Below are 57,671 nucleotides of genomic sequence, written 5' to 3' on the forward strand. Positions count from 1 at the left end.
AATGTCGCTCGCAGTGCTTCACTCAGTTCTGGCCGATTATCGACAATCTCGACCGACTCTAAACGAGCGTTGAACTGTTGGGCCGTGAGTTCAAAGTTCTTCGTCCAGCGCTTGCGTTCATTCGAGTCGGGATCATTGAACGCTTTGACGAGCAGGGTCGCAAGCGTTCGGGCATCCTTGGGCGATGGCCTGACATGAAGGTAATCTTCAAGTTGGCGTACATGGCGGTCGAACGGAGCATCGGAAGAGTTACGAACGAATTTAAGCGCGTATTGGGTAAATTCACGCAGTTCTTTCCACGTGCCATCATCAAGCAGTTCGCCATCGGCAACTCGCTGCTCTCGTTGCAAGCGTGAATGTTCGAGCTGGGTCTGGATAAATTCATGCACGCCTTCCCCATTACGACCCCGAGGGAAGTTGACGTTCTCGCCGAATGCATCCGCCCATTGATTCGGGGGCAGGTGGCAGATGACCTCGACAAACTCCCGCAGTCGTTCCGGCGTGAAACCTTCCAGGGGTTTGATCGACCGCAGGATAGCGTCCACGAATAGCGGGGCCAGCGTTTTTCCGGTGTCGGATTGCAACATGCCGGACTTTAGCGTTTGTAAAACGTCTTCTTCGGACAAGGCCTCGGTTCGTAGTCGAGAAACGATGTAAACCCATGCTGTTTCAAGCGACCCTTGATCAACTATCGCGCCGTCCGCAGCTTCGGGACTATCGGGTGTCAGGATTGCGCTGTACACCGGGCACGAGAAAGGCTCTTTTAAATCGCCGCGTGCCGAGTTACGTCCATGCACGGCTTGATCCGGCAATACCTCAGGGAGTCCGCGCGTCGGACAATTGCGTGTCCTGATGTCGGAAAGCCTGTTGATCGGTGGGGGTGACACAGTCCGGAGCGGATTCGGAACGGGACGGGAAGCCAATGCAGTAGCGTTGAAAGATGGCATGGGAGGTCTTATCGATGCGCGAGTAAACGAAAGCCCTTTACCACCCTGAATCAGGCAGTGAAGGCATCAAACGCGCAAAGATAGGTGATCCGGTGTTCTTAAAAATGATGAGAGTATTTGCAGATTCTCGAGGGGAAGGCAGCCAGGGCTACCTGCCAAGAATACCCTTGACCTTATCCCGCAACTGATCAATGGAAAACGGCTTGCCAATCACATGCATGCCTTCAGGCACTTCAATGCTTTCGGCGTAACCACTGGCAAACAGGATAGGCAAAGCAGGGCGCAGGGTATGAGCCACGTTGGCCAGTTCCCGCCCATCCATGATCGGCAGGCCGACATCAGTCATCATCAGGTCGATGTGCTGGTTCAGGTCCTTGAGGATTTCCAGCGCCTGTTCGCAGCCATCGGCCTCGAGTACCTTGAATTCCAGTTCCTCCAGCACATCGACAATCAGCATGCGCACGATGGAATCGTCTTCGACGACCAGAATGATGGAGGCATTGGCGGACATAGTGGGAGTCTCGATAGGGTGGGCGATTGCCGGTCGAATGAATCGCCGGCTCTATTGCATGAGTAAGTGGCGGATCCCGACAAGTTCCCAACGCGCTATAAAAAGAATAGGGGAAAGGATAACCGCTCCTCTGGCGAGGTAGCATCGGAATGTAGGACTTTGCGCCAAAGCCTGTGAGAAAAATGGATGGGTTCGCCGGTTTTGGGGCAAACTCCTTGGATTGCACCCGTTCAACAAGGCTTGATTATGACCTCAGTGTCCTCGGTTGATGAGCAACGATTTCGCAAACTCCTGAGCCGCAACATCAGCCTGCCGCTGGGTGTCGGCGCCATCAGTGCGGTCTTTTTCGTGTCGCTGATTACTTATCTGCTGTCGACGATCCAGTGGGTCGAGCACACGGACCGGGTGATCAATAATGCCAATGAGGCAGTCAAGTTGACGGTCGACCTGGAAACCGGGATGCGCGGTTTCCTGCTCAGCGGTGACGAGAAGTTCCTTGAACCCTATGAAACGGCCAAGCCGCGAATCGAGGTCGTGCTCAATACCTTGCTGGAGTTGACCGCTGACAATTCGCTGCAGACCGATCGCCTGCACCGCCTGCAAGCCTTGCAGGGGGAATGGGCTGCTTACGCGCAAACCATGATCGATTTGCAGCGCAGCAGCGGTGACTACCGCAGCGTGGTCCGGGCCGGGAAGGGCAAGCGCCTGACCGACGAGATCCGCAAGCAGTTCGAAGACGTGATCGACATGGAGCAACAGTTGCGCGCGGCGCGCAACGAGGAAGTGCGCCGCACGACGATCTGGAGCATCGCCCTTTATCTGTTGTTCATCGCTGCGATCAGTGGCTTGCTGGCCTATGTTGGCCGGCGCGACCTTATCAATCTTTCCGAGCAGTATGGCGCCAATCTTGCCAGGCAGCGGGCCAGCGCCGAACGGCTGGAGCGCCAGGCCTGGCTGCGCAACGGCCAGACCGAACTGGCTGAACAAGTGCTGGGGCAACTGTCCCTGAACTTGCTGGGACGCAACATATTGCAATTTTGCGCACAGTACCTGGGCAGCGCCGTGGCGGCGATTTATGTCCGCGAGGATCACGGAGGTCTGCGGCGCATAGCGTCTTACGGCTTGTCCCGTGAACAGGAAGCCCTCGAACAACAGATCTATAGCGAAGAAGGCATTGTTGGTCAGGTCGCGCAGCAGGCGCGGCTAATACGCCTGGATAATGTGCCGAGCGATTATCTGAAAGTCAGTTCCGGCCTCGGCGAAGGTCTGCCGCGCAGCGTGCTGGTGGCGCCGACCAGTGACGATGATCGGGTCAATGGTGTCATCGAGTTGGGCTTCCTGCGTCCGCTGGAAGATCGCGATATCGAATTGCTCGAATTGATTGCCGGCAACATCGGCACCTCCATCGAAGCCGCGCGCTATCGCCAGCGCTTGCAGGAAGTGCTGGCCAAAACCCAACAGCTCAACGAAGAACTACAGGTTCAGCAGGAGGAGCTCAAGACCGCCAACGAAGAACTCGAAGAGCAGTCGCGGATTCTCAAGGAGTCCCAGGCGCACCTGGAGACCCAGCAGGTCGAGCTCGAGCAGACCAACGAGCAACTGGCCGAGCAGGCCGGGATCCTGGCCGAACAGCGTGACGCCATGGACCTGAAGAACACCGAACTGAATCAGGCCCAGGTCCAGCTAGAAGAACGGGCCGCAGAGTTGCAGCGCTCGAGCCGATACAAGTCCGAATTCCTCGCCAACATGTCCCACGAGTTGCGCACGCCGTTGAACAGTTCGCTGATCCTGGCCAAGTTGCTCGCGGAAAACCCGCAGGACAACCTAAGCGCCGAACAGGTCAAGTTCGCCGAGTCGATCTACTCTGCCGGCAACGACTTGCTGAACCTGATCAACGACATCCTCGATATTTCCAAGGTCGAGGCCGGCAAGCTGGAAATCCACCCGGAAAACACCAGCGTGGCACGTCTGGTGGACGGCTTGCGCGGGATGTTCGAGCCGCTGGCGGCGGACAAGCAACTGCAGCTCGATGTCGAGTTGCAGGACGATGTGCCGGCCCTGATGTTCACCGACCGCCAGCGCCTGGAGCAGGTGATCAAGAACCTGCTGTCCAACGCGGTGAAATTCACCGAAAGGGGCCGGATCAGCCTGAGCGTCGCCAGGGCGCCGAACGACGCCATTGCCTTTATCGTCCGCGATTCCGGGATCGGCATTGCGCAGGATCAGCAGCAAAGCATTTTCGAAGCGTTCCGCCAGGCGGACGGCACCACCAATCGCCGTTATGGCGGCACCGGGCTGGGGCTGTCGATTTCCCGCGACCTGGCGGCGCTGCTCGGCGGTTCCATCAGCGTGACCAGTACTCCGGGGCAGGGCAGTGCATTCACCCTGATCCTGCCCCGGCAATACGTTGGGCCGGGGCAGGCGCCTGTCGGGCCGATGCGTGACCTGCCGGTGACACCCGTATCCAGTGTCGCTGAAAGTTCATTGAAGCCATTGATTGCCCAAGTCGATATCCCGCGCTTCCACGATGACCGCGACAAGGCACCGTTCACCACCCGCTGCATCCTGGTGGTGGAAGACGAACCGAACTTTGCGCATATCCTTTTCGACCTGGCCCATGAGTTGGGTTATCGCTGCCTGGTGGCCCATGGTGCCGACGAAGGTTACGACCTGGCCCGTCAATTCATTCCCGATGCGATCCTGCTGGACATGCGCCTGCCGGACCATTCCGGGTTGACCGTGCTGCAACGCCTGAAGGAGCACGCCGAGACCAGGCACATTCCAGTGCATGTGATTTCGGTCGAAGACCGGGTGGAAGCGGCCATGCACATGGGCGCCGTCGGCTATGCGGTCAAACCGACCACCCGTGAAGAGCTCAAGGAGGTGTTTGCGCGCCTGGAAGCCAAGTTGACCCAGAAGGTCAAGCGCGTGTTGCTCGTGGAAGACGATGATTTGCAGCGCGACAGCATTTCCCGGTTGATCGGTGACGATGACATCGAAATCACCGCGGTCGGTTTTGCCCAGGAAGCACTCGATCTGCTGCGCACGACGATATTCGACTGCATGATCATCGACCTCAAGCTGCCGGACATGCTCGGCGGCGACCTGCTCAAGCGCATGTCCACCGAGGAAATCTGCTCGTTTCCGCCGGTCATCGTCTACACCGGACGCAACCTGACCCGGGACGAAGAAGCCGAACTGCGCAAGTATTCCCGCTCGATCATTATCAAGGGCGCGCGCTCGCCGGAGCGCTTGCTGGATGAGGTGACACTCTTTCTGCACAAAGTCGAATCCCGGTTGTCCCATGACCGGCAGAAGATGCTCAAGACCGCCCGCAGCCGCGACAAGGTGTTCGAGGGGCGCAAGGTGCTGCTGGTGGACGATGACGTACGCAACATCTTCGCCCTCACCAGTGCGCTGGAGCAAAAGGGTGCAGTGGTGGTCATCGGCCGAAACGGTCGTGAAGCGATCGAGCGATTGAATGAAGTCGAAGACATCGATCTGGTGTTGATGGACGTGATGATGCCGGAGATGGACGGTTTCGAAGCCACTGTTGAAATACGCAAGGACCCGCGCTGGCGCAAGCTGCCGATCATTGCGGTGACGGCCAAGGCCATGAAGGACGATCAGGAGCGCTGCCTGCAGGCCGGCGCCAACGATTATCTGGCCAAGCCCATCGACCTGGATCGCCTGTTTTCGCTGATTCGAGTGTGGTTGCCGAAAATGGAACGCATTTAAGTGGAAAGAAATACCGAGATTGAACTGCGTTTGCTGATCGAGGCGATCTACCTCAAGTACAGCTACGATTTTCGCGATTACTCCGGGGCGTCAATCAAGCGCCGGGTCATCCACGCATTGAGCCAGTTCGAGTGCGGCACCATTTCGGCGCTTCAGGAAAAAGTCCTGCATGACCCGGCCGCGTTTATGCAGCTGCTGCAGTTGCTGACGATTCCGGTCAGTGAAATGTTCCGCGACCCTTCGCACTTCCTGGCGATCCGTCGGGAAGTGGTGCCGCTACTCAAGACCTACCCGTCGATCAAAATCTGGATCGCCGGTTGCAGCACGGGCGAAGAGGTTTATTCGATGGCCATCCTGCTGCGCGAAGAAGGCCTGCTCGATCGCACCATCATCTACGCCACTGACATCAATCCGCGCTCGCTGGAGAAAGCCAAGCAAGGGATTTTCTCCATGGATAACGTCCGCGCCTACACTTCTAACTATCAGCAGGCCGGTGGTCAGCGCTCGTTCGCCGACTACTACACGGCGGCATACGGTTACGCGATTTTCGACAAGTCGCTGTGCGAGAACGTGACCTTTGCCGATCACAGCCTGGCAACCGACAGTGTTTTTTCAGAAACACAGTTAATTTCATGTCGTAATGTGTTGATTTACTTTAATAAAAGCCTCCAGGATCGGGCGTTCGGATTGTTTCATGAGTCGCTTTGCCACCGAGGGGTTCTGGTGCTGGGCAGCAAGGAAACCCCGGATTTTTCCGCCTTCGGCAAGCAATTCGAGCCGCTGGTGAAACAAGAACGGATCTACCGCAAATCATGAACAGCGCAACGGGTTTGCCTTCGATAGAAGCGATCGTGATCGGCGCGTCGGCCGGCGGGGTGGAGGCGTTGCTGAATATTCTCAGCCCTCTGCGTAAGGGTTTCGTATTGCCAATCATCGTGGTGCTGCATTTGCCGGACGAGCGCCGCAGCCAGCTTGCAGAGGTATTCGCCCGACGGGTTTGCCTGCCGGTTCTGGAAGCCGGCGACAAAACCCCGGTCGCAGCCGGAACGTTATATTTCGCCACCCCGGGTTATCACTTGTCGGTGGAGCAGGACCGCAGCTTTTCCTTGAGCCTGGAAGACCGCGTGCATCATTCCCGGCCTGCCATCGACTACCTGTTCGAATCGGCCGCCGACACCTATGGCCCGACCCTCGCCGCCGTATTACTGACCGGCGCCAACCGTGATGGTGCGCGCGGCCTGGCCCATGTCAAAGCGCGGGGTGGCCTGACCATCGTGCAAGATCCGGACGAGGCCCAGGTCGCGACCATGCCCAAGGCTGCGCTGGATTTTCATCAGCCAGACCACATACTCCCTATCCGCGGCATCGGCCGTCTGCTTGTCGAGCTGGAACGAATCGCATGCTAAGTAATATCCAGGCCAAACTGCTGATCGTCGACGATCTGCCGGAGAATCTGTTGGCACTCGAAGCGCTGATCAAGCGCGAAGACCGTACCGTGTACAAGGCGCAATCGGCCGATGAAGCCTTGTCGCTGTTGCTGCAGCACGAATTCGCCATGGCCATTCTCGATGTGCAGATGCCCGGCATGAACGGCTTCGAACTGGCCGAGTTGATGCGTGGTACGGAAAAGACCAAAAACATTCCGATCGTGTTCGTCAGCGCCGCTGGCCGCGAGCTGAACTATGCGTTCAAGGGTTATGAAAGCGGTGCCGTGGACTTCCTGCACAAGCCGCTGGATATCCAGGCGGTCAAGAGCAAGGTCAATGTATTTGTCGAGTTGTATCGCCAGAGCAAGGCCATGAAACAACAGGTCGAAGCGCTGGAGCAGAGCCGCCGCGAGCAGGAGGCGTTGCTGGCGCAGTTACAGAGCACGCAGCGGGAACTGGAGCAGGCGGTGCGCATGCGCGACGATTTTATGTCCATCGTCGCCCACGAAGTGCGTACGCCGCTCAATGGCCTGATCCTCGAGACCCAACTGCGCAAGATGCACTTGGCCCGGGATAACGCCTCCGCGTTTACTCTCGACAAGATGCACGCCATGGTCGACCGCGACGAGCGGCAGATCAAAAGCCTGATCCGCCTGATCGAAGACATGCTCGATGTCTCGCGCATCCGCACCGGCAAGCTGTCGATCCGGCCGACCCGCTTCGATCTGTCGGCGCTGGTTCGCGGTGTGTTACAAAATTTTTCCCAACAGATCGAGGCCGACGAGGCTTCCGTGACCCTCGAAGCCGAGCAACCGGTGATCGGCAGTTGGGACGAATTCCGCATTGAACAGGTGATTTCCAACCTGCTGACCAACGCCCTGCGCTACGGCGCCAAGAGCCCGATCACCGTGAAGGTGTACAGTGACAACGGTGAGGCACGGGTGGAAGTCCGTGATTTCGGGATCGGCATCAGTGAAGAAAACCAGCAGCGGATTTTCCAGCAGTTCGAACGGGTGTCGGCCAAGCAAGCTGTCGCTGGACTGGGCCTGGGATTGTTTATTTCCGAACAGATTGTCACCGCCCATGGCGGTACCATTACCGTCGAAAGCCGGATTGGCGAAGGCGCCCTGTTTCGCGTTTGTCTGCCGCTGTAGGAAAACAGCCGGATTGACGCAACCTCTGGTCGACCCCACGGTCGTATCAGACGCTATTGACCGAACAAAGGCTTCCCATGAGTGAAGATGCACAAGATGTCGTACTGATCGTCGAAGATGACCCCTCGATCCTGATGGTACTGTCGGCCTATCTGTCGGGGGAAGGCTACCGGGTATTGCAGGCGGAAAATGGCGAACAGGCTTTCGAGATCCTCGCCAGCAAGCCGCACCTGGACATGATGATCACTGACTTCCGCCTGCCGGGCGGTATCTCCGGCGTGCAGATCGCCGAACCTGCGGTGAAGCTGCGACCGGAGCTCAAGGTGATTTTCATCAGCGGCTATCCGCAGGAAATCCGCGAGACCGACAGCCCGATCACCCGCACCGCGCCGATCCTGGCCAAGCCATTCGATCTGGATGTGTTGCAGGAAATCATGCAGGACATGTTGTCGTAAGGGCCGCGAGCCTGGCAAAGAACCTTGTGGGAGCGAGCCTGCTCGCGATGATCTCGAGTGCACCGCGTTTATCCAGACAGTGCGCGTCATCGTTGGCGTCCATCGCGAGCAGGCTCGCTCCCACAATTGACCGCATTTCCCTGTAGGAGTATTAGACCCGGATCATCTCCCGCACCTTCGCCGTCAACAGGTCGAAGGTGAACGGCTTGGTGATCATCTGCATCCCTGAATCGAGGAATCCACCGCGCACGGCCGCGTGTTCGGCGTAGCCGGTAATGAACAATACCTTGAGATCAGGCCGGTGTTGCCGGCCTATTTCTGCCAGTTGCCGGCCATTCATCCCGGGCAGCCCGACGTCGCTGATCATCAGATCGATCCGCTGCGCCGAATCGAGGATCGGCATCGCGCTGTCCGCATCGCCGGCCTCGACAAAGGCATAGCCCAGCTCACTCAGCACCGTACTGACCAAAACCCGCACGGCTGGATCGTCCTCGACGATCAGTACCGTCTCACCATGACGGGCAAACAGCGGATGCTGGTTTCCGACGGGTTGGTCCTGCGGCACTTCGCCTGCGAAACGTGGCAGGTACAGGCTCACTGTGGTGCCTTCGCCCACTTCACTTTGAATGGCGACGTGACCGCGCGATTGTTTGCTGAAGCCATAGATCATCGATAACCCCAACCCCGTACCCTGGCCGATGGGTTTGGTGGTGAAGAAGGGGTCGAAAGCGCGGTTGATGGTGCTTTGCGGCATGCCACAGCCATTGTCGGTGACGCTGAGCACCACGTAATCGCCCGGATCGAGGTTGCTGTGGGGGTGAGTGAAGTCTGCGTCCAGATGCCGGTTCGAGGTACTCACCACCAGGTTGCCGCCATCGGGCATGGCGTCACGGGCATTGATCACCAGGTTGAGCAGGGCGCTTTCCAATTGATTGGGGTCCGCCTCGGCGACCCACAGTTGCTCGCTCAGTTGCATGTCCAGGAGAATGCTTTCATTGATGCTGCGTTGCAGCAGTTCGCCCATGGACACCACCAGGTTGTTCATCTCCACGGGCTTGGAGTCCAGCGACTGTCGGCGGGAAAATGCCAGCAGGCGGTGAGTCAGACCCGCTGCGCGATTGGCGGAAGTCACGCCGAGGTCGATCAGGCTGTCCAGATCCTCGATGCGCCCCCGAGCCAGGCGCCGGCGCAGCAATTCCAGGCTGCCGATGATGCCGGTCAGCATGTTGTTGAAGTCGTGGGCAATGCCGCCGGTGAGTTGTCCGACCGCTTCCATTTTCTGCGACTGGCGCAGCACTTCCTCGTTGTGGCGCAGCTGTGCGGTGCGCTCTTCAACCTGCTGCTCCAGGGTTTCCAGGGTGTTTTGCAGGCGCAGTTCGCTTTGGCTTAAGTCGATCAGCCGGTCCCTGGCTTCGTACTGTCGTCGGCGTCCGCGCAGGGCGGTGGTCACCAGGCTGATCAAGGTGACTGGATGAAAGGGGCGCTCGAGAAACGTGACATTGCCCAGTTGCGGACCGAGACGTGAAGCGGGGTTCTGTTCCGGGCCGCCATGGTGCGTCAACAATACAATCGGCAGGTCGGACCAGGCCGGCTGCTGTTCGATAAGCCTGAGCAGCGGTTCAAGATCCTGGCCCAGCAAGGCTTCGGAGGACACCAGCAACAATCCCGCACCTTGCTCCAGCTCGCTGCAGAGCCCGTGCAGATCCCGGCTGATGACCCCGTCGAAACCCGCCTCATTGAGCATCATCAGCGCAATCTGGCTGTCGCGACCCAGCGGCGCGAGTATGATCGCGCGCTCGGACGTCGCTTCCTGAAGCATCACGGGTGTTCATCCCCAAGCAATGGCATGCTCGCGCCGTGATAGGTCGGTACCCCGCGCAGTACGCCCTGGAAGGCTTCCAGCGGTTCACCGATGGTCATGCCTTGTGAGCTGATCCGGTATTCACGGATGGTCGACTCATGGCTACCGGTACGCTTCTTGATGATTGAAATGGCCCGGCGGACCTTGCCCAGCGCTTCGAAGTAGCGCAGCAGAATGACCGTATCGGCCAAATAGGTAATGTCCACCGGGGCTTGCATGTCGCCGACCAGGCCATGTTGGGCAACGGTCATGAAGGTCGCGGCGCCTTTGCGGTTGAGGTACAGCAGCAATTCGTGCATGTGCAGCACCAGCGCGTTTTCTTCCGGCATCGCCGTCTGATAGCCATTGATGCTGTCGATCACTACCGTCTTGATGTCGCGCTCATCGACGCAACGACGTACCCGATAGGAAAACTCTCCGGGGGACAATTCGGCGGCGTCCACTTGTTCGATCAACAGATTGCCGGTGTCTTGCAGCGCCTGCAGGTCGATGCCCATGTTGTTCATGCGCTCGAACAACAATCCCAGTTCTTCATCGAAAATGAACAGCGCGGCTTTTTCCCCCCGAGCCACCGCCGCGGCGGCGAAGACCATCGAAATCAGGGATTTGCCGGTGCCGGCCGGGCCGAGAATCAAGGTACTGGAACCGGTCTCGATGCCGCCACCGAGCAGGGCGTCCATTTCCCGGATGCCGCTGGTCAACTGCTGTCGCAGGTAGGTACCGCGGTGTTCGGCCGCCACCAGGCGTGGGAACACATGCACGCCATCACCCATGATGGTGAAGTCATGAAAGCCGCCCCGGTACTTCTGGCCGCGGTACTTCACCACACGGATACGCCGTCGCTCGGCGCCGTAGTTGGGGGTCAGTTCCTCCAGGCGAATCACCCCGTGAGCCACGCTGTGCACGGTTTTGTCGAGGGATTCGGTGGTCAGGTCGTCCAGCAGCAGGACCGTGGCGTCGTAACGCACGAAGTAGTGTTTGATCGCGAGGATCTGCCGGCGATAGCGCAGGGAGCTCTGTGCCAGCAAGCGGATCTCGGACAGGCTGTCCAGGACCACGCGGGTCGGCCTGACCCGTTCGACCGCTTCGAAGATCTGTTTGGTGGCTTCGCCCAACTCGAGGTCGGATGAATACAGCAGCGTCTGTTGGTGCTCGGCGTTGAGCAGGTTTTCCGGCGGCGTCAGTTCGAAGATAGAAACGTTCTGGTCCATTTCCCAGCCATGGGACCGGGCCCCCTGACGCAGTTCGCGCTCGGTTTCGGACAGGGTGATGTACAACGAGCGCTCGCCAGCCCGGGCGCCGGCCAACAGGAAATGCAAGGCGACGGTGGTCTTGCCGGTTCCGGGCTCACCTTCCAGCAGGAACACATGGCCGCGGGACAGCCCGCCATCGAGAATGTCATCCAGCCCTTCGATACCGGTGGCGGCTTTTACGCTGATCAATTCGTTGGCTGTAGACAAGAAATGCCCTCTCATGACTAGGGGGAACGAGGCCGCAGGCGCTAATTGCCTGAACGTGCTGCCTCTTCACTTGACCCTGAGCCGCGATGAGCGTTCAACCTTTGTTACATGCAACTTTGTAGGAGCTGGCTTGCCAGCGAAGGCGGCGTATCAACCCACATTGATGTCGCCTGACACACCGCTTTCGCCGGCAAGCCGGCTCCTACAGCCCCTGCTGCAGCGCTGGATCGTCTGGATTGAGCTGTTCCAGTTGCGCCAACAGAATCTGCACGTTCTGCAACTGTCCACTTTCTTTCCAGTAGTTGATCAACAACACCCGGGCCTTGCGATCATTGGGGTGGCGCTGGACGATTTCCTGCAATTGCTTTTGCGCGGCCTCCAGCTCCTGCTCACCGTGCAGTGTGGTCGCCAGGTCATAGCGGTAATCCTTGTTGTCCGGCTCAAGCTCAACGGCCTTGGACAGCCCAAGCAGGGCGAACTCGCTTTGACCGTGATGCAGCAACCACAGCCCCAGGGCGTGTTGCAAGTAAGCGGAATCGGGCTGTGCCTTCAGCTGCCTGGCCAACAACTCCTGGGCTGCTTCGCTTTGACCCTGCCGGTCCAGCACCTCGATCTGCATCACCAGCGCCGGCAGATTGTCGGGCGCCAGTTGCAAGGTCTGTTCAAGTTCCTGTTGTGCTTCTTTCAACTCGGCGTTGTGCAAATGCAGGCGGGCCAATTGATAGTGGTTGTCAGCGCTTTGCGGGGCGTTTTTGAGCACTTGTTGCCAGGCATCGATGGCCTGCTCCAGCGGGCCGAAATACAAACCCAGATCGTCCGGTGACAGACCCAGCAGCGCATTGACCGCCGCCAGCCGGACGTTCTGATCGCTGTCATCGAGCAACGGCCCCAGCAACAGACTGCGCTGGGCGCTGGACACCAACCCGCTGATGCTTTTGATCGCCGCGATGCGCACCTCGGGCGCCTCGTGCTGCAAGTCTGCATCAGCCAGCTTCAGGGCCACGGAGCTGGGGTAGTTGGGCAGTTCGGCATGCAGCCAGACGCGCCTTTTGGGCGAAATGTCCGGGCGGGCCAATTGCTGGTAAAGCACCCGCGCCGCACCAGGTTGGCCGTTGCGGGCCTGAGTCAGCGCTTCGCTATAACCGCGTTTGATCGCCTCGGGCACCACGGGGGTGGTGCTGCGCATGAAAAACCACGCAAGGCCAACGACAAGCAGGGCGCTGAGGCTGATGAGCAGGTAACGGCGGGACTTGGGCATGCAGGATCCGGGGGGCTGGCAAGTTTTGCAGAGCTGCAAGCTTCGGTCAGGTGGGGCCGTGAGTCAAACCTTGAGCTGTTTATGAAAGAGAGGTTTCTGGCGTTTAAATAAGCTTGACCGTTTGATCAGGACGGAAATCAAAAGTAATGTCCCCCGCCTTCAATGTGTCCGGTTCGACAGGCGCACAGACGACATCGCAGTTTCATGTCGAACCACAATCGCAAAGCTCCCTCTCCAGAGACCTATTGACGACCAGCAATAGCACTCAACACCTGCGATTGTCGGAAAGCGTAGCGCCAACCCGGACAGGGCTGGATTTTGACATTTCCCCACCAGTTCTTGACTGCTCTATAAATGCGCTCAAGCCAGAATTTAAAGATCAGGCGGAGCTGGATCAGCAATGGGGAGCGCTCAAAGAGTACTTAACGAGTGCGACGCTCTCTGAGCAGGAAATACTCGATGTATTCAGCAGTGGCATTCTCCAAAAGGAAACAGGCAAGGTCCTGCGCGAACTACTCAAAGATGCCATAGAGCGCTCGATCCGGTCGCATGGGACGCTTAGTCAAGCAAAAGTAAAAGAGATTCTGGATGCACTCTGCGATTTGCCGCCCAGTCAATGGCAAGCAGCGCTTGGAGAAACTGTAAGGTTTACGAGTGCTCCAAACGCTGCGGGTTTGATGAATTTCATCCAGACCAAGCTGGAGTTGTCAGCCATTGAGTTGGACAAGAAAATTGCGAACAAGCAGTTGGTCTCCGACTCTCAGTGGGACGCCATCAAAGGTATAATCCGAGACGCCAGGCAATATGTACGTTCCAGTGATTTCGACGTTCGCGATGCATGGGACATGCTCAAGGAGGACTGTGAGCGGCGTCCCTCGCCCAAGGAAGCACAAGAACATCTGTCCAGGTTAATCGCTGGACTGCGTAACAGTGGAGAGCGTAAGCGTTGGAACGATAAATTTATCGATAAGGTTCAGGCTGTCTGCGATCAGCTCGATCCCGGGTTTCGAGGCGCGTCGTCCGAACCAGCGAAAGAGCGACCGGTAGAACTCATTTCACTGAGATTTTTCAATCCGCCGACGCCACACAGTTCTGCACCGACGTTACTGGAGCGTATTGAGTCCTTTGAGCGGCACACAAACTTTTATTCGCACATCAATACAGCAGGAACGCACAAGCCGGAAACCTTGCTTGGCAAAGTTTTGCTCGTCTGCAATGTAATGGATACGTTTGGAGTCTTGAGGTTAGACAGCCGCCATATTTCAACCAGCAGGCCCGTTCCACAGCCAAGCAGCAGGGCCTGGAAAAATGGTTCGGCCGATTTTACTGAATCGCCGTTCGAGCCGGCTGCGGGGCAGCCGCAACCTCCCACCTGCACTGAACCTTTGACCACGCTCACACAGGCCATTGCAAAAGCGGATGAATGGTTAACACGCAATTTAGTGCCATGGAACAGTGTGGGTGCTGTACCGGAGAATGTAGAGATCAAGATCGAGGAGTTACTGGAACCGGTTTACAAAGCTACAACAGCAATATTGAACGACCAGCCGTCTGCTGTGGTGGTTGTCAGGGAGCAGGTAAACGGATTACTTGAGCGGATGGCCGCCAATCTGGTCAGCAACGGCGCGGCTGTCTTGAGCAGTGCGGGTGCCTTGCTTGAGCGTAATCCAGGTCGTACCACGGGTGCTTTCGCGGCTTATGTAGCGGTCAGCAACTTTTATGCCTATTGGTTTTCCCCTGAAGCGCCCCCCATCATCGTTCCCGCCGAACAAAGTTCCGATTGGTACGGCGTTTCCGATCCGGCATCCGAAATCAGAGAAAACATTCTGGATGATTTGGTGTTTATGTTCGAGGAGTTCCCCGAACTCGCGTTGGCACTCGAGGAGCGGGTTGATCAATCCATCTACGTTGAGCCTCATCTCGACCTTCAACTTTTAGAGGATATCGACATACTGCTCCGGCAGCCTTCTGCCGCTGATTCCAGTGTCAGTTATCTTGAACTCATAGAAGAAATTATCCGGTTATCAGAAGTCGATGAGGGCGATGAGATTGAGGATTACCCGTCTGCCGAAGCGCTGCCCGCACCGTTGGCAGTGTTCCAACCATTGATGCGCAAAGCACGCAGCGCGGCCAGAGAGGTGCTGGACAGTACTGCGGCGACGAATTCAGTACCTGGTGTGCATTGGGCTATTGAACGTGTGCGTGAGAACAAAATGCTACCCAAGGTGACTGATAGGGCTGGGGCGGCGCCGGAAGTCGCCCCGGGAATCACCATCGAAATAGCCACGGACAAGGTCGTTGACGCTTTGAAAAGTGCAGAGGCCATCGTTGACCCACTGACATTTATACAAAACAGCGTGGACACAATCATCAGCGAATCCAGCTTGCCCGATGACTTGAAGCGAACCCTGAATTCCACTTCGACCCTTGACGTCACGTTCAAGGAAATTACCTTGCGTGATAAGTTCGGTAACGCGCTTCCACGTCGTGAGAGGGGAATGACATTCACGCTTGCGGAACTCTGTGCCGATTACCACTTGCGGGTAAAGGCCAGTAATGAAGAGTTCAACATCCAATGGCCGTCATATTTTTCGGAAGCACTCAAGAACACTATTCGTAATGTCGATTTGCAGGCAGCGTACAAGGACAGTGTCAAGTCAACATTCGAACGTCCCGATGTTAAAGAATTATGGAAGCTGGCCAAGGAATACGAATTAAAGACTGCACTGGAGTCCTATGAAAACCTTGGCACTGCTTCGCCAGACGGCATAAGTCTCGTCAAAAAATTCCTGGCTGGGAAAACACGACCGCAGATTATCTATTTAAACAACCCTCGAGAAAATACACCTGCCAAAGTCAGTAATGCTGTGTATTTGGGCGATTCCGACGGTTTTGGGTTGTTTGTGTTCCTTGGAGGAGACAACGCCGTTTTCGAATTGCCCGCCGCGAGTGCGCAAAGGAAGATCGTCATCGAGAGCAATAAGCAACTCCAGGAAAAACTGCTGGATCGCATTCCTCTTTATGAAAAGCTTTCACGAAAAAGCAGTGATTTCGAGTTTGTCGATCCTGTTTTTACGCTATTCAATTTCTATCCGCGTTATGCGCCGGTTCTGTTCGATATGACCGCTGATGCTGTAAGCGAGTTATATAAAAGGCAACTGACCCAAGTGTTATCGGACATTGATACCCTGGTTTCAACCGACGAGGAGCGCTTTACGGATGGCTTGGTCGCGGCAGTCGGAAAGCTGCTGACGGCAATGTCGATCGTATCGATAGTTCCGGGGGCCACGGTTCTTGCAACAAAGGGCGCACGTATGGCGGCATCCTTTTTGTTCGGCGCCAGCGCATCGACGACAGAGTTGATACGGGGCGAAATGGCCGATGATCCAACAGCGGCTGCAGGATTTCGAGCCAATGCTTATCGCGGTTTTATCATGGAGTTTGCAGGTCCGCTGGCGGGAAGGTTGTTAGGCCGGGTCTTTGAGAAATCGATCGCTACGCAAATCGCGCGTTCAGTATTCAGACGAATCAACTCCATGATTCATAAGCTGCCCAAGCCCGTCAAATGGATTGCGCCCCTTGTAAGAGATCCGCAGGCGCTGACAGTAAGGTTGGGGTTGAAATTCAGAAGTCATAAAACTGTAAGGCAATTGCAGAACCTGGATAGAGGGCCAGAGTTCGCACAGATGCTTATTAAAGACACTAAGACGGTGTATTTTTCCGGCCCCACGGAAGGCTACATTTACCAGGGGGTTGTCATGCGCGGCGATATGCGGCCGCCTCACGTGGTGTTCGACAAGGGTTTCAAGTTGCGTACCCCCATTACGGATGTCAATCAGGTCAATGGAATGCGCGGAGGTTTTGGAGGGGGTAAAAACGCATTGGACATGGATGGCATGGGTATATCCACTTCGCCTTACTACAAGCACAGTGGTGCCGGTGCTTATCAATATGGTGGTGGTCGAGGCGGATACACCTATGTCGTCGATGCCAGACAGATGAGGGGATATCACCTGTACGCCAATGATCACTGGAAAAAATACCCGACCTCGACGTTGGGCATGCGCCCCTATGAAGTCAATTATGGCCAGGACATCCCGGCTTCGGCAGTGCTCGGCTGTTATGACAAACAGGGCAAATTCATCCCAAATCCCGCGTCCCTCAAAAACAGTATTGAAGCCAGCAAGCCCATTCAACTGAACGGCGATATTGTCTACCGGCCAGCCAAATCATTCATTCCACCGGCTAATGCAACCACGGCATCTTTCAGGCCGTTGTAAATCATTGGCATAGGGGAGCGAAGAATAGAATGGGTTGACAGGTTTCGTTACCGGCGAAACCTGCCTTGCCCCACAACACTGACTACGCTTTCTGGATAGCCCGCCAAGAGCTTTCCCGATGCAAGCACTGCTGCAATACTTCAAGGCCATCCTCCACCCCGGCCCCGGGGTGTTGCTTTTCGCCTTGAGAACCATCGCCGCCGGGTTGTTGACCCTGTACTTGGCTTTTGTGTTCGACCTCGAACAGCCCAAATGGTCGATCATGGCCGTGGTCATCGTCAGTCAGCCACTGGCGGGCATGACCCTGGCCCGCAGCTTTGGTCAGGTCATCGGCACCACGCTGGGCGCGATTGTGGCCGTGGTGATCATGGCGATCTTTCCCCAGGCGCCGGTGCCTTTCCTGATTACGCTGTCGCTGTGGCTGGCGCTGTGTACTGCTGGTGGCACCTTGTTGCGCTACACCAGTTCCCAGGCATTTGTGCTCAGCGGCTACACGGCGGTGGTGGTGGGGCTGCTGGCCGTCCCGGATCAGGACGGCACCTTCCTGCTGGCGGTGACCCGGGTCACCGAAACGCTGCTGGCGGTGGCCTGTGTGTGCGTCGTCAGCCTGCTGACCGCGCGCCCGGAGGCCGTGGCCAAGGATTACTTCGCCAGGATCGATCAGGTGATCAAACTGCTGGCGACCCACGCCAGTGCCGTGATTCGTACCGAGGAAAGCGAGGCGGACTTCCACGCTCGGCAGATGCAGTTGCTTGGGCAGATCAGCGCATTGGAAGGGGTGCGTCGGCATTTGTATTACGACGCGCCGCGGTTGCGCAGTGCCGACGATCTGGTGCAGCTGCTCGGCAACCAACTGTTGCTGCTGACGGCTCGGCTCACCGCCTTGCGCCACCAGCGCGAGCTGTTGCTCGAACGCTGGGAGGGCGAAATACCTGTTGAAATACAGCAATTGCTCAGCGAAGAACTGGTCTTTCTCGACGAGTTGGCCCGGCAAGGGCGCGCATTGTCCAGCGAGCAGCGGCACCAGTTTGCAGCGTTGCGACAGCGTTTCGATGCACTGGCCTACCGTTCGGAACAACTGACCGAGCCCTTCAAGGCCACCTTGCGCTCTCTGTCATGGTCATTGCGCTGGGAACAGGCGCGGATGTTGCAACAGATGGAAACCATTCTGGATCTGAGCGATGCGATCCAGAGCGGACGCAAGGCCAGCAGCATGTTTCGCGGAAAGGCCAATCCCTTGCACCTGGACTTCACCCTGGCGGCGATGAACGCCATCCGCGCGTACTGCGCATTGATGGTGGCGGGAATGATCTGGATCGAAACCGGCTGGGACGGTGCCCGGGGCGGGATGATTGTGGCCGGGATTCTCTGCTCGCTGATGGCGACGTTTCCCCGGCCGCTGCTGGCAGCCCAGAGCTATGCCCGGGGCCTGGGGCTGGCGCTGGTGGTGTCGGCGCTGCTGCAGTTCGCGCTGGTGCCGATGATCAGCAACTTCGAAATGCTGGCGGTGCTACTGGCGCCCTTGCTCTATGCCGTTGCGGTGGGGTTGTCGAGCCCGCCCACCACGGGCACCGGGATTGGTCTGGGGCTGTCGACGTTTTTGCTGCTTGGCCCTACCAACACCGGGATTGGACAGAACAGTGCGATCCAGTGGTTCGAATTTGCTGGCGCGTACGTCTGCGCCGCCACGCTGGCGTTGAGTGTGTACGCCTTGATATTTCCGTTCAGGCCCGTACTGCGCATTCGCCGGCTGCACCAGGAGAACTGTGAGCAGGTCCATGCCTTGCTGAAAATGCCGGCCACCGATGAAAACCAGTTTGCCTTCGAAAGCCGCATGGTCGACCGCCTGACCACGATGCTGGGGCTGTTGCCCGCGATTGCGGACAAGCCATCGCGCGAGCTGTTCGAGGTCAGCCTCGCCTGCCTGGCCCTGGGCACCGCCTTGAACCAGCTCCGGCAGCAGGGGCAGAACAACGTACTGCTGAGCCCGTCGACGCAAACCCGGCTGTTGGCCACCGTTCGGGATACCGGGCGACTGGTCGCCGGGCGCCCCGACATCGATGTCGATCAGGTGCTCGACAACCTGCATACCTTGGGTGATGAGCTGGATGCGCTGCACTCCAGTGTCCACGAGCACCTGTGGTCTGTTTTTCGAATGCGCGTGGCGTTGTTGATCGTGGTGTCATTTTTGGAGCGGCACCGTGGCCACTTTGAAGCCGTCCCATTGCAAGGAGTACCGGCGCTTGCCCATTGATATTGAAATAGGCGGGGTCTACCTGCCGCCGATTGCCCAGGCGCTGCTGCTGGGGTTGCCGGTTTTCATGGTGCTGGACTGGCTCCTGCGGCGCCTCGGCGTGTTGCAGTTCGTCTGGCATGAAGCCTTGTTCGAAGGCGCGTTGTACGCCTGCGTGTGCGCGACGTTGATTCTGGTGATGGGAGCCTGATGCCTTGAAGAAGATCCTTGCTCAACTCACAACCCTGGCGGTGGTCGCGCTGGCCTTCGTGCTCGGCTGGTTTGCCTGGGAACACTACACCCGCGCACCCTGGACCCGGGATGCACGGGTGCGGGCCGATGTGGTGACCTTGTCCGCCGATGTCGCGGGACGCATCGTCAACCTCGGCGTGCAGGACAACCAGCATGTGCAGAAGGGGCAGTTGCTGCTGGAAATCGATCCCTCGCGCTACACCCTGGCGGTGCAGCATGCCAAGCAGTCCGTGGAAGTGGCGAAGGCCGCGCTGGGGCAATCGGAAGCGACCATCGTCGCCAGCCAGGCGCTGTTGCGCCAGCGTCAAAGCGAGGAGCACCGCCGTCGGACTCTCAAGGAACGCTCGGCGATTTCCGGTGAAGAGTGGGAAAAGTCCAGCACCGAGGTATCGGTGGCCCAGGCCGATCTGCTGCGCAACCAGGCCAACCTTGGCTTCGCCCAGGCCAACGTGCAACTGGCCATTGCCGCGTTGGCCGAGGCCGAGCACGACCTGGAGCGCACCCGGGTCGAGTCCCCGGTCAGTGGCTACATCACCAATCTGCTGACTCGCCAGGGCGACTACGCGACGGCGGGTGGTCCGTTGGTGGCGGTGGTGGACAGTAACTCGTTTTATGTCAGCGGCTACTTCGAAGAAACCAAACTGCCGCGAATCGGGGAGGGGGATCGGGTCGACATTGAATTGATGAGTGGCGAGCGCTTCGGCGGCACCGTGCAAAGCATCGCCTTCGCCATCGCCGACCGGGAAAACCTGCCTGGCGGTCGACTGCTGGCCAACATCAACCCGAGCTACACCTGGATCAAACTGGCGCAGCGCGTGCCGGTGCGGATACGGATCGATCCGGATTATGCCGGGAAAGACAACTTGCGGGCGGGGACTACGGCTACGGTGACTGTTCGGGAAACCCAAAAAACTGAAGAGCAACGTTAAGGGCTTACACACATTTCTGGACAACACGCGAACCCGTAGGAGCTGGCTTGCCAGCGAAAGCAATGTGTCAGTCAACATTGATGCGGGCTGTGCCACCGTCTTCGCTGCGATGCGGCGACCCGACAAGCCAGCTCCTACAGGGGATTTGCGTCTGTTTTACCCGTCATTTTTCACGTTGGGAATGAACGCGGCGCTGCCGGATTCATGGGCGTGAAACAACCGGGCGCCGTTGTTTGGCTTGGTGGTGATCAGCTGATGGTCGGCAGTCAGGTAATCCAGGGGCAATTGTTTGATGTCTTCGTACTGCTCCACGATGATCGTGCGTTCAGGATTCCAGGTCTCGCCACTTTGTTTCTCCAGCCACGCCATCAATGCCGCGCTGTCACCTGTTTGTGGAATGTCCGAATCCGGGGCCACGTAGTAGAACGGTGAACCATGGTTTTGCAGGTACATGGGCAGTTTATTGTCGACATCCACCAGCACCATGCGCCATTCGTTCCACGGTGCGGTTTTGATGGCTTGCGCTCGTACATCCCGGCTGAACTGCATGACACCGCCACCGCCACCGTTGGTCCAGGGATAGACAATGCCAAGTATCAGAAACAAAAAACCTGCTGCCCCGGCAATACCCTTTGTCCAACCAGGCCCACTGACGTTACCGGCAGCCTGGCGCTCGGCCATTCGGCGGGTGACCCACCAGGCTGCCAGCAACTGGGCAAATGGCACCAGAGGCAAGACGTAGTAGCTACGCCGGCTGCCACTGGCGGTGAAAAACAGGAACAGCAACGCCAGGCCCTGGATCAGCCAGCGAATGTTAGGCTCGGTGTGCTTCCAGTTCCGCAACGCCACCCACAGGCCGAGTATCCAGCAGGGCGCCCACGGCAGGGTATAGACCGGCAGATAGAGCAGGTAGGTATAGATCGGGCCTATGTTGTCGAAGGGCTTGAAAAATCGAACGACGTTTTCCCGGAATACCAGTCCGAGCCCGCTCTCCCCATAAGCAGGTGCGCCATAGCGCTGCGACAACATGAACGGCACCATGTAGAACACACCCGCTACCAGCATCGCCAGGCACATGCGTCGATTGAGATGGTTTTTCCAGCGTCCCTCGCCAAGCAGATGTGGCAGCAGCATCAACCCCGGAAGGATGAATCCGATCAAGCCCTTGAACAGCGACGTCAGTGCCAGGATCAGGAAAAATACGCTGTACCGACTCAGTCGCGTGTCATCCGGGCCGCGCCAATACCACCAGACAGCTGCCAGTACCCCGCAAACCGTCAGGATGTCCGCCGTGGCTACCCGCGCCCAGAACACGAAAAAGAACGTCGTCGCCAGGAACCAGCCGGCCAACAGACCGGTGCCTTTGTTATATAGCTGCCCGCCGATCAGGTAGACCAGCCAGATGCTCAGCCAGGCAGCGATGACAGAGGACAGGCGTAGTGACCAGTGACCGAGGCCACCCATCAGGTGGGCAGTGGCCGTAATCAACCAATAGGATGGCAGGGGCTTGTCGTAATAGGGCATGCCTTTGAGGTAAGGGTCGAAATAGTCACCGGTTTGCAGCATTTGCAGGGCGATGTTTGCCCAGCGCGTTTCTGCACCCCAAAGCTCTCTGGCCCCCAACCCGAATAGCAATAGAAGCGCGGATACGCCAAGCAGAAGCAGCAGCGCACCCTGGTCACTTTTCAAAAACCTGATAAATGAATTGTTCATGACTATTTCGCATTAAGCGGGAAGCCGCTGGAACATTAAGCTATCCGGCGAAATGTGATGATATTGTCAGTAGATTGCGAATAATCCATTAGTTCTGATTTAAATTTTTTGCCATAAAAACTGACATAAAGCTGTGATTTACAACATGAAAAATAACTTGTTGTAATTTGTCAGGGTGCATGTCTTATAAATGTAAATGTCTTCACCAAACTTTCACTTCTTTTTAACAAATAGCACTCCAGACTTCTCGCTCCAGACTGCGCAATGTTGGCAACGGAATATGATCAACTCGGGTGGAGAGGGTTTCCCTGGATTTGTTCGTAGCGCGGCGTCATTGAAAGCGTACAGCTCACGCTAGTCAGCGTGCATTCAATTCAGGGATCAACTACATGTCTTCCCCTTCAACCCTCCAGCCGTCCATGGCCATGCGCCTGCATTCGTTCGTTCTGGGTATCTTGACGCTGCTGTTGTTCGTGATGGTGAGCAATCAGCAGTCGTTCATTGGCTTCGACTCGCGGTTTGTGATGTTCGCCCAGGAAATGCTGCGCCATGGGCCGAGTATTTTCCCGACGACCTACGGTGAGCCTTACGCCGACTACAGTGCGATGTCGACGTTTTTTATCTATGTACTTTCGTTGCCTTTCGGGCATGTGACGAGCTTCACGGCCTGGCTGCCTTCCTCGATTGCCGCCGCGGTGATTGTGACGCTCATGTATCGCCTGCTCGCGCCGTACTCATCAAAGTGGGCGCTGGTCAGTATTGCGTTGATGTTGCTGAGTGTGACGTTCATCAGTGAGGTGAGGGCTGTATCGCTGGACCTGATGCTGGCGGCGGTTTCATTCGCGGTTTTTTACCTGGCCTATGCGGCAGATCACTTCAATGCACGCAGGCGTCTCGCTGGGCTGTTTGCGTTGTTGATGCTGGGCTTTGCCATTCGCGGGCCGATCGGCCTGATCGTGCCTACCGGCATGCTATGCAGTTATTACCTGTTCAGCGGTCAATACAGGCGGATGCTTGGCTTTGGTGTGGTTGCCTTGGCGCTGCTGTGCCTGTGCATCGGATTGATCTTGTGGCTGGCCGATATCAGCGGCGATGCAGCCTTTGTGCGGGATGTTATTCGCATGCAGGTGACGGGGCGCATCGATGGCAGCGAAGGCTCCAGCAATGTGCTGTTCTATTTCACCAGTTCCCTGGGCAATTATGCGTTGGCTTATCCACTTGCATTGCTGACATTGGTGGGCGTGCTGGCCGGCGATAGAAATGATCGCGGGCCACAATGGCGATTGATGATGTTTTGCGCGGCTGCAGGTCTGATCGTGCTGATCGGGCTTTCGATTCCCCAGGCTAAGAAAGCGCGCTATCTGTTGCCGATGTTGCCGATGGCAGCCATTGTCGCGGCTTATCCGTTCCAGGCCGCAGGCGGTCGTCTGTTTGCCGGCTTGAGACTGCTGATACAAGGGCTCTGGCTGGTGCTGCCGGGCGTGCTGTTTGGTGTTGTGCTGATTGCGCATCATCGGCTACCGGAATCATTGCCCTCCATCGGTTTGATCCTTGGGCTGCTGGTTTTTCTGCAGATCGTCGCCTTGGTCTCGCTGTTCAAACCAGCGTTGAGAGTGGCAGGTCTGGCGTGTTCTGCGGTGTTGGCGGTGTGGTCGGTCTACATCCTGTACGTTGAACCCATTCAACGCGGCGCGTATGACACGCGCCAGTTCTCTCTGGCGGTGCTTGACCGGGTGCACAATGATTCCGTACCGCTGGTGCTGCATGGCCTGGGCAAGGACGCGAAGGCAATCAAGTTCATGGTCAATGCGGATACTGACGTTCGACCGATTTTCACCGAGACGTCCGAACAGCTGGAGGCGGTCAAAGCCCCCGCCTACATAGTCATGAGTGAAGCGTCTTACCGGAAACTCCCGCCATCGCAGGTCTTGCCACTGCCGCGGGTGTTGGAAGGTCGTTTCGACAAGGATGACTACGTATTGCTGCAACTTGCACCTTGATTCGTTGCGCCTTGATGCATCACAGGGATTTACCCTGGCTTTTTGAAAAGTAAAAAAAAGCCCCGCGACCGAATGAGGCGCGGGGCAAAAAATTTGGTTGGTTGCGGCCAACCAAAGGAGCACTTGAAAGCGGTTATTTGCTGGCGACCGTCTCCGGCTGCCAGCCGCCACCGAGGGCCTTGTAGATCGCGACGATGCCGCGATACAGGTCGATCTCGGCCTGGGCCTGGGTGTCTTCTGCCGCCAGACGCTCACGCTGGGCATCGAGCAGGACGAGGAAGTCCGAGGTGCCTTCGCGGTAGCGGATCTCGGCGAGGTCTGCTGCGGAACGGCTCGACTCACTCTGGCGAATCAGCGAAATCAGACGCTGTTGGCGTTTGTTGTAGTCGCTGAACGCGTTTTCCGATTCCTCCAGGGCCAGCAACACTTGCTGCTCGTAGGTCGCCAGCGCGCCCTCGGCATCGGCATCGGCACCGCGTATGCGGGCTTTTACGCTACCCAGGTCAAACGCCGCCCAGGTGATGCTTGGGCCCAGTGCCCACGCGTTGGCCGCCGAGGAACCGATCTGCGAACCACGCCCGGCGGTCCAGCCGAGGAAGCCGCTGAGGCTGACACGGGGGAACAGATCAGCCTTGGCCACGCCGATTCGCGCCGTGGCCGAAGCCAGTTGGCGTTCGGCGCTGAGGATGTCCGGACGGCGTTGCAGCAGCTCGCCCGGATTGCCGATCGGCAGTGCCTTGGCAATCGCCGGCAAGTCTTTCGGGCTCAGGTCCACGGTCAACTTGTCCGGCCGCTGGCCCAGCAGGGTGGCGATACGGTTTTTCTGCCGAACCTGTTCGGCCTGCAATTGCGGCACGCTGGCTTCGACCGAGGCCAGACGGGCATCGGCGCGCTCCACATCGAGCTGGTCGCCGACACCGGCATCACGCAGGCTGATGGTGATCTTGCGCGACTCCCGCTGGTTTTCCAGGTTGGCCAAGGCGATTTTTTCCCGCAACTGCGCGCCGCGCAGTTGACCGTAGGAATCCACCAATTCGGCAATCATGGTGACTTGCAGTTGGTACAGGTCGGCCTCGAACGCCTGTTGCTCGGCGTTGGCCGACTCTAGGTTGCGCTGGATGCGGCCAAACAGGTCGATCTCCCAGGCCATGTCCAGGCCCAGGTCATAGCGTTCGGTATTGACCCGGTTGGTGGCCTGGCCGGGAATCTGCCCCTTGCCCAGGTCACTGCTGGCGCGGCTGGTGATGGTCGGCATGGCGTCGTTGCTGACGTCATCCCTGATCGCCCGCGCCGCTTTCCAACGGGCAAAGGCGACGCGCAAATCACGGTTGCCCTTGAGGGACTCGGTCACCAACTGGTTGAGGGTCGGGTCTTCGAACTGCTGCCACCAGATGCCTTCGAAGCGCGAACGGTCGAAGTTCTTCTGGCCGGCCGCACCATCGGTGGCTGTGGTGATGTTGGCGGGTTCAGTAGCTGGTGTCTTGTAGTCCGGGCCGACGGCACAGGCGCTCAGCGCCAGGACCAGCAGGCTCGGCAAAAAGGCTTTCAAACTCATCAGTGCGACTCCAGCTTCAGGGTCTTGGCCGCTTTGCGCTTCTCGCCGCGCTCCACGAAATTACGAATCAACACGTAGAACACCGGCGTCAGCAACAGACCGAAGAAGGTCACCCCGAGCATCCCGGAGAACACCGCCACACCCATGGCGTGACGCATCTCGGCACCGGCACCGCTGGAGAACACCAGTGGCACCACACCCATGATGAAGGCGAAGGAGGTCATCAGGATCGGCCGCAGACGCAGGCGGCAGGCTTCCAGTACGGCGGCCAGCGGGTTCATGCCTTCCAGCTGTTTATCCTTGGCAAACTCGACGATCAGAATCGCGTTCTTACAGGCAAGCCCTACCAGTACGATCAGGCCGATCTGGGTGAAGATGTTGTTGTCACCGCCCGAGGCAATCACACCGGTGATGGCCGACAGCAGGGTCATCGGTACGATCAGGATCACCGCCAGTGGCAGGCTCCAGCTTTCGTATTGAGCCGCCAGTACCAGGAACGCCAGCAGCACGCAGAGCGGGAACACGAACAGCGCGGTGTTGCCGGACAGGATCTGCTGGTAGGTCAGGTCGGTCCATTCGTAGGTCATGCCGTTGGGCAGTTCGTCCTTGAGCAGTTTCTCGATGGCTTTTTCGGCCTGGCCGGAGCTGTAGCCAGGGGCTGCCGCACCGTTGATTTCAGCGGTGATAAAGCCGTTGTAGTGCATCACGCGGTCCGGGCCCGAGGTGTCGCTGACCTTGATGAAAGTCGCCAGCGGGATCATCTCGCCCTTGTTGTTGCGCACTTTGAGCTGGCCGATCTGGTCGGATTCGAGGCGGAACTGCTGCTCGGCCTGAACGTTGACCTGATAGGTGCGGCCAAAGCGGTTGAAGTCGTTGGCATACAGCGAACCCAGGTAAATCTGCAGCGTGTCGAAGATGTCACTGACAGCCACGCCGTGGGTCTTGGCTTTTTCCCGGTCGATGGCGGCATCGACCTGCGGCACGTTCACGGTATAGCTGGTGAACAGGCCGGCCAGTTCCGGAACGCTGTGGCTCTTGGCAATGATGTTCATGGTTTCCTTGTACAGCTCCTCGTAGCCCAGGTTGCCCCGGTCTTCGATTTGCAGGCGGAAACCACCAATAGTGCCCAGGCCTTGTACCGGCGGTGGCGGGAAGATCGCCATGTAGGCTTCCTGGATGTTCGCGTACTGGCCGTTCAACGCGCCGGCAATCGCACCGGCGGACATGCTCGGGTCTTTGCGCTCATCGAACGGTTTGAGGGTCACGAACACGATGCCGGCGTTCGGGCTGTTGGTGAAGCCGTTGATCGACAGGCCAGGGAAGGCCACCGCACTTTCCACGCCAGGCTGTTTCAACGCCAGATCAGACATGCGCTTGATCACGTCTTCGGTACGGTCCAGGCTCGAGGCATCGGGCAATTGCGCGAAGGCCACCAGGTACTGCTTGTCCTGGCCGGGTACGAAACCGGTCGGGGTGCTGGAGAAGCCAAAGAAGGTCAGAACCATCAGGCCGGCGTACAGCAGCAGGGCGATACCGCTTGAGCGGATCACGCGGGCAACGGTGCCGACGTAACCATGGCTGGCCTTTTCAAAGAAGCGGTTGAACGGGCGGAACAGCCAGCCACCGAATACCTTGTCGAGCACCTTGGAGAAACGGTCTTTCGGTGCGTCATGGCCCTTGAGCAATACCGCCGCCAGCGCTGGCGACAGGGTCAACGAGTTGAAGGCCGAAATCACAGTCGAGATTGCGATGGTCAGGGCGAACTGCTTGTAGAACTGGCCGGTCAGGCCGGAAATGAACGCCGCCGGAACAAACACCGCACACAGCACCAGCGCCGTGGCAATGATCGGGCCGGTCACTTCACCCATGGCCTTTTTGGTCGCGTCGAAGGGGTTGAGCCCCAGTTCAATGTTACGTTCGACGTTTTCCACCACCACGATCGCATCGTCCACCACGATCCCGATGGCCAATACCAGGCCGAACAGCGACAGGGCGTTCAGTGAGAAGCCGAATAGATGCATCACGGCAAAGGTACCGATCAGCGACACCGGCACCGCCACCAGCGGAATGATCGAGGCGCGCCAGGTTTGCAGGAACAGGATCACCACCAGCACCACGAGGATCAGTGCTTCGAAGAGGGTGTGAACCACCGCCTCGATAGAGCCGCGCACGAAGATCGTCGGGTCATAGACGATGCTGAAATCCATGCCTTCCGGGAAGCCCTTCTTCAGTTCGGCCATTTTGGCCCGAACTTCGTTGGAGATTTCGATGGCGTTGGAGCCCGGACGCTGGAAGATCGGGATCGCCACCGCCGGCTGGTTGTTCAGCAAGGAACGCAGGGCGTATTGGCTGGAGCCCAGTTCAACGCGAGCGATGTCCTTGAGGCGGGTGATCTCACCGTTATCGCCGGAGCGAATGATGATGTTCTCGAACTCTTCCTCACTGACCAAACGGCCCTGCGTGTTGACCGACAGCTGGAAGCTTTGGGCATTTGGGGCAGGGGGAGCGCCCAATGCACCGGCGGCCACCTGGCGGTTCTGTTCACGAATGGCCGTTACAACGTCAGTGGCGGTCAGGTTGCGCGAAGCGGTTTTGTTCGGGTCGAGCCAGACACGCAGCGAGTAATCGCCCATGCCAAACAGCTGCACATCACCGACACCGCCCAGACGCGCAAGCTCATCCTTGATGTTGAGGATCGCGTAGTTGGACAGGTACAACATGTCGTAGCGTTTGTCCGGCGAGGTCAAGTGCACGACCATGGTCAGGTCGGGCGAGGCCTTGTCCACGGTGATACCGATGCGCGTCACTTCCTCGGGAAGCTTCGGTTCGGTCCGGGTCACGCGGTTCTGCACCTGCACCTGGGCATTATCCAGGTCAGTACCCAGGGCAAAGGTGATGGTCAGGGTGATCTTGCCGTCGGCGGTCGACTGCGAAGACATGTACAGCATGTTCTCGACGCCGGTAATGGCTTGCTCCAACGGCGCAGCCACGGTTTCACCGATGACTTTAGGGTTGGCACCCGGGAAGTTGGCGCGGACCACCACAGTCGGCGGTACCACTTCCGGGTATTCGCTGATCGGTAGCTGGAACAGCGAGATGGCGCCGGCGATCAGGATCAGCAGCGATAGCACCGCTGCGAAGATCGGCCGTGAAATGAAGAATTGGGAAAAATTCATCGGAGTCGTTATCCCTTAACCGCGTGGGTTCGCAGCAGCCAGTTTCACAACCGTGCCCGGCGCGACCTTGGCAGGCGCAACTTGTGGCAGGTTGCTGGCTTCCAGCGCTTGTCGTTGTTGTGCCAGGGCCGCGAGAGTTTGTTCGCTGGCCATCGGGATCACTTCAGGGGTGACTGGCGAGCCAGGACGGACCCGTTGCAAGCCCTTGACGATGATGGTGTCGTCCTTGTTCAGGCCGTTGCGCACGATGCGCAGCCCTTCGATTTTCGGCCCCAGCTCGACCGCGCGATAAGCGGTCTTGTTGTCGGCATCCATCACCAGCACGAACTTCTTGCCAAGGTCGGTGCCGACCGCTTCATCGTTGATCAGCATGGCGTTGTAGGTGCCGCTGCCCACCAGTTTCAGGCGTGCATAGAGACCCGGGGTGTAGCTGCCGTCGCTGTTGTCGAACACGGCGCGACCGCGGATGGTACCGGTCTTGGGGTTGACCTGGTTGTCGACGAAGTTCATCTGGCCCTGGTGCGGGTTGCCGTCTTCGTTCGACAGGCCCATGTACACCGGGGTAGTGGCGCCGCGTTTACCCTGGCGGGCGAGCTGGGTGTACTTGAGGAACACACGCTCATCGGCGTCGAAGTAGGCGTAGACCTTGTCGGTGGAGACCACGCTGGTGAGCGGGGTGGTATCGGCGGTCACCAGGTTGCCGGCAGTGATTTCCGCACGGCTGACGCGGCCGCTGATCGGCGCAGTAACGCGGGTGAAGCTCAGGTTCAATTTCGCCAGATCAAGTTGAGCCTGGAGGGCACCGACTGCGGCGCGAGCCTCTTGGGCAGCGCTGGTACGCGAATCGGCCAGCTCGGCGGAAATGGCGTTGCTGGTGCGCAGGCGCTCACCGCGCTGGGCTTCGTTTTCGCTGCGGGTGGCATTGGCGCGGGCCTGGGCAACCAGGGCTTCGAGGCGGCGGACTTCGGCTTGGAACGGACGCGGGTCGATCTGGAACAGCAGGTCGCCTTTCTTGACCAGCGCGCCTTCAGTGAAAGCCACTTCATCGATCTGACCGGAGACCCGTGGGCGAATCTCGACGGTTTCCGGTGCTTCAAGGCGTCCGGTGAATTCGTCCCACTCGTTGACCGGTTGCTCGAGCACCTTGGCCACGCTGACCTTGGCTGCGGGCATGGTTGCGGCCGTTTGCGGTGCTTTGCCGCACGCGCTGATCACCACTACGGCCAACAGGGCCAACGGGAAGCGCAAATGTTTGAGTGATTGTTCCATGGATGCATCCGCCAATGTGTTGAGATTGGCGAATGATGCGCGGCGGGTTTGTATCTCACGAATCGAATGGGGCAAAGGTAACTATCATTCGGAATGATATGAGACCCAAGGCAGCTCTCTAGCCTGCGCCTTTTGCCAAGAGACGATCAACGAGGTCGATGGCAATTCTGTGTTTCCAGAATTGCAAAGGTCTGGCCTGGAACCGAGTGGGCTCCAATCGCGGGCGGGCCCGCTCCCACAGGGTTATTTGAAACGCCACAATCCCTGTGGGAGCGGGCTAGCCCGCGAAGAGGCCATCAGCCTCGATACATGATCTGGATCAGGCCAGGCTATCCGGATCCCCAAAGAACATCTGAATCCGCGACCGCAACCAGCGCTCACCCGGATCGTTGTCCTGCGACCCACGCCACGCCATGTGCAATTCAAAGCTGCGCACCGGCAACGGCGGATCTTCGGCCCGCACGCCACCTGCCGCCGTCAGTGCATCGGCCGTGTAATCCGGCACCGTGGCCACAATGTCCGTGCCGGACAGCAGGGTGCTCAAGCCGTTGAACTGCGGCACGGCCAACACCACATGACGTTTGCGCCCCAATTTTTCCAGCTCTTCATCGATGAAGCCGCTGAGGTCGCCGGCAAACGACACCAACGCGTGGGGGCGGGCGCAGTAATCATCCAGGCTCAACGGCCCCGGTACCGTGTCGGCGCGCAGAAGCTTCGGCTGGCTGCGACGCAGCACTTTACGCTTGGCATTGGCCGGCAAGTCGGTGGTGTAGCTGACGCCGATGGAAATTTCCCCAGACGCCAACAACCCTGGCATCAGAATGTAGTTGACCCGCCGCACCACCAGCACGATTCCCGGGGATTCGGCGCGCAGGCGCTTGAGCAGCATGGGCAGCAGGGCGAATTCGACATCGTCCGACAGCCCGATGCGAAACACCGCAGTGCTGGTGGCCGGGTCGAATTCGGCCGCACGGCTGACCGCGGTGGAAATGGAATCCAGCGCCGGAGAGAGCAGGGCGAAGATTTCCACGGCGCGCGCGGACGGCTCCATGCTGCGGCCGGTGCGCACAAACAACGGGTCATCGAACAGCCCGCGCAGGCGCGAGAGCGCCGCACTGATGGCCGGCTGACCGAGGAACAGCTTCTCCGCGGCGCGGGTCACGCTACGTTCGTGCATCAGGGTTTCGAATACGATCAACAGGTTCAGGTCGACACGACGCAGGTCATTACGATTCATCTGGAGTCCTGGCAGAGTCAGCAAGCTTGACGTGAGCGGCCATATGGGAACAATGGCCAGCAGGAATATTACGGGGAAAGGCTGGTACTCTGCACCGAGTAATTCAGTTTTCCTACAAAGGAAGGATTTGGTGCCGTACGTCGTTAGACGATGTTTCCGATGCTGCCGAATCAATGACAGGCATGTCGACTATTAATAGCCACTGATAGTGTTGGGTTGAAAGCCCAGCTAGAGTTCATGGCATTAGAGGTTCATTTGGCGAGGTTTGCGATGTCCCGCACGATCCGTTTTCACAAGTTTGGTCCAGCCGAGGTGCTCAAATGCGAAGAGCATGCGGCGGCTCTGCCTGCACCGGGCGAAGTGCAGGTGCGCGTCGAAGCCATTGGCATCAGCTGGTACGACATTCTCTGGCGTCAGAACCTGGCGTCTTCCCATGCTCGTCTGCCTTCAGGTCTCGGCCAGGAAATGGCCGGCATCGTCACCGCTGTCGGTGAGGGGGTCGATGACCTGGCGGTCGGTGACAAGGTCGCCAGTTTCCCGGCCGAAAGCCCGAACGATTATCCGGTCTACGGCGAGCAGATTGTCCTGCCGCGTACGTCGCTGACCCGTTACCCGGACGTGCTTAGCCCGATCGAAGCCAGCGTGCATTACACGCCGCTGCTGGTCGCCTATTTCGCCTATATCGATCTGGCGCGGGTCAAACCCGGGCAATTCGCCCTGGTCACCGATGCCAGCCACTGCGCCGGTCCATCGTTCGTACAACTGGGCAAAGCCTTGGGTGTCCGGGTGATTGCCGCTACCAAGACGGCGGAGGAACGTGAGTACCTGCTGTCGCTGGGTGCCGAGAAAGTCATCGTCACCGAAGAAGAAGATCTGCTGATGCGGATCAACAAGATCACCGACAACCGCGGTGTAGACGTGGTGTTCGATGGTTTGGGTGGACCGCAGATGTCGCTGCTCGGCGATGTACTGGCACCACGCGGCAGCCTGGTCCTGTACGGCCTGCAAGGTGGCAACCAGACGCCATTCCCGGCCTGCGCGGCGTTCCAGAAGAACATTCAGTTTTTCGTGCACTGCATCGGCAACTTCACCGGCAAGCCGGAACTGGGCATCATCCAGGACCAGGTCGCGCTGCAACGTGCCTTGCGTGACATCAACCAGCTGACTGCCGATCGCGTTCTGCTGCCACTCAAGACTCGGGTCTTCCCGTTTGCCGAGTTTATCGAAGCGCATCGCTACATGGGCGAATGCCCTTGCCGCGAAAGGGTGGCGCTGCAGGTCGAACCGGCCTGATTCACCCCTCGACGTCCCCCCTCAAAGAGTCCGTTTCATACGGACTCTTTCGTTTTCCCCACATTGCATATGTGGGCAATCCAGCAACTGAACTGGTTTTTGCGCTCGATCTGTAGCTTCTATTGCTCAACTAAGCCCTGATAATTGGATGATTACTTTCATCTCAAGGAATGAGTCATGGGCGGGTATCGGATCGATACTTTTCAATGCGCTGCACGTTTGTTTATTGAACAAACAGCGCACTCTTACGCAGTTGCAGAACAATTGTCGGCAACTTCTTTCTGTATTTCTTGTATTAAACATCTGTGGGATTCTGTAGGGCATTTCCTAGGACGTCGGGTGTTGGCGCAGAAAGCCCGGCAGGCCGGGGCTTTCTGCTGCCTGTGTGTGCTCGAGGCTGGCTACACCCGCCCACTGTCTGAAATGTCTGGCTGAAAACTTCAGTGCTAGCATTCGGCAATAAAATCCACTCATCAACTCATATCCAGGCCATTCCCTGCGCTGTGCATGCCGTTGTTAGCGCAATATCGAACTTACAAGCATCAGGTAAATAAAGATGACCCACATCCATGACCAAGCGATGAACTATGTCTACCAACAAGTGCTGCAACGATTGCTGAGTTTCTTTTCCCGTGCCGAACGCACGGCACTGCAGTTGTTGATTCAACGCCTGGGGGTTGCCGCCGGAGGCATGGAACGAATGGGCGAGTTCAAGGTGCTGGCGATCCAGTCAGGTTCCCGTGACAGTTGCTACACCCTGGCGTTACTGCGCGCTGCTCAATTGACCATTGCCAGCCGGGCGCCGGCGACATTCCAGTTGCGGGTGGCGACCTTGCGTGTGCACGGCAGCAATCCGACGGCTCTGGAAAATATCCATCGCACTTGCAATGCACTGTTCGTCTATGACGATCCACGGGTTGAAGTGCTGATGGCCGATAACCGGGAAATCCTGGCGTTCAACCATGCGGCGCCGGTTTCCCCGGCCGGGTACGAATCCAATCGGACGAACCTGCTGATGCTGGGACATCGCCGGGTCTGGGATGGGCCGCTTGATCTGTGGGATGACAGTTATCTGTCCATGGGTGAGTTCTGCGGGCAAATCGCCCGCTGGAACCATGGCGTCGATGCCTTGGTGAGCAGCGATACACCTCGGCAGCAGAAGCAGTTCATGGAGGGTTTGAAACGCGCGGTCGCCAAGGCCGGGCTTCAGTCTGCGGACTACCCTGAGCCCGGCTACGCCGGGTTGTTCGCGTTACTCGATGAACTGGGCAGCGCAGGTTTTCGGCGGTTCTACACCGAAGACGACCTGGTACCGTGGCACCCGGCCGAACAGTTTGAAACCTGTCGCCGCACAACGTTTATCGATATCCACGACATGCTGGTGAGCAATCTTAAGGAGCGCTGGCCATTACTCACCGAATTTCTCGGGTTTCAGGCAGACGAGTTGGCGGCGCAACTCAGTGACAACGAGTACGTCAGCCTTCCGGTTGCGGCACACCTGCGAGGGCTGCAAGCCTGCTTCGTGCAAGGCCGCAGTTACGAGGCGGGTGTCGCCGAATACCTGCAACGAGCTTTGGTGATGATGCGTCGCAAGCAATTGCCGGAGCGCTTGTGCGAACTGGCGGAGGAAGTGTTCGGCAATCCGGCGACGCTGGCGGATCTGCGTGTACGGGCGGCGGCCGAGGCACAGCGCAGCCTGGGACTCAGCGAAGCGCAAATGGTGTGCCTGCTGTTCGCGCCTTTTGGTGACAATGCCGCGACCCTCGAACGGTTTCTGCGCCAGTGTCACCCCGGCATGCTGGTGGCCATGCCGGAATTGCACCGGGCCATGCAGGGGTATCCGGTCGCGGATCAGGTCATACAATGGATGGTCGATGTCAGCGGCCTGCCGGTCAATCTTATTGGCCAGCTCTATCGCATGGGGCCGGTGCCTGTAAATCAGGGCAGGGCCGTTGAATCGGCAACTGGCGATCCGGATATGGAAGTCCAGGCCGGCGAGGGCAACGACAACACTGTCATGATGGGTGAACGGTCGGCAGGTCGTTGAAAATGCACGGACCGAAAGCCCCTCGGGCATCGCACGACAAGCGTTGTCACCCCCGCGGCCATCTGCCATGAAAAGCCCCCGCGAAACCGATTTCGCCTACCAGGCAGTCTACCGTTACCTGATCAGCCTGATCGGCGAAACCGCCGGCGATGAACACCTGCGCCTGCCTTCGTTGCGCCAATTGGCCGAGCGTCTCAACGTGTCGATTTCGACCATTCAGTACGCCTACTCACTGCTGGAGAAAGAAGGGCGGGTGTATTCGGTGGCCAAGTCCGGTTATTACGCGCTGCCGACACCGGCCATCGGCACGCTCTACAGCGGTAACGACTTGCTCGAAAGCGTGTATGTCAATGCTCGCCGGCCTGGCATGCTGGTGCTGAGCGGCGACGAGCCGGCATTGCTGCAGCCGATCGATAGCCCGTTGTTGCTGCTGGAAAGAGAGCTGCTGCGCCAGTACCCACGCCAGCCGCAACCCCATTCACAACCCTGTGGCGAACTGGAGCTGCGCATGGCCTTGGCCGCGCGCTATACCACGTCGCCGGTGCGCTGCTGGCACGCCGATGATGTTTATATCGGTGCCGACCTTCGCGGTGTGCTGGAAATCCTGATCGCCGTGCTGTGCCTCAAGGACGCCACGGTGGTGGTGGAGTCGCCTTGCGATTGGGGGATATTGCGCCTGTTTCAGACGGCGGGTGTGCGAGTGATCGAATGGCCGCTGATGGCCAATGGCAGCCTGCACCATGAACATCTGAAGGAGTTGCTGGAAACCGAGCCCGTGCATTTGGTGATGGTTTCATCCGCGCTGAACATGCCCCGAGGCAGCCGGGCGCCGGACGATAACCGGCAAGCCGTCGCGCAGTTACTGGAACGCTATGACTGCTGGGTGCTGGAAAACGACTGTTACGGTGAGCTCGGATTCGAGCCGGATAGCCTGCGGTTTCGCGATCTGCTGGCCCCGAACCGGCTGCTGGTATTTTCCACGTTCGAAAAAGTCATCGGTCCGGAAGCCCCGTACGGTTATTTGCTCTCGCGCCATCTGAGCAACGAATGGCAGCGGCAGTTTTTGCTGCGCGCCTTTCGCCCGTCTTCGATTCGCCAGAAAGCCATTGCCCGTTTGTACAACAACGGTCGCATTGATCAGCATTTGCAACTGCTGCGACGCCGGCTCAAGGACAGCAAGGCGCAGATGAGCCAATTGCTGTGCGAACGCCTGGGCGATGCGCTGCAGTTCGTCGAGCCTGAAGGTGGCGCAACGATCTGGGTGCGTTCGATGCGCCGGGTCGATGTGCGACAGGTGTTCCAGCGCCTGCTCAAGCATCAGGTGGTCATTGCACCGGGCGAGTTGTTCAGTCTCCAGGGGCTGCATACCCAACATCTGCGCTTGAGCCACAGCTTCGGCAGCGATCACGACCTCACCACCGCACTGGGCTTGTTGGGCGAGGCATTGCGCCTGGAATCACTTGACTGAATCGGTCTGCCCGAGGTTTATAACAGTGCGCTTGAGTCGGGTCGGGATCGATAACGTCGCGCAGCGGTCAAACTGCCAGTAAACTGCGTTCCAATTCCTGAACCACTCTATTCCAGAGGTTTTGCATGACACTCAGTCATTTTGCGGGCAAACCGGCACCGGTAGAATTGTTGGTCGACATCCCGCGACTGGTAACGGCGTATTACACCGGCCAGCCTGATGCCGCCATCTCGACCCAGCGCGTGGCTTTCGGCACCTCCGGGCACCGAGGTAGCTCCTTCGACCTGAGTTTCAACGAATGGCACGTCCTGGCGATCAGTCAGGCCATTTGCCTGTATCGCGAAGCCCAAGGTATCGATGGTCCTCTGTTCGTCGGCATCGACACCCACGCGCTGTCGACCCCGGCAGGCGCCAGCGCCCTGGAAGTGCTGGCCGCCAACGGCGTCACGGTGATGATTGCCGAAGGCGACGAATACACGCCGACCCCGGCCATTTCCCATGCAATTCTCTGCTACAACCGCGGGCGCACCTCGGGTCTGGCGGACGGCATCGTCATTACGCCATCCCACAACCCGCCGCAAAGTGGTGGTTACAAATACAACCCTACCAACGGTGGCCCGGCCGATACCCACATCACCAAATGGATCGAAGCCAAGGCCAACGAGTTGCTGGCCAACAAGCTCGCCGGCGTCAAGCGCATCAGCTACGAACAGGCCCTGAAAGCCAGCACCACCCATCGTCACGACTATGTGAACACCTACGTCGCCGACTTGATCAACGTCATCGACTTCGACGCCATCCGTGACGCCAAGCTGCGTCTGGGTGTCGATCCGCTGGGCGGGGCAGGCGTGCGCTACTGGTCGGCAATTGCCGAGCACTACCGCCTGGATCTTGAGGTGGTGAACAAGCAGGTCGATTCGACGTTCCGCTTCATGACCGTCGATTGGGATGGCCAGATCCGCATGGATCCATCGTCCACTCACGCCATGCAGGGCCTGATCGGTCTCAAGGAACGTTTCGATGTGGCGTTTGCCTGCGACCCTGACCACGACCGCCACGGCATCGTCACTCCGTCCGGCGGCCTGCTGGCACCGAACAGCTACTTGGCGGTCTCCATCGATTACCTGTTCCAGAACCGTCCGCATTGGCGTGCCGATGCGGCCGTGGGTAAAACCGTGGTCAGCAGCGGGCTGATCGATCGCGTGGCCAAGCGCCTGGGTCGTCGTTTGTACGAAGTGCCGGTCGGCTTCAAGTGGTTTGCCGACGGCCTGTTCGATGGCTCTCTGGGTTTTGGCGGTGAAGAAAGCGCTGGCGCGTCGTTCCTGCGCAAGGACGGTGGCGTCTGGTGCACCGATAAGGACGGCTTGATCCCGGCGCTGTTGGCAGCCGAAATGACCGCCCGCACCGGTCGTGACCCAAGCCAGGCCTATCGTGCCCTGACCGATGAGTTGGGAGAACCGTTCTCGGTACGGGTCGACGCCAAGGCCAATCCGGAGCAGAAAGCGCTGCTGAGCAAGTTGTCACCGGATCAGGTCACCTCGACCGAACTGGCGGGCGAAGCGATCCAGCGCATCCTCAGCCACGCGCCGGGCAACGACCAGGCGATTGGCGGCCTGAAGGTCATGACCGAAAACGGCTGGTTCGCGGCGCGTCCGTCGGGTACCGAGGATATCTACAAGATCTATGCGGAAAGTTTTGTCAGCGATGTGCATTTGAAGCAGTTGGTGGCTGAGGCTCAGACATTGGTGGATGGCGCGATTTCTGCGAAGTGATTGAGGGCCCCATCGCGGGCAAGCCTTGCTCCCACAGTTGAACGCATTCCCTGTGGGAGCAATGCTTGCCCGCGATGACGGTGCTATACGCGACGCAAATCTCGAATCAAAAAAAAGGGGCGACCATTTACGGTCGCCCCTTTTTTTTGCCCGGTCTTTACCGGATCACGCCAGGTCCACCAACACGATTTCACTGTCTTCGATGGCCGTCACCCGTAACACCTGCTCATCGGCCACTGCAACACCGTCTCGAGCTTGTGCACGTAAGCCATTGATTTCAATGACTCCGGTGGCGGGGACCAGGTACGCACGACGGCCGCTGTCCAGGTGATATTCGGCGCTTTCGCCGGCCTTCAGGTTCGCTGCCACCAGCCGTGCATCGGCACGAATGCGCAGGCTTTGATCGTCGCCCGCCTTGCCGCTGGCCAGGGTCACAAAACCTTCGCGCTGGCCTTTAGGGAAGGGTTTGGCGCCCCAGGACGGTGCCAGGCCGGATTCATTGGGGATGATCCAGATCTGGAAGATCTTGGTCGGCGTTGCCTCCAGGTTGTATTCGCTGTGGGCGATGCCGGTGCCAGCGCTCATGACCTGGACATCACCCGCTTCGGTACGACCCTTGTTGCCAAGGTTGTCCTGGTGAGTAATGGCGCCTTCACGCACATAGGTAATGATCTCCATGTCCCGGTGCGGGTGCTGCGGGAAACCGGTGCCGGGGGCGATCACGTCGTCGTTCCACACCCGCAAGTTGCCCCAGTTCATGCGCTTGGGGTCATGGTACTCGGCGAACGAAAAGTGGTGATGGGCGTCCAACCAGCCGTGGTGCGCGCCACCGAGTGACTTGAAAGGTCTGAGTTCGAGCATGATCGTCTCCTGGAAAGGTTCGTCATGGGCAGGACGCGTAAGCCATGAAACGAGACCGGTAGTTGATGAAGGGCATCATCCTTCAGGCAATCATCGATAAAAAGCGTAAAAAATGCTTCATACCTATCGAGCAATTTGATGCGATGCACCCCATGGATAATCTCATCCAGCCTTCAATACAGCGCATAAGCCAATGAGTCATAAGCATTTCACTAGAACTCAAAGGCAAATGCAGACACCATAGCCCTCAACAGCCTCACACCCTGGAGTCCGTCCGCGTGTCGCAACACACCCCCGATCTTCCCCCTGAACTTCGTCCGCTGGCCGAGATGCCGCTGCTCAAGCGGCTGGCCGCGCGTTTCTTTGGCCACGGCCTGACGCGCCTGCGCGCGCAACACCGCGCGTCCTGGTTGCATGGCCAGGCGGATGGTTTTCGCAGCGGGCACATTGCCGGGGTGGAGTATGGCTATAAGGAAGGCAAGCTCGAGGGTCTGGAAGAAGGTCGGCAGGTGCTGCTGATTCGCGACTCGCGCTGCACCGAGCATCGGCCACCGAACATCGATGATCACCTGTTCGACGACTGGCGCCTGCCCCTGACGGCAGAGCTGAAAAAACGCATGAAGGCCGACGTCGCCCGGCTGCTGCCGGCCCATGCGCAACCCAGCGTCGCTCAATGGAAGATGATCTTCAGCGATACACCTTCAACCTCGGTGATCGCCGGTGCCGGCGCCGGCAAATCGACGACGCTGGTCCTGCGCATTGTGCTGTTGACGCATTATCTGGGATTCGAGCTGAGCTCGATGACCGTGGTGACCTTCACCCGCGAGTCACGCAAGGACTTCATCAACAAGCTGATCGAGATCTTCGCGCTCTGGGGCCGGGTGCTCGGCTTCAAGGATGCACGGGATCTGGTGCGCACCTTCCATTCGCGGATTCTACCCATGGTCCGCAGCCTGCCGGGCTTCGAACGCCTGCAGGCCTTCGAAAACCTTAGCCTGCGCGCACCAGGCGGCGATGAAGAGGTGGACAGCAACCCGTTCGACCTGCGCATCAACGACGCCCAGCGCCAGCAACTCAATGCCTGTTATTACGCCTTGCATACCCGCGATGAGCGCTTTCGCGAACTGATCAAGCCCTTGTCGCGCCACGCCTTGCAGCTCAAGGAGCTGGAGCGCGATCACCCGGACGTGCAGAAGCGCGTGGCCGTGACCGAACTGGCGGCCAGGCGCGATGAAGAACTGTGCGACACCATCGAAGATCTGTGGTTTCGCGCGGGGGCCTGGCCGATCAAAGGCATCGAGCCGAAGCGCCAGACCTTCGATATCAACGGCGCCACCTTCCATTGCCATGGTTATATTCCATCCCTGGACGCCTGGGTGGTGCTGGGTTTCGATCCCCGGGAAAACCCGCAGGTCAGCCGTCCGAATGCCAAGCTGACGGTACGCGCAGAGTGGGCCGTGAAACGCACCCTGTTTCAAGCTTTCTGTCGTAAGCCTTTGATATGGTTGGATAGTTACGAATCTTCGCGACGTGTTCTGGCGTCACTGGCCGGTGATGCCAGCGCGGGACCGGGCTTCGATTACAAGGTCAAGGGCGAACTGGCGTCCGCACCGTTGCTGGACTGTTTTGTCGCGGCTGCCGGGTTTATCGAAAACCTCGGCCTGGACGTGCCGAACGCCGTCAGTCAGATGAGTTTCGCCAAGGACGACCCGGACCGGTTTTTCTTCGAGGCCCTGAGTCTGTACTGGCGAGCGCTGGAAGATCATTTGCTCGACCAGAAACCGCCGATCATGACCTACAACCGGATGTTTGCCCTGTTCAGCGAGCACTCCCCGGAAAACCTCAAACTGCTCAGTGATGAGCTGCTACGACCGCTCTCGCACTTGATGATCGACGAATTCCAGGACGTATCGCCGCAGATCGTCTCCTGGATCCGCGCCAGCCTGGCCGAGATCCGCAGCCGTGGCCCGGCCATGCATGTAGGGCGCGGTGCCCAGCGTTCATCGTTGCTCTGCGTCGGGGATGATTGGCAATCGATCTATGGCTGGCGCGGCAGTTCGCCCAGTTACTTCATTGAGTTCAACAAAGAGTTTTCTTCGCCGAGCACCACCAAAGTCATGCTCAGCGACAACTACCGCAGTCACCAGCACATCATCGATGCTGCCGAACACATCGTGCGCGCCGCCCCGGCAATTGCCGGCAAGAAGGCCAAGGCCTGTGGCGAGCCGAGGGAGCTGCTCCCGGTCAACGTACTGGACCGCGACGACCAAGGCATGGCCAAACGCCTGATCGAGCACTACCGCAAGGGCGATTCAATCTTGATGCTTTATCGAAAAAGTAGCGATAAGTCATTGATTGAAGAGCATATTCAGTCAGTAGTTAATGTTGATTCGAGCTTGCCGCACGAAGCCCGGCGCCTCAAGCAACTGACCTATCACAGCGCCAAGGGGCTGCAGGCCGATGCGGTTTTTCTGCTCGGTGATTGTCAGCACCTGACCAGTTCGCCTTACAAAAACCAGGTGTATCGCATGGCAGGTCTGGGCAAGGCCGGTGACAGTGAGCCGTACGATACTGCGCAGAAAGACGAAATTCTGCGTCTGGCGTACGTGGGCATTACCCGGGCAGTGAGTCACTGCTATTGGTATGTCGATGGGCAGGATTCCCAGGCCGCCAATATGCCCAAGGCATCCGATCGAATTGGCAAGGGCAAGGCGTTTTTTGCCGATCATCGACAAAGCAAAACATCGGCGTAAATCACCTGTAGGAGCGAGCTTGCTGTGGGAGCAAAGCTTGCTCGCGATAGCGGAGTATCAGGCGCCATCATTGTTGACTGAACTGCCGCCATCGCGAGCAAGCTTTGCTCCTACAAGGTTTTTGTGTCAGGCGTAAAAAAGCCCACAGGGTGTGGGCTTTTAGTTGGCTATCCGGCTGTCAGGCATAACTCCTGAGGGCCATCGGTGGAACGAACGCTTCCAGCTCATCCTCCACCGCTTCGATTATTCGTTCGACATCGGCGGCATTCATGACCGTCGCACAGGGAATACCGGCAATGGCGATCATGGTCTCGCCACTGGCCCGATCAAACAAACGGGCAATCATGCTGCCCGGGGCATCCATGCTCGCCTCGAATCCCATGGGATGAAAATGCCAGCGCATCAGCTGGCAGGCATTTGGAAAAGTGACCTTGCTAAACCCTCTATTCATGTGTTGCCCGCCTTCTTCATCGAGCGCTTCCGTTAGCTCATGGTAGGAGGGAAGAACCTTCATTGGTTCAACCAGTGACAAGTTTTAACAGTAGCACTCACGTGTGAAAAAAATGTGTTCTTTTCAGGCCGTTTAGCGATTGCTGCCATTTTTTTGATTCAGGTCACTGTTCGAGTGCGGCTCTCGACCCGGTAGCCATTGAAGGCGCGGGGAAACTTCGGCAAGCTCGGTTTTTTTCGTCGAGACCTTTATGCACGCCGAGGATGATGGCCCGCTGCAAACCCAGGCCACGGGCGAAACGGTCATGCGTTATCACCTGCGCTGGAAGCACCGGGATCTGGACGGTGTCATGGCGCTGTATCACCCCGAGATCCAGTACAACGACTTTTTCCAGAACCGCGTGATGGGCCTGGACGAATTACGCGAATACGTACGCAGCAGCATGCCTCGGGACCCGGATGAAGCGCTGGAACATTCGGACCGCATTCGCCTGGATGGCAACACCGCGTTCATTCAGTACCGGATAACCCTGCGCGGTGGCGAAGGCCTGGTGTCGTTTCGCGCCAGCGAGGCCATCACCGTGCGGGACGGGTTGATCTGGCGGGTCAACGAGTACGCGTCGCTGGTGCATGAGCCATCGACCCGCAAAACTCCCGGCACCCAGCGTCCGGCGGTCAGTCGCCTCGGTTTGTCGCCGCGCCAGCTGAGTTTCATGGCCGATGATCTACAGCAGTATTTCCAGCGCCAGCAACCCTATCTCGACCCTGAACTCGACCTCCAGCGGGTGGCGAAGGAATCCGGGTACAGCCGCAATCAGATTTCCTATCTGCTCAACCAGGTGCTCGGCCAAAGCTTCTATCGCTACGTCAACCAGGCTCGCCTGCAACACCTGCTCGCCGCGCTGGAGAATGCCAGGCCACCGGTGCGCATCGACGAACTGGCATTCGCCGCCGGCTTCAATTCACTGTCGGCGTTCTACAGCTGTTTCCGCCAGCACACCGGTCAGTCGCCCAAGGCCTACGCCAAACAAATTTCTTTGCGTGCACGCGCGCAAGACAGCCTCTAAAGCCACGCACTAGGATCAACGCCATCGAAGTTTGAGTGGCGGAGTCTTGCATGCCGGCGTGGCGCACTATCAGTTTGTGGATGGACCAACTCGACGAGCCGCTTCAGGCGCGTGCAGCGCTGGAACAGGATCTGGATATCGACGTGGCGATCATCGGTGCCGGTTACACCGGGCTGTGGACCGCGTACTACCTCAAGCGTCAGGCACCGGAGCTGAACATTGCCATCATCGAGGCGCAAACCGCCGGTTTTGGCGCCTCGGGGCGCAATGGCGGCTGGTTGATGGGCAATCTGTTGGGCGAAGACCGACTACTGGCCGACCTTTCACCGGAGCAGCGCCGGGCGTCCTACGATCTGTTGCACAACATTCCTGATGAAGTGCGAATCGTGCTCGAACGTGAAGGCATCGACTGCGATCTGCGCCAGGGCGGCGCTTTGTATTGCGCCGCCCGCTACCCCGAACAGGAAACCAGCCTTCGCGAGTACCTGGACAAGCTCTACCGTCAGGGCCTCAACGAAAGCGATTACCGCTGGCTCAATCCGGAACAACTGGCGCAACAGATCCGGATCGCCAAACCCTATGGCGGTATCCATGCGCCCCACGTCGCGACTTTGCACCCGGCGAAACTGGCCCGTGGTCTGGCACGCACGGTCGAGCGCATGGGTGTCAACATCTACGAAAACAGCCCGGTCACCCAGTGGCAATCCGGCAGCCTGCGCACGGCACAAGCCTCGGTGCGCAGCCGCTGGGTGGTGCCGGCGGTGGAAGGCTATGCGGTCACGCTGCCACCGCTGGGGCGTTATCAGCTGCCGGTGCAAAGCCTGATCGTCGCCACCGAGCCACTGTCCGCCGCCACCTGGGACGAGATCGGCCTCAGCCATGGCCAGGCCTTCGGTGAAAGCAGCCGTCAGGTCACTTACGGCCAGCGTACGGCCGACAACCGGCTGATCTTCGGCGCACGGGGCGGATACCAGTTTGCCGGCCGGCTGCGCCATGACTTCGACCTGACCGGCAGCGAAATCGAGCTACGCCGTTATCTGTTCGGCGAACTGTTCCCCCAACTCAAGAACGTGCGGATCACCCACGGCTGGGGCGGCAACCTGGGCATGTCCCGGCGTTTCAAACCGCACATGCTGTGCGACCGGGCCAGCGGCATCGCCTTGTCCGGCGGCTATGGCGGGGAGGGCGTCGGCGCCAGCAACCTGGGCGGACGAACCCTGGCAGACCTGATCCTGGAACGGGACACCGAGCTGGTTCGCCAGCCGTGGGTCATCCCTCAGGGCGGCCTCGACGCACTCAAGGCCTGGGAACCCGAACCCTGCCGCTGGCTCGGTTACAACGCGATCATTCGCAGCTTCGTCCACGAAGACCAGACCCTGGCCAATCCGGGTACCGCCCCTTGGCGACGCCAGCTCGCCAGCGGAGTCGCGGGGTTCATGGAAGGTTTCATGCAGTAAGCGGCGCGCACTCTATCCATAGGCTGTCATCGACAGGTAATCCCATGAGCATCACGCAATTCAAGAACACCGCAACCCTGAAGCTGGAAGAATCGAACCCGGTCGCCGTGCCATTGGGCACGCCCGTGGCGGTGGCTTCGACCACCAGTGTGGAACGCAATGACGGCGTCGAAACCGGCGTCTGGGAATGCACTCCCGGGCGCTGGCGGCGGCAGATCGTCGCCCAGGAATTCTGTCACTTCATCCAGGGCCGCTGCACCTTCACCCCGGATGAGGGCGAAACCCTGCACATAGAAGCCGGCGACGCACTGATGTTGCCTGCCAACACTCTCGGGATCTGGGATATCCAGGAGACCGTGCGCAAGACCTACGTTTTGATCTTTTAAAACCGATCCCTTGATTGCCTGCCAACAAAAATAACCCATACAGGAATCGACTCATGCTCCGAAAGACACTGACCCTGGCACCCTTGATGCTCGCCGCTTCAATCAGTCAGGCAGCGGAAACCGTCAAGATCTACAACTGGTCGGATTACATCGCGCCGGACACCACGAAGAACTTCCAGAAAGAAACCGGCATCGCCTTCACCTACGACGTCTACGACAGCAACGAAACCCTCGATGGCAAATTGATGACCGGAAAATCCGGCTACGACGTGGTGTTCCCGTCCAACCACTTCATGGCGCGTCAGATTGAAGGCAAGGCGCTGAAGAAGCTCGACAAGAGCCAGTTGCCGAACTGGAAGAATCTCAATCCGGTGCTGCTCAAGGCCTTGCAGACCAACGATCCGGGCAACGAGCATGGCTTCCCTTATCTGTGGGGCAGCACCGGTATTGGCTACAACATCGCCAAGGTCAAAGCCGTGCTGGGGGATAACGCCCCCGTGGATTCCTGGGACCTGATCTTCAAACCGGAAAACATGCAAAAGCTGCAGAAGTGCGGTGTGGCCATCCTCGACAATGGTCCGGAACTGCTGCCCGCCGCCCTGAACTACCTGGGACTGCCGCACCACAGCAAAAATCCGGAAGATTACAAAAAGGACGAAGCGCTGCTGATGAAAGTCCGGCCTTATGTCAGCTACTTCCATTCGTCCAAATACACCAGCGACCTGGCCAACGGCGATATCTGCGTGGCGGTCGGGTTCTCCGGCGACATCCTGCAAGCGGAGAACCGTGCCAAAGAAGCCAACAACGGCATCGACATCGGCTACTCGATTCCCAAGGAAGGCGCGGCAATCTGGTTCGACATGGTCGCCATGCCGGCCGATGCCCCGGACGAGAAAGCCGGCTACGCTTTCATGGATTACCTGCTGCGCCCGGACGTGATGGCTGGCGTCAGCAACTATGTGCACTACGCCAATGGCAACGAACAGGCGGACAGCTTGATCGACCCGGCCATCAAGAGCGACACCAAGGTCTACCCGAGCCCGGAAATGATGGGCAAATTGTTCGCGCTCGAAGCGATGCCGCTGAACATCGACCGGGTTCGTACCCGGGCGTGGAACAAGATTCGCACCGGCAGCTGACCGGCTGCATCAGGCCATCGGGACAGGATGTCCCGTTGCGTCTTCAACTGACCGGCTCGGCCGTGCACGTCATTCGCCCCGAACCTGGCGTCTGCAGCCAGGCATCGTTGCCGTCTTGCCAGAAACTGTAATTACCCCGAAAGTCCTTGCCGTTGTATTGGGTGGCGGAAACATTCGACACCTGGACAAGGGTGACTGAAGTGTTCGCCCATTTCAGGTACAGGACACGCGGCTCGACATGGAAATACGTGGCGGCAATCAACGCGTTGAGCCCTGCGCAACGAAAGGCGACGGGGCCATCGGTGAGTCTGTGCGGATCCTTGGTTCGCACAATCGCCGAACCCTGGCGAAGCTGGTGTGCACGCTCGGCGTAACTGCGGATCGTGCAGGTCTTGGGCTCTGCCTCGGTGGCACATTGATTGCGGGCGATGACCCAGAAGCGCTGGTCGATCTCGACCTTGTCGGGGGGCGGGACCGAATGATCGTCCGTGAGCGCCAGGCGATAAAGGCGCGTCATTTCAATCTCCATCTGCTTGAGTTGCGGGTCGCGGCAGATCAGCTTCTCGATGGTTGCGCTGGCCCTGGCGCAGTCGAAGCTGGTGGCCAGTACCGTAACAGTCCCGGCATTGGCACAGGTGCTCGTCGCCGCACACGCGGTGGCGGCGAGGAGAGCGGTCAAAAGGGGCGTGACCTTTTTCATGTCGGCTTCACCCGGATCATTTCGTGAGGCCCGTCGTTAGTTCACCGGGCTGTATCGCAGTTTAAGGCAGTGTGCGAAACCTGCCACACCGCAGCCGTTATCGCCTGATAGTGGTTGGGTGTCTGTGAGGTCCTCTTCGCGGGCAAGCCACGCTCCCACAGTGATCCGTGTCGTGCACAAAAATAGGGAACGCCTTGGTCCCTGTGGGAGCAAGGCTTGCCCGCGAAGAACGATAACTCGGTTCTCAGGGGGCTTACTTCTTTGGATTAAACATAAATAGTCAGACGTTTATCGCCGTGAATAACTTATCTTTATTTAATAATTAAATTGTCGATTGTCCGACAATAACGCTCTCACAATATTTTTTAATCCAAGACTTTCTCAGTGCGCCTAATGTTTCCGGCCACTTCCCAAAACACACTAAATTTGACGCCAAAAAAGTAGTGGACGTTTGATTTCGAAATGTGTCAGCTTTCATTCGCCTTCAATGGGCGAGTGATAGGACGATCTCGCCAGGGATTGTCGCTATCAAACAAAAAACTGTTCCATAGCTAAACAAGGAAGTGTGTTTATGTCGAAAGTAAAAGACCAGGTTATTGATTCCGCCGAACAGGCGTTTTTGCCGCTGTCCGCCTTGGCGGCAAGCAGTTCTGCATTCAATCAGATCAATGGCTTCAGCCACCAGTATGATCGGGGCGGCAACCTCACGGTCAATGGCAAACCCTCGTTCTCCGTCGACCAGGCAGCCAATCAATTGCTGCGCGACGGCGCTGCTTACCAGGACAAGGACGGTAGCGGCAAAATCGAATTGACCTATACGTTCCTGACGTCGGCCTCATCGAGCACGATGAACAAGCACGGCATTACCGGGTTCAGTCAGTTCAATGCGCAGCAGAAAACCCAGGCCGTGCTTGCCATGCAATCCTGGGCCGATGTGGCCAATGTCACCTTCGCCGAGAAAGCCAGCGGCGGCGACGGCCACATGACCTTCGGCAACTACAGCGGCGGCCAGGACGGCGCGGCGGCGTTTGCCTACCTGCCTGGCACCGGGGCGGGTTACGACGGGACGTCCTGGTACCTGATCAACAGCAGCTACACGCCCAACAAGACGCCGGACCTGAACAACTATGGCCGGCAAACCCTGACCCATGAAATCGGCCATACCCTTGGCCTGGCCCACCCCGGCGACTACAACGCCGGCGAGGGCGCGCCGACCTACAATGATGCGTCCTACGGGCAAGACACCCGCGGCTACAGCGTCATGAGCTACTGGAGTGAAAGCAACACCAGCCAGAACTTCAGCAAGGGTGGCGTCGAAGCCTATTCGTCCGGCCCGCTGATGGACGATATCGCGGCCATCCAGCAGCTCTACGGTGCCAACACCACGACCCGCACCGGCGACACCACCTACGGTTTCAATTCCAATGCCGGCCGCGACTTCCTGAGCGCATCTTCGTCAGCGGACAAAGTGGTGTTTTCGGTCTGGGATGCAGGCGGCAAGGACACCCTGGATTTTTCCGGGTTTACCCAGAACCAGAAGATCAACCTCAATGAAGCATCGTTCTCCGACGTTGGCGGCCTGGTGGGTAATGTCTCCATCGCCAAGGGCGTCGCCGTCGAGAATGCCATGGGTGGTTCGGGCAATGATTTGCTGATCGGTAATAACCTGTCCAACGAGCTGAAAGGCGGTGCCGGCAACGACATCCTTTTCGGCGCTGGCGGTGCCGACAAACTGTGGGGTGGCGCAGGTTCGGACACGTTCGTGTTTGCCGCCAGCAGTGACTCCAAACCCGGTGCGGTCGACCAGATCCTCGACTTTGCCAGCGGCCTGGACAAGATCGATCTGACCGGCATCACCAACGGCTCGGGCCTGCATTTTGTCAGCGCCTTCACCGGGGCGGTGGGCGACGCGGTGCTCAGCACGTCGGGCGGCAACAGCCTGTTGTCTATCGACTTCTCCGGGCATGGCGTGGCTGATTTCCTGGTCAGCACCGTGGGCCAGGCGGCGTACTCGGACATCGTCGCTTGATGTGAGGTGAATAAGGAGGGCGGCGCTCGATGCGCCGCTCTTTCTCCCTCGCGGCCCGGAGTACAAAACCCATGACGCACAGAGTCTGTTCCCCCAAGGCAAGCGCATGGCTACTGGCAGCGCTAATGATTTTTTCTGAAGAGGCAACCATGGCAAGCATTCTTAAACTGGCGGATCCGTCGGCGTTGGCCGGCACGTGGCTGGCCACGTTGGATGCCGCGCAAGGCCCGGACGCATTGCCCGTCGGTGCGTCGAATGAATGCTCGATCGACCTTCGGCCAGACCGGACGCTCGGCGCTGGCGCGCCGTGCATTGCCGCCTGGCTTGGTGAGCAGGTAACCGGCTGGTTCCCCGAACCGGACGGCATTGCAATAACCGGCAAGGAAGGCTCAAAAATCCTGTTCTTCAGCCGCCAGCACGAAGGGTTATATCAAGGCATGTTGCAATCAGGTCAGCGCATTACTTTCGAGCGGGTGACGCATTAACCGCTTAACGGGTTAATCGGTAACTCCCGACACTTTATCGATCACCAAACAGTGGGGGTTATATATAACCAGACACTGTATCGACCGTGTGCGGACAAACCATTGGAACTTCGCCCAGGCGTGGCGATGAATATCAGCTCAGGAATAACCCATGAAGATGGCGAAGGCCCAAGCCACCGCACCATTAATCAAGGCGTTGGGAGACTATAAGAGCCTCTTGATCAGCGTTGGTTGTTTTACCGCCCTGATCAATATTCTGATGTTGGCGCCCTCTATCTACATGCTGCAAGTCTATGACCGGGTACTGTCTTCTCAAAATGAAACCACGCTGGTCATGTTGTCGCTGATGATCGTTGGGTTCTTTGCCTTTATCGGTTTGTTGGAGGCGGTTCGCAGCTTCATTGTTATCCGTGTCGGCAGTCAGTTGGAGCGGCGGTTTAACCTGCGGGTGTATCGGGCGGCGTTCGAGCGCAACCTGTTCAAGGGCGAAGGTCACGCCGGACAGGCGTTGGGGGATCTGACGCATATTCGTCAGTTCGTCACCGGCCCGGCGTTGTTCGCGTTCTTCGATGCACCGTGGTTTCCGGTGTACCTGTTGGTGATTTATCTGTTCAACGTCTGGCTCGGCGTCTTTGCCACGGCAGGGGCGCTGCTGCTGATTGCGCTGGCCTGGCTCAATGAATCCATGACCAAAAAGCCGCTGGGCGAAGCTGCCGTGTGTTCCCAGCAATCCAGCCAACTTGCCACCAGCCACTTGCACAACGCCGAAACCATTCAGGCCATGGGCATGCTGGGGGCGTTGCGCAACCGCTGGTTTCAGGTGCATTCCCGCTTCCTCGGCCTGCAGAATCAGGCCAGCGACACCGGCGCGGTCATCAGCTCCTTGAGCAAAACCCTGCGTCTATGCCTGCAGTCGCTGGTGCTGGGCCTTGGCGCGTTGCTGGTGATCAAGGGCGACATGAGCGCCGGCATGATGATTGCCGGTTCGATCCTGATGGGCCGCGTGCTGAGCCCTATCGATCAATTGATCGCCGTGTGGAAGCAATGGAGCGGTGCCAAACTCGCTTACCAGCGCCTCGATGCTTTGTTGCAAGCTTACCCGTCCAGCGACGAGGCCATGGCGCTGCCGGCGCCGAAGGGCCAGATCACCTTTGAACAGGTCAGCGCGGGACCACCGGGACAACGGGCGGCGACCTTGCACCAGGTCAGTTTCAGCCTGGCCGCGGGTGAGGTGATGGGCGTGCTCGGTGCGTCGGGTTCGGGCAAATCGACACTGGCGCGGGTGCTGGTGGGTGTCTGGCCGACGCTCGGCGGGACGGTGCGGCTCGACGGTGCGGACATCCATCGCTGGAACCGCGACGACCTCGGGCCTTACATCGGCTACCTGCCACAAGACATCGAATTGTTCAGCGGCAGCATCGCGCAAAACATCGCGCGTTTCCGGGAAACCGATCCGCAAAAAGTCGTTGCCGCCGCGCAGCAGGCCGGGGTTCATGAACTGATCCTGCGCTTGCCACAAGGCTACGACACCGTGCTTGGCGATAACGGCGCAGGCCTTTCGGGCGGGCAGAAACAACGGGTGGCGCTGGCGCGGGCACTGTACGGCCAGCCGAGCCTGGTGGTGCTGGATGAGCCCAATTCCAACCTCGACACCGTAGGCGAAGCGGCGCTGGCCGGCGCCATCGCGCAGATGAAGGCCCAGGGCACCAGCGTGATACTGGTGACCCATCGTTCCTCCGCGTTGGCCCAGGCTGACAGGTTGCTGGTGCTCAACGACGGACGCTTGCAGGCGTTCGGTGCGAGCCAGGAGGTGCTCAAGGCGCTCTCGGGGGCTCAGCAGTCCCAACAGCAAAGACCCGCGCCAGTGTCGGGCGGGCTCAGCATGAGCTGGCAGTCTCAGCCGACGACAAGGAGTTCCGGCGTATGAGCAGCACCCACTTGATCCCTCAAAACGAAACGACGATGGAGCAGGGCTACCTGGCCGAACGGCCTGAACGCGACGCCCGTTACTTCGTCCGCCTTGGCTGGCTACTGGTGATCGTCGGCGCCGGCAGTTTCTTTACCTGGGCCAGTCTGGCGCCCCTCGATCAGGGCATCCCGGTGCAAGGCACGGTGGTGGTGTCGGGTAAGCGCAAGGCCGTGCAGTCGATGAGCAACGGCGTGGTCAGCCAGATTCTGGTACGTGAAGGTCAATGGGTGACACAGGGTCAGCCGTTGTTCCGGCTCGACCAGACCCAGGTCGGCGCAGACGTGCAATCACTGCAGGCGCAGTACCGCATGGCCTGGGCCAGCCTTGCCCGATGGCAAAGCGAGCGGGACAACCTCAAGCAGGTGAATTTCCCCGCCGAGCTGAGCAACGATCCCGACCCGCGCCTGGCGTTGGTGCTGGACGGTCAGCGTCAGTTGTTCAGCAGCCGCCGCGATGCCGTTGCCCGCGAGCAGGCCGCCTTGCGCGCCAGCATCGAAGGCGCCGGGGCGCAACTGGCCGGCATGCGCCGTGCCCGCACCGACTTGAGCGCCCAGGCCGACTCCCTGCAGCAACAGCTCAGCAATCTGACGCCACTGGCGGAAAACGGCTACATCCCGCGTAACCGGTTGATGGAGTACCAGCGGCAACTGTCGCAGGTGCAGCAACAGTTGGCGGAAAACCTTGGTGAAAGCGGCCGGGTGGAGCAGGGGATTATCGAATCCCGCCTCAAGCTGCAACAGCACATAGAGGAGTACCAGAAAGAAGTGCGCACGCAACTGGCCGATGCCCAGCTCAAGAGCGTGACACTGGAAGAACAACTGACTTCTGCCGGCTTCGATCTGCAGCACAGCGAGATCCTCGCCACGGCTGACGGTGTTGCGGTGAATCTGGGTGTGCACACGGTGGGCGCCGTGGTGCGTCAGGGGGAAAGTCTGCTGGAGATCGTGCCTCAGGACACGGGACTGGAGGTGGAAGGGCGCCTGCCGGTCAACCTCGTCGACAAGGTCGGTCCGCACCTGCCGGTGGACATCCTGTTCACCGCCTTCAACCAGAGCCGCACCCCGCGTGTACCGGGCGAAGTCAGCCTGGTCTCAGCCGATCAGATGGTCGACGAGAAAACCGGCGCACCCTATTACGTGCTGCGCAGCAGTGTCAGCGATCAGGCCATGGAAAAACTCAATGGCCTGGTGATCAAGCCCGGCATGCCGGCGCAAATGTTCGTGCGCACCGGTGAGCGTTCGCTCCTCAACTATTTGTTCAAACCGCTGCTCGACCGGGCAGGCTCCGCGTTGACCGAGGAATAAGGATGTTCGGCTGTATGAATAAGCTTTCCTTGCTCGGGGCCGCATTGATGCTGCTCGCGGGTAACCCGGCCGTGGCGGCCATGGGGCCGTTCGAGATTTATGAACAGGCAATACGCAATGATCCGGTGTACCTCGGGGCCATCAAGGAACGCGATGCAGGCCTCGAGAACCGAGTCATTGGCCGTGCCGGATTGCTGCCGAAACTGGGTTACAACTACAACAAGGGCCGCAACAGCTCCAAGGCCACTTACCTCAACGAGCGCGGGAATAACCAGAGTGATGACCGCCATTACAACAGTTACGGCTCCAGCCTGACCCTGCAACAGCCGTTGCTCGACTACGAGGCTTATGCGGCGTATCGCAAGGGTGTCGCGCAATCGCTGTTTGCCGACGAAAACTTTCGCGGCAAGAGCCAGGAATTGCTGGTGCGGGTGCTGGACAGCTACACCAAGGCGTTGTTCGCCCAGGACCAGATCGACATCGCCCAGGCCAGGAAAAAAGCCTTCGAACAGCAATTCCGGCAGAACGAGCAAATGTTCCGCCAGGGCGAGGGCACGCGCACTGACATTCTCGAAGCCGAATCTCGCTACGAACTGGCCACCGCCGAGGAAATCGAAGCGCGCAACGAACAGGATGCCTCCCTGCGTGAACTCGGTGCGCTGATCGGCGTGCCGGCGATCGACATTGCCGATTTGGCCCCGCTGGATCAACACTTCCAGACCTTCACCCTGCAACCGGCCAATTACGACACCTGGCATGAGATGGCCGTGGCCAACAACCCCAACCTCGCGTCCCAGCGCCAGGCGCTGGAAGTGGCGCGCTACGAGGTCGAGCGCAATCGGGCCGGGCACCTGCCGAAAGTCAGCGCCTACGCCACGGTACGCCAGAACGAATCGGAAAGCGGCAACACCTACAACCAGCGCTACGACACCAACACCATCGGTATCGAAATCAACGTACCGCTGTACGCCGGCGGGGGTGTTTCGGCATCGACCCGCCAGGCTAGCCGTGCGATGGAGCAAGCCGAGTACGAACTGGACGGCAAGACCCGGCAAACCCTGATCGAGTTGCGTCGGCAGTTCAGCGCCTGCCTGTCGGGCGTGAGCAAATTGCGCGCCTACCAGAAAGCCCTGGTCTCCGCCGAAGCGCTGGTGGTCTCGACCCGGCAAAGCATCCTCGGCGGCGAGCGGGTCAACCTCGATGAGCTGAACGCCGAACAACAACTGTTCACCACCCGCCGCGACCTGGCCCAGGCCCGTTATGACTATCTGATGGCCTGGACCAAATTGCATTACTTCGCCGGGACCCTGAGTGAGCAGGATCTGGCCAGGGTTGATGAAGCATTCGGGCAAGGGCCGGGAACCCGATAGCGTTCGTATCCGCGCAACAGATTTGAGCACTGGAGGCTCCGGGGCGCCTCGCGATCGAGGGGTTCCGGCTGTGAGCTATCTCTGACAATTCCAACAAAGAGAGAGGCAATACCCATGGGTGTGTACGACTACAAGAACCTTGGTACAGCAGACGCCAAAGCGTTGTTCACCGACGCGATGGCAATCACGCTGTATTCCTATCACAACCTCGATAACGGCTTCGCCACCGGTTACCAGCACAATGGTTTCGGCTTGAGCCTGCCCGCCACGCTGGTGACGGCGCTGATCGGTGGCACCGACTCCCAGGGGGCGATTCCCGGCATTCCCTGGAACCCCGACTCGGAGAAAGCCGCACTGGACGCCGTGAAGAAAGCCGGTTGGACACCTGTCACCGCCGCACAGTTGGGTTACGACGGCAAAGTCGATGCCCGGGGAACCTTCTTCGGCGAAAAGGCCGGCTATACCAGTGCCCAGGTGGAAATCCTCGGCAAATACGATGCCCAGGGGCATCTCACGGAAATCGGCGTCGCCTTTCGCGGCACCAGTGGCCCTCGTGAAAGCCAGATCAGTGACTCCATCGGCGATGTCATCAATGACCTGTTGGCGGCATTGGGCCCAAAGGATTACGCAAAAAACTATGCGGGTGAAGCGTTCGGCAAGCTGTTCGCCGACCTCGCGGCGTTTGCCCAGGCCAACGGGCTGTCCGGCAAGGATGTGCTGGTCAGCGGCCACAGCCTTGGCGGGTTGGCGGTCAACAGCCTGGCGGATTTGAGTGGTGAAAAATGGGGCGGTTTCTTCCAGGATTCCAACTACATCGCCTATGCCTCGCCGACGCAGGGCAGCAGCGACAAGGTACTGAACGTCGGCTACGAAAACGATCCGGTGTTCCGCGCACTGGATGGCTCGGCATTCAACCTGTCATCGGTCGGCGTGCACGATGCCAATCAAGCCTCGGCCACCAATAACATCGTCAGTTTCAATGACCACTACGCGTCGACCGCCTGGAATCTGCTACCGTTTTCCATCCTCAACATCCCGACCTGGATCTCCCACTTGCCGACCGGTTACGGCGATGGCATGACCCGGGTGCTGGAGTCCGGGTTCTATGACCTCACCAGCAAAGACTCGACCATCATCGTTGCCAACCTCTCGGACCCGGCACGGGCCAACACCTGGGTCCAGGACCTGAACCGCAATGCCGAGACCCACAAGGGCAGCACCTTCATCATCGGCAGCGACGGCAATGACCTGATCCAGGGCGGCAAGGGCAACGACTATCTGGAAGGCCGCGATGGCAATGACACCTTTCGCGATGCCGGTGGCTACAACATCCTGTCGGGCGGCAAGGGCCACAACGTGCTGGATTTGCAGCAATCGGTGAAGAACTTCGATTTTGCCAACGACGGCGCCGGCAACCTGTACATCCGCGATGCCAATGGCGGCATCAGCATTACCCGTGACATCGGCAGCATCGTGAGCAAGGAACCGGGCTTTTTATGGGGGCTGCTCAAGGATGACGTGACCCACAGCGTCACCGCCAACGGACTGGCGGCCGGCAACCAGCTGACTCAGTACGTGTCGTCGGTAAAGGGGGGCGCGGGAAACGATACGCTCAAGGCACAGGCGGACGGCAATTGGTTGTTCGGTCTCGACGGCAATGATCATTTGATCGGTGGCAAAGGTAACGACGTGCTGGTCGGCGGGGCTGGCAACGATCTGCTGGAATCGGGGGGCGGGATCGATACCTTCCTGTTCAGCGGCGCGTTTGGCCACGATCGGGTGCTGGGCTATCAGGCGAATGACAAACTGGTGTTTCTCGGGGTGCAGGGTGTGACGCCGAACGACGATGTGCGGGCCCATGCCACGGCAGTGGGGCAGGATACCGTGCTGAGCTTTGGCAATGACTCGGTAACGTTGGTCGGGGTTGGACTGGACAGTTTGTCGGGGGCGGGAATTGTGATCGCCTGAGGGTGATTGGGCGCCTGTAAGGGCCTCTTCGCGGGCAAGCCCGCTCCCACAGGCCGGTGATGACCTGTGGGAGCGGGCTTGCTCCGGGCGGCGTTCCGACGAAGAACGAAAATGCGGTATTCAGTCTTCCTTGCGAATCGTGGACACTTCGTCAGCCTTGACCTTGACCTTCGCCCCGGAAATATCTTCGAATTCGAAGAAGCCATCCTTGGTTTTGGTTTTCGGCATGTCCTTGGTCAAATACTGGGTGCCGTTCTGCAGGGTCACAACGGTTGGCGTCGAGCAGCCGGTCAGCATCATGAACGCTGCTGCTGCCAAGGGATAACCCAGAGTCTTGATGTTCATAACCGCCTCTAAAACACTTCAAAAATTCGTTGCGACTGTCGCGCACGACAGCACCTCTATTGCGGTTGGTGCCACGTAAGCGCAGAAAGTTCGATGGATCGAAAAAATTAACTGACAGCCCCCTCCACCCATCCTTTTCCGATTGCGCCGGGCAGGGTGTTGCTGGTATCTGTACGCATAACCAGTACTCGCTCGCCATGGTCCATTTACCCGTGACTGCAAATCCTCTCGACGATCCGTTCTATTACCTCAACAATTTCATGCAAGTGCTTGATTGGCTTGAGCATCGTTACGGCGATGTGCTGAGCGTCGAGGAGAAACGGTTCATTGGCGGCTTCAATGACCTGTCCCGTGAATCCCGGGCGCTACTGGTCAGGATGGTGATGCGCAAGGGCATTCATTTCAGGCGCAGCAAACTGCATTACGCCGAAATCGGTGACATCGCCAGCGCCGCCGAACCCCTCGTGGCACTGGGCTGGCTCGATGAGCAATCGCCATTGTCGGTCGAGGCGCTGTTCGAGGTATTGCTCAAGGCCGAAATCGTTGAATGCCTGGGCAGCGCCATCGACCAGCCCAAGGGCAAAAAGGCTGAGTGGTTACCGGCGCTGATCGAGCACTTTCCCGAGACGCGCAGCTTTGATCAATGGTGCCCGTCGCTGAACGACCGCTTGTTCAGTTTGACCATCATGGACCTGTGCGATCGCTTGCGCCTGATGTTTTTCGGCAATCTTTACCAGGACTGGTCCGAGTTCGTGCTGGCCGATCTTGGGATCTTCACCTACGAAAAGGTCGAATTCTGCGCCGATTCCCGGGGATTACGCAGTCGCGAGGACGTGGATGCCTGCCTGTTCCTTCACCAATGCCAACAGCACTTCGAGGCCGGCGAGGCGGTGGCCGGGATCGTCGAGCAGATCAACGGGTTGACACTGGGCAATCCGTGGCTGCAAAGGCGTCGTGAGAAACTGCTGTTCCAGATCGCCCAGCACTGCGAACGCCTGGCGGATTTCTCCACGGCGCTGGCGTTGTACCGTCAATGCGCCTACCCCGGTGCACGCCAGCGGTTGATCCGCGTGCTGGAACGCTGCGAGGAATACGAACTGGCCCTGGAGCTCGCCACCCAGGCCGAACAATCGCCACAAAGCGCCGCCGAACATCAGCAGGTGTTGCGCATCTTGCCCCGGTTGCGACGCAAACTGGGCGGGCCGCCGGTGAAACGCGCGTCTGCGCGGGAAATGCTGCGTCTGGAGCTGCAATTGCCCCGGACCGACCCGGTGATGTCGGTGGAGTATTACGTTCAGGCGCATCTGGCCGAAGATTCGGCACCCGTGCATTACGTTGAAAACAGCCTGGTCA

The 57,671-nt window shown here is 58.8% G+C and carries 40 protein-coding genes (2 of these 40 running past the window's edge); 26 read left to right on the forward strand and 14 right to left on the reverse strand.

The annotated features are described in order from the left end of the window. Together GPL81_RS22960 and GPL81_RS22965 are read right to left on the reverse strand one after the other, a co-directional pair. Positions 1-797, reverse strand: the 5' end (the start) of a protein-coding gene (locus tag GPL81_RS22960) for a hypothetical protein (protein WP_160108559.1). It extends 6,316 nt beyond the left edge of the window; only the first 797 of its 7,113 coding nucleotides appear in the window; it begins with the start codon at positions 795-797; its stop codon lies off the left edge, out of view. A 298-nt stretch (positions 798-1,095) separates the two neighbouring features. Then, positions 1,096-1,458, reverse strand: a complete 363-nt coding sequence (locus tag GPL81_RS22965) for a response regulator (protein WP_160108560.1) — start codon at positions 1,456-1,458, stop codon at positions 1,096-1,098. 246 nt (positions 1,459-1,704) lie between these two features. Here GPL81_RS22965 and GPL81_RS22970 point away from each other — a divergent pair, with 246 nt between their 5' ends. From GPL81_RS22970 to GPL81_RS22990, 5 genes are all read left to right on the forward strand, one after another. After that, positions 1,705-5,196 (forward strand): response regulator, encoded by a 3,492-nt coding sequence (locus tag GPL81_RS22970; RefSeq protein WP_160108561.1) that lies wholly within the window; start codon positions 1,705-1,707, stop codon positions 5,194-5,196. Beyond that, positions 5,197-6,012, forward strand: coding sequence for a CheR family methyltransferase (locus tag GPL81_RS22975; RefSeq protein ID WP_160108562.1), 816 nt, complete (start codon positions 5,197-5,199; stop codon positions 6,010-6,012). Beyond that, positions 6,009-6,602 (forward strand): chemotaxis protein CheB, encoded by a 594-nt coding sequence (locus tag GPL81_RS22980; RefSeq protein WP_160108563.1) that lies wholly within the window; start codon positions 6,009-6,011, stop codon positions 6,600-6,602. Before GPL81_RS22975 ends, GPL81_RS22980 begins: the two co-directional genes overlap by 4 nt. After that, complete coding sequence (locus GPL81_RS22985) at positions 6,596-7,777, forward strand: hybrid sensor histidine kinase/response regulator (protein WP_160108564.1); 1,182 nt, start codon at positions 6,596-6,598, stop codon at positions 7,775-7,777. Before GPL81_RS22980 ends, GPL81_RS22985 begins: the two co-directional genes overlap by 7 nt. Before the next feature lie 77 nt (positions 7,778-7,854). Then, positions 7,855-8,232: a response regulator gene (locus tag GPL81_RS22990; RefSeq protein WP_095194212.1), complete on the forward strand. Its 378-nt coding sequence runs from the start codon at positions 7,855-7,857 to the stop codon at positions 8,230-8,232. A 151-nt stretch (positions 8,233-8,383) separates the two neighbouring features. Here GPL81_RS22990 and GPL81_RS22995 read toward each other — a convergent pair whose 3' ends face one another. The 3 genes from GPL81_RS22995 to GPL81_RS23005 all read right to left on the reverse strand — a co-directional run bounded on the left by GPL81_RS22995 (position 8,384) and on the right by GPL81_RS23005 (position 12,811). Further along, positions 8,384-10,051, reverse strand: a complete 1,668-nt coding sequence (locus tag GPL81_RS22995; RefSeq protein WP_425502602.1) for a response regulator — start codon at positions 10,049-10,051, stop codon at positions 8,384-8,386. Continuing rightward, a complete protein-coding gene (locus GPL81_RS23000) occupies positions 10,051-11,553 on the reverse strand; it encodes an ATPase domain-containing protein (protein WP_160108566.1) in 1,503 nt (500 codons plus the stop codon). Before GPL81_RS23000 ends, GPL81_RS22995 begins: the two co-directional genes overlap by 1 nt. A 202-nt stretch (positions 11,554-11,755) precedes the next feature. Continuing rightward, entirely contained in the window at positions 11,756-12,811 is a 1,056-nt protein-coding gene (locus GPL81_RS23005) for a tetratricopeptide repeat protein (RefSeq protein WP_160108567.1), read from the reverse strand. 146 nt (positions 12,812-12,957) lie between these two features. Between GPL81_RS23005 and GPL81_RS23010 the strand changes: the two genes are divergently transcribed. From GPL81_RS23010 to GPL81_RS23025, 4 genes are all read left to right on the forward strand, one after another. Continuing rightward, positions 12,958-17,091, forward strand: coding sequence for a hypothetical protein (locus GPL81_RS23010; RefSeq protein WP_160108568.1), 4,134 nt, complete (start codon positions 12,958-12,960; stop codon positions 17,089-17,091). A 118-nt stretch (positions 17,092-17,209) separates the two neighbouring features. Next, positions 17,210-19,345, forward strand: a complete 2,136-nt coding sequence (locus GPL81_RS23015) for an FUSC family protein (protein WP_160108569.1) — start codon at positions 17,210-17,212, stop codon at positions 19,343-19,345. Next, on the forward strand, positions 19,335-19,535 hold the full coding sequence (locus GPL81_RS23020; protein ID WP_160108570.1) for a DUF1656 domain-containing protein: 201 nt from the start codon (positions 19,335-19,337) through the stop codon (positions 19,533-19,535). Before GPL81_RS23015 ends, GPL81_RS23020 begins: the two co-directional genes overlap by 11 nt. Positions 19,536-19,539: 4 nt before the next feature. Next, positions 19,540-20,505 carry an HlyD family secretion protein gene (locus GPL81_RS23025; RefSeq protein WP_160108571.1) on the forward strand — a complete coding sequence of 322 codons (966 nt, stop codon included), beginning with the start codon at positions 19,540-19,542 and terminating at the stop codon, positions 20,503-20,505. 156 nt (positions 20,506-20,661) lie between these two features. On the opposite strand, the gene GPL81_RS23030 is transcribed toward GPL81_RS23025, so the two are convergent. Next, on the reverse strand, positions 20,662-22,218 hold the full coding sequence (locus GPL81_RS23030) for an ArnT family glycosyltransferase (protein ID WP_160108572.1): 1,557 nt from the start codon (positions 22,216-22,218) through the stop codon (positions 20,662-20,664). 389 nt (positions 22,219-22,607) lie between these two features. Here GPL81_RS23030 and GPL81_RS23035 point away from each other — a divergent pair, with 389 nt between their 5' ends. Next, the gene (locus GPL81_RS23035; RefSeq protein WP_178122623.1) at positions 22,608-24,218 is read left to right on the forward strand and encodes an ArnT family glycosyltransferase; all 1,611 of its coding nucleotides are present in this window, start codon (positions 22,608-22,610) and stop codon (positions 24,216-24,218) included. Positions 24,219-24,351: 133 nt separating this feature from the next. Here the strand turns inward: GPL81_RS23035 and GPL81_RS23040 are convergent, their stop codons facing one another. The 4 genes from GPL81_RS23040 to GPL81_RS23055 form a co-directional block, all read right to left on the reverse strand. Beyond that, positions 24,352-25,773 (reverse strand): efflux transporter outer membrane subunit, encoded by a 1,422-nt coding sequence (locus GPL81_RS23040; RefSeq protein ID WP_160108573.1) that lies wholly within the window; start codon positions 25,771-25,773, stop codon positions 24,352-24,354. Then, positions 25,773-28,949, reverse strand: coding sequence for an efflux RND transporter permease subunit (locus GPL81_RS23045; protein ID WP_160108574.1), 3,177 nt, complete (start codon positions 28,947-28,949; stop codon positions 25,773-25,775). The genes GPL81_RS23040 and GPL81_RS23045 overlap by 1 nt, the downstream gene beginning before the upstream one ends. Before the next feature lie 15 nt (positions 28,950-28,964). Continuing rightward, positions 28,965-30,218 carry a multidrug efflux RND transporter periplasmic adaptor subunit MexE gene (mexE, locus tag GPL81_RS23050; protein WP_160108575.1) on the reverse strand — a complete coding sequence of 418 codons (1,254 nt, stop codon included), beginning with the start codon at positions 30,216-30,218 and terminating at the stop codon, positions 28,965-28,967. A 319-nt stretch (positions 30,219-30,537) separates the two neighbouring features. Next, positions 30,538-31,455, reverse strand: a complete 918-nt coding sequence (locus GPL81_RS23055; RefSeq protein ID WP_096511328.1) for a LysR family transcriptional regulator — start codon at positions 31,453-31,455, stop codon at positions 30,538-30,540. Positions 31,456-31,725: 270 nt separating this feature from the next. On the opposite strand from GPL81_RS23055, the gene GPL81_RS23060 reads away from it, so the two are divergent. The 4 genes from GPL81_RS23060 (at position 31,726) to pgm (ending at position 38,035) form a co-directional block, all read left to right on the forward strand. Continuing rightward, a complete protein-coding gene (locus GPL81_RS23060; RefSeq protein ID WP_160108576.1) occupies positions 31,726-32,748 on the forward strand; it encodes a zinc-dependent alcohol dehydrogenase family protein in 1,023 nt (340 codons plus the stop codon). A 556-nt stretch (positions 32,749-33,304) separates the two neighbouring features. After that, the gene (locus GPL81_RS23065; protein WP_160108577.1) at positions 33,305-34,795 is read left to right on the forward strand and encodes a hypothetical protein; all 1,491 of its coding nucleotides are present in this window, start codon (positions 33,305-33,307) and stop codon (positions 34,793-34,795) included. A 67-nt stretch (positions 34,796-34,862) separates the two neighbouring features. Next, positions 34,863-36,263 carry an aminotransferase-like domain-containing protein gene (locus GPL81_RS23070; RefSeq protein WP_160108578.1) on the forward strand — a complete coding sequence of 467 codons (1,401 nt, stop codon included), beginning with the start codon at positions 34,863-34,865 and terminating at the stop codon, positions 36,261-36,263. Positions 36,264-36,388: 125 nt separating this feature from the next. Next, positions 36,389-38,035 (forward strand): phosphoglucomutase (alpha-D-glucose-1,6-bisphosphate-dependent), encoded by a 1,647-nt coding sequence (gene pgm, locus GPL81_RS23075; RefSeq protein WP_160108579.1) that lies wholly within the window; start codon positions 36,389-36,391, stop codon positions 38,033-38,035. A 165-nt stretch (positions 38,036-38,200) separates the two neighbouring features. On the opposite strand, the gene GPL81_RS23080 is transcribed toward pgm, so the two are convergent. Further along, positions 38,201-38,896: a pirin family protein gene (locus tag GPL81_RS23080; protein WP_096511338.1), complete on the reverse strand. Its 696-nt coding sequence runs from the start codon at positions 38,894-38,896 to the stop codon at positions 38,201-38,203. Positions 38,897-39,174: 278 nt separating this feature from the next. Between GPL81_RS23080 and GPL81_RS23085 the strand changes: the two genes are divergently transcribed. Further along, the gene (locus GPL81_RS23085; RefSeq protein ID WP_160108580.1) at positions 39,175-41,649 is read left to right on the forward strand and encodes a UvrD-helicase domain-containing protein; all 2,475 of its coding nucleotides are present in this window, start codon (positions 39,175-39,177) and stop codon (positions 41,647-41,649) included. A 178-nt stretch (positions 41,650-41,827) separates the two neighbouring features. Here GPL81_RS23085 and GPL81_RS23090 read toward each other — a convergent pair whose 3' ends face one another. Further along, positions 41,828-42,100: a DUF1652 domain-containing protein gene (locus GPL81_RS23090; RefSeq protein ID WP_096511341.1), complete on the reverse strand. Its 273-nt coding sequence runs from the start codon at positions 42,098-42,100 to the stop codon at positions 41,828-41,830. 250 nt (positions 42,101-42,350) lie between these two features. Between GPL81_RS23090 and GPL81_RS23095 the strand changes: the two genes are divergently transcribed. The 4 genes from GPL81_RS23095 to GPL81_RS23110 are packed head-to-tail and all read left to right on the forward strand — an operon-like array spanning position 42,351 to position 46,148. Beyond that, on the forward strand, positions 42,351-43,166 hold the full coding sequence (locus GPL81_RS23095) for a helix-turn-helix domain-containing protein (RefSeq protein ID WP_160108581.1): 816 nt from the start codon (positions 42,351-42,353) through the stop codon (positions 43,164-43,166). Positions 43,167-43,216: 50 nt separating this feature from the next. Beyond that, positions 43,217-44,623, forward strand: coding sequence for an NAD(P)/FAD-dependent oxidoreductase (locus tag GPL81_RS23100; RefSeq protein ID WP_160108582.1), 1,407 nt, complete (start codon positions 43,217-43,219; stop codon positions 44,621-44,623). 44 nt (positions 44,624-44,667) lie between these two features. Beyond that, complete coding sequence (locus GPL81_RS23105; RefSeq protein WP_160108583.1) at positions 44,668-45,009, forward strand: cupin domain-containing protein; 342 nt, start codon at positions 44,668-44,670, stop codon at positions 45,007-45,009. 53 nt (positions 45,010-45,062) lie between these two features. After that, complete coding sequence (locus GPL81_RS23110) at positions 45,063-46,148, forward strand: polyamine ABC transporter substrate-binding protein (protein ID WP_160108584.1); 1,086 nt, start codon at positions 45,063-45,065, stop codon at positions 46,146-46,148. Between the two features lie 43 nt (positions 46,149-46,191). On the opposite strand, the gene GPL81_RS23115 is transcribed toward GPL81_RS23110, so the two are convergent. Beyond that, complete coding sequence (locus tag GPL81_RS23115) at positions 46,192-46,848, reverse strand: MliC family protein (protein WP_160108585.1); 657 nt, start codon at positions 46,846-46,848, stop codon at positions 46,192-46,194. A 571-nt stretch (positions 46,849-47,419) separates the two neighbouring features. Here GPL81_RS23115 and GPL81_RS23120 point away from each other — a divergent pair. The 6 genes from GPL81_RS23120 to GPL81_RS23145 all read left to right on the forward strand — a co-directional run bounded on the left by GPL81_RS23120 (position 47,420) and on the right by GPL81_RS23145 (position 55,973). Next, positions 47,420-48,877: a serralysin family metalloprotease gene (locus GPL81_RS23120; RefSeq protein ID WP_160108586.1), complete on the forward strand. Its 1,458-nt coding sequence runs from the start codon at positions 47,420-47,422 to the stop codon at positions 48,875-48,877. 71 nt (positions 48,878-48,948) lie between these two features. Further along, a complete protein-coding gene (locus tag GPL81_RS23125; protein WP_160108587.1) occupies positions 48,949-49,362 on the forward strand; it encodes an AprI/Inh family metalloprotease inhibitor in 414 nt (137 codons plus the stop codon). A gap of 151 nt (positions 49,363-49,513) precedes the next feature. Continuing rightward, positions 49,514-51,289, forward strand: coding sequence for a type I secretion system permease/ATPase (locus GPL81_RS23130; protein ID WP_160108588.1), 1,776 nt, complete (start codon positions 49,514-49,516; stop codon positions 51,287-51,289). Next, positions 51,286-52,635 carry an HlyD family type I secretion periplasmic adaptor subunit gene (locus tag GPL81_RS23135; protein WP_160108589.1) on the forward strand — a complete coding sequence of 450 codons (1,350 nt, stop codon included), beginning with the start codon at positions 51,286-51,288 and terminating at the stop codon, positions 52,633-52,635. The genes GPL81_RS23130 and GPL81_RS23135 overlap by 4 nt, the downstream gene beginning before the upstream one ends. Positions 52,636-52,637: 2 nt before the next feature. Then, entirely contained in the window at positions 52,638-54,005 is a 1,368-nt protein-coding gene (locus GPL81_RS23140) for a TolC family outer membrane protein (protein WP_160108590.1), read from the forward strand. Positions 54,006-54,119: 114 nt separating this feature from the next. Then, the gene (locus GPL81_RS23145; RefSeq protein WP_160108591.1) at positions 54,120-55,973 is read left to right on the forward strand and encodes a polyurethane esterase; all 1,854 of its coding nucleotides are present in this window, start codon (positions 54,120-54,122) and stop codon (positions 55,971-55,973) included. Positions 55,974-56,093: 120 nt separating this feature from the next. On the opposite strand, the gene GPL81_RS23150 is transcribed toward GPL81_RS23145, so the two are convergent. Further along, entirely contained in the window at positions 56,094-56,318 is a 225-nt protein-coding gene (locus GPL81_RS23150; protein WP_096511360.1) for a YgdI/YgdR family lipoprotein, read from the reverse strand. A 197-nt stretch (positions 56,319-56,515) separates the two neighbouring features. Here GPL81_RS23150 and GPL81_RS23155 point away from each other — a divergent pair, with 197 nt between their 5' ends. Then, positions 56,516-57,671, forward strand: partial view of a VRR-NUC domain-containing protein gene (locus GPL81_RS23155; RefSeq protein WP_160108592.1) — the 5' portion only. 512 nt of this gene lie beyond the right edge of the window; 1,156 of the gene's 1,668 nt are visible here — the first part of the coding sequence; its start codon is at positions 56,516-56,518; its stop codon lies beyond the right edge, outside the window.

Origin of the sequence: Pseudomonas izuensis, from assembly GCF_009861505.1 — a bacterium.
GTDB lineage: Bacteria > Pseudomonadota > Gammaproteobacteria > Pseudomonadales > Pseudomonadaceae > Aquipseudomonas > Aquipseudomonas izuensis.

What these genes read in the sequence shown, in the direction of transcription:
- GPL81_RS22965 (WP_160108560.1), bottom strand. Translation starts at nt 1,458, where the DNA reads ATGTCCGCCAATGCCTCCATCATTCTGGTCGTCGAAGACGATTCCATC.
- GPL81_RS22970 (WP_160108561.1), top strand. Translation starts at nt 1,705, where the DNA reads ATGACCTCAGTGTCCTCGGTTGATGAGCAACGATTTCGCAAACTCCTG.
- GPL81_RS22980 (WP_160108563.1), top strand. Translation starts at nt 6,009, where the DNA reads ATGAACAGCGCAACGGGTTTGCCTTCGATAGAAGCGATCGTGATCGGC.
- GPL81_RS22985 (WP_160108564.1), top strand. Translation starts at nt 6,596, where the DNA reads ATGCTAAGTAATATCCAGGCCAAACTGCTGATCGTCGACGATCTGCCG.
- GPL81_RS22990 (WP_095194212.1), top strand. Translation starts at nt 7,855, where the DNA reads ATGAGTGAAGATGCACAAGATGTCGTACTGATCGTCGAAGATGACCCC.
- GPL81_RS22995 (WP_425502602.1), bottom strand. Translation starts at nt 10,051, where the DNA reads ATGCTTCAGGAAGCGACGTCCGAGCGCGCGATCATACTCGCGCCGCTG.
- GPL81_RS23005 (WP_160108567.1), bottom strand. Translation starts at nt 12,811, where the DNA reads ATGCCCAAGTCCCGCCGTTACCTGCTCATCAGCCTCAGCGCCCTGCTT.
- GPL81_RS23010 (WP_160108568.1), top strand. Translation starts at nt 12,958, where the DNA reads ATGTCCCCCGCCTTCAATGTGTCCGGTTCGACAGGCGCACAGACGACA.
- GPL81_RS23015 (WP_160108569.1), top strand. Translation starts at nt 17,210, where the DNA reads ATGCAAGCACTGCTGCAATACTTCAAGGCCATCCTCCACCCCGGCCCC.
- GPL81_RS23030 (WP_160108572.1), bottom strand. Translation starts at nt 22,218, where the DNA reads ATGAACAATTCATTTATCAGGTTTTTGAAAAGTGACCAGGGTGCGCTG.
- GPL81_RS23035 (WP_178122623.1), top strand. Translation starts at nt 22,608, where the DNA reads ATGTCTTCCCCTTCAACCCTCCAGCCGTCCATGGCCATGCGCCTGCAT.
- GPL81_RS23040 (WP_160108573.1), bottom strand. Translation starts at nt 25,773, where the DNA reads ATGAGTTTGAAAGCCTTTTTGCCGAGCCTGCTGGTCCTGGCGCTGAGC.
- GPL81_RS23045 (WP_160108574.1), bottom strand. Translation starts at nt 28,949, where the DNA reads ATGAATTTTTCCCAATTCTTCATTTCACGGCCGATCTTCGCAGCGGTG.
- mexE (WP_160108575.1), bottom strand. Translation starts at nt 30,218, where the DNA reads ATGGAACAATCACTCAAACATTTGCGCTTCCCGTTGGCCCTGTTGGCC.
- GPL81_RS23055 (WP_096511328.1), bottom strand. Translation starts at nt 31,455, where the DNA reads ATGAATCGTAATGACCTGCGTCGTGTCGACCTGAACCTGTTGATCGTA.
- GPL81_RS23060 (WP_160108576.1), top strand. Translation starts at nt 31,726, where the DNA reads ATGTCCCGCACGATCCGTTTTCACAAGTTTGGTCCAGCCGAGGTGCTC.
- GPL81_RS23065 (WP_160108577.1), top strand. Translation starts at nt 33,305, where the DNA reads ATGACCCACATCCATGACCAAGCGATGAACTATGTCTACCAACAAGTG.
- GPL81_RS23070 (WP_160108578.1), top strand. Translation starts at nt 34,863, where the DNA reads ATGAAAAGCCCCCGCGAAACCGATTTCGCCTACCAGGCAGTCTACCGT.
- pgm (WP_160108579.1), top strand. Translation starts at nt 36,389, where the DNA reads ATGACACTCAGTCATTTTGCGGGCAAACCGGCACCGGTAGAATTGTTG.
- GPL81_RS23080 (WP_096511338.1), bottom strand. Translation starts at nt 38,896, where the DNA reads ATGCTCGAACTCAGACCTTTCAAGTCACTCGGTGGCGCGCACCACGGC.
- GPL81_RS23090 (WP_096511341.1), bottom strand. Translation starts at nt 42,100, where the DNA reads ATGAATAGAGGGTTTAGCAAGGTCACTTTTCCAAATGCCTGCCAGCTG.
- GPL81_RS23095 (WP_160108581.1), top strand. Translation starts at nt 42,351, where the DNA reads ATGCACGCCGAGGATGATGGCCCGCTGCAAACCCAGGCCACGGGCGAA.
- GPL81_RS23100 (WP_160108582.1), top strand. Translation starts at nt 43,217, where the DNA reads ATGCCGGCGTGGCGCACTATCAGTTTGTGGATGGACCAACTCGACGAG.
- GPL81_RS23105 (WP_160108583.1), top strand. Translation starts at nt 44,668, where the DNA reads ATGAGCATCACGCAATTCAAGAACACCGCAACCCTGAAGCTGGAAGAA.
- GPL81_RS23110 (WP_160108584.1), top strand. Translation starts at nt 45,063, where the DNA reads ATGCTCCGAAAGACACTGACCCTGGCACCCTTGATGCTCGCCGCTTCA.
- GPL81_RS23115 (WP_160108585.1), bottom strand. Translation starts at nt 46,848, where the DNA reads ATGAAAAAGGTCACGCCCCTTTTGACCGCTCTCCTCGCCGCCACCGCG.
- GPL81_RS23120 (WP_160108586.1), top strand. Translation starts at nt 47,420, where the DNA reads ATGTCGAAAGTAAAAGACCAGGTTATTGATTCCGCCGAACAGGCGTTT.
- GPL81_RS23125 (WP_160108587.1), top strand. Translation starts at nt 48,949, where the DNA reads ATGACGCACAGAGTCTGTTCCCCCAAGGCAAGCGCATGGCTACTGGCA.
- GPL81_RS23130 (WP_160108588.1), top strand. Translation starts at nt 49,514, where the DNA reads ATGAAGATGGCGAAGGCCCAAGCCACCGCACCATTAATCAAGGCGTTG.
- GPL81_RS23135 (WP_160108589.1), top strand. Translation starts at nt 51,286, where the DNA reads ATGAGCAGCACCCACTTGATCCCTCAAAACGAAACGACGATGGAGCAG.
- GPL81_RS23140 (WP_160108590.1), top strand. Translation starts at nt 52,638, where the DNA reads ATGTTCGGCTGTATGAATAAGCTTTCCTTGCTCGGGGCCGCATTGATG.
- GPL81_RS23145 (WP_160108591.1), top strand. Translation starts at nt 54,120, where the DNA reads ATGGGTGTGTACGACTACAAGAACCTTGGTACAGCAGACGCCAAAGCG.
- GPL81_RS23150 (WP_096511360.1), bottom strand. Translation starts at nt 56,318, where the DNA reads ATGAACATCAAGACTCTGGGTTATCCCTTGGCAGCAGCAGCGTTCATG.